Source organism: Nonomuraea sp. NPDC050540 (assembly GCF_044457485.1).
In the GTDB taxonomy this organism is placed as follows: Bacteria; Actinomycetota; Actinomycetes; order Streptosporangiales; family Streptosporangiaceae; genus Nonomuraea.
On record NZ_JBITHA010000004.1, the window covers coordinates 107,336 to 161,866 of the forward strand.

At 70.0% G+C, this 54,531-nt stretch carries 58 protein-coding genes, 1 tRNA gene and 1 riboswitch (2 of these 60 only partly in view); of the genes, 28 read left to right on the forward strand and 31 right to left on the reverse strand.

Annotated elements, in window-relative coordinates; all coding sequences use genetic code 11:
* From ACIBI5_RS15010 to ACIBI5_RS15020, 3 genes are all read right to left on the reverse strand, one after another.
* Positions 1-212, reverse strand: partial view of a Rieske (2Fe-2S) protein gene (locus ACIBI5_RS15010; protein ID WP_397247027.1) — the 5' portion only. It extends 208 nt beyond the left edge of the window; the window shows 212 of its 420 coding nt (coding positions 1-212); the start codon lies at positions 210-212; the stop codon falls past the left edge of the window.
* An 11-nt stretch (positions 213-223) separates the two neighbouring features.
* Entirely contained in the window at positions 224-1,555 is a 1,332-nt protein-coding gene (locus ACIBI5_RS15015) for an ATP-binding protein (RefSeq protein WP_397247029.1), read from the reverse strand.
* A gap of 494 nt (positions 1,556-2,049) precedes the next feature.
* On the reverse strand, positions 2,050-2,721 hold the full coding sequence (locus tag ACIBI5_RS15020; protein ID WP_184959038.1) for a response regulator transcription factor: 672 nt from the start codon (positions 2,719-2,721) through the stop codon (positions 2,050-2,052).
* 122 nt (positions 2,722-2,843) lie between these two features.
* Here ACIBI5_RS15020 and ACIBI5_RS15025 point away from each other — a divergent pair, with 122 nt between their 5' ends.
* Positions 2,844-3,302, forward strand: a complete 459-nt coding sequence (locus ACIBI5_RS15025; RefSeq protein WP_397247031.1) for a hypothetical protein — start codon at positions 2,844-2,846, stop codon at positions 3,300-3,302.
* A 592-nt stretch (positions 3,303-3,894) separates the two neighbouring features.
* Here ACIBI5_RS15025 and ACIBI5_RS15030 read toward each other — a convergent pair.
* Both ACIBI5_RS15030 and ACIBI5_RS15035 read right to left on the reverse strand, forming a co-directional pair.
* Positions 3,895-4,968: a hypothetical protein gene (locus ACIBI5_RS15030; protein ID WP_397247032.1), complete on the reverse strand. Its 1,074-nt coding sequence runs from the start codon at positions 4,966-4,968 to the stop codon at positions 3,895-3,897.
* 531 nt (positions 4,969-5,499) lie between these two features.
* Positions 5,500-6,015: a hypothetical protein gene (locus ACIBI5_RS15035; RefSeq protein ID WP_397247034.1), complete on the reverse strand. Its 516-nt coding sequence runs from the start codon at positions 6,013-6,015 to the stop codon at positions 5,500-5,502.
* Positions 6,016-6,174: 159 nt separating this feature from the next.
* Here ACIBI5_RS15035 and ACIBI5_RS15040 point away from each other — a divergent pair, with 159 nt between their 5' ends.
* A complete protein-coding gene (locus ACIBI5_RS15040) occupies positions 6,175-6,711 on the forward strand; it encodes a peptidylprolyl isomerase (protein WP_397247036.1) in 537 nt (178 codons plus the stop codon).
* 44 nt (positions 6,712-6,755) lie between these two features.
* Positions 6,756-7,610, forward strand: coding sequence for a rhomboid family intramembrane serine protease (locus tag ACIBI5_RS15045; protein ID WP_397247037.1), 855 nt, complete (start codon positions 6,756-6,758; stop codon positions 7,608-7,610).
* A gap of 34 nt (positions 7,611-7,644) precedes the next feature.
* Here the strand turns inward: ACIBI5_RS15045 and ACIBI5_RS15050 are convergent, their stop codons facing one another.
* Positions 7,645-7,920 (reverse strand): cell division protein CrgA, encoded by a 276-nt coding sequence (locus ACIBI5_RS15050; RefSeq protein ID WP_397247039.1) that lies wholly within the window; start codon positions 7,918-7,920, stop codon positions 7,645-7,647.
* 116 nt (positions 7,921-8,036) lie between these two features.
* Between ACIBI5_RS15050 and ACIBI5_RS15055 the strand changes: the two genes are divergently transcribed.
* From ACIBI5_RS15055 to ACIBI5_RS15065, 3 genes are read left to right on the forward strand one after another with little or no spacing between them, the layout of a single operon-like run.
* Complete coding sequence (locus ACIBI5_RS15055) at positions 8,037-8,672, forward strand: class E sortase (RefSeq protein ID WP_379615698.1); 636 nt, start codon at positions 8,037-8,039, stop codon at positions 8,670-8,672.
* Between the two features lies 1 nt (position 8,673).
* On the forward strand, positions 8,674-8,832 hold the full coding sequence (locus ACIBI5_RS15060; protein ID WP_397247041.1) for a hypothetical protein: 159 nt from the start codon (positions 8,674-8,676) through the stop codon (positions 8,830-8,832).
* Between the two features lie 7 nt (positions 8,833-8,839).
* Positions 8,840-9,412 (forward strand): anthranilate synthase component II, encoded by a 573-nt coding sequence (locus ACIBI5_RS15065; RefSeq protein WP_397247042.1) that lies wholly within the window; start codon positions 8,840-8,842, stop codon positions 9,410-9,412.
* A 137-nt stretch (positions 9,413-9,549) separates the two neighbouring features.
* Here the strand turns inward: ACIBI5_RS15065 and pknB are convergent, their stop codons facing one another.
* The 7 genes from pknB to ACIBI5_RS15100 form a co-directional block, all read right to left on the reverse strand.
* Entirely contained in the window at positions 9,550-11,388 is a 1,839-nt protein-coding gene (gene pknB, locus ACIBI5_RS15070; protein ID WP_397247044.1) for a Stk1 family PASTA domain-containing Ser/Thr kinase, read from the reverse strand.
* Positions 11,389-11,482: 94 nt separating this feature from the next.
* Positions 11,483-12,931: a serine/threonine-protein kinase gene (locus tag ACIBI5_RS15075; protein ID WP_397247046.1), complete on the reverse strand. Its 1,449-nt coding sequence runs from the start codon at positions 12,929-12,931 to the stop codon at positions 11,483-11,485.
* Entirely contained in the window at positions 12,928-14,394 is a 1,467-nt protein-coding gene (locus tag ACIBI5_RS15080) for a peptidoglycan D,D-transpeptidase FtsI family protein (RefSeq protein WP_397247048.1), read from the reverse strand. Before ACIBI5_RS15080 ends, ACIBI5_RS15075 begins: the two co-directional genes overlap by 4 nt.
* Positions 14,391-15,755 carry an FtsW/RodA/SpoVE family cell cycle protein gene (locus ACIBI5_RS15085; RefSeq protein ID WP_397248024.1) on the reverse strand — a complete coding sequence of 455 codons (1,365 nt, stop codon included), beginning with the start codon at positions 15,753-15,755 and terminating at the stop codon, positions 14,391-14,393. The genes ACIBI5_RS15080 and ACIBI5_RS15085 overlap by 4 nt, the downstream gene beginning before the upstream one ends.
* 44 nt (positions 15,756-15,799) lie before the next feature.
* Entirely contained in the window at positions 15,800-17,068 is a 1,269-nt protein-coding gene (locus ACIBI5_RS15090) for a Stp1/IreP family PP2C-type Ser/Thr phosphatase (RefSeq protein ID WP_397247050.1), read from the reverse strand.
* Complete coding sequence (locus ACIBI5_RS15095; protein WP_397247052.1) at positions 17,065-17,535, reverse strand: FHA domain-containing protein; 471 nt, start codon at positions 17,533-17,535, stop codon at positions 17,065-17,067. Before ACIBI5_RS15095 ends, ACIBI5_RS15090 begins: the two co-directional genes overlap by 4 nt.
* Before the next feature lie 17 nt (positions 17,536-17,552).
* Positions 17,553-18,293, reverse strand: coding sequence for a DUF3662 and FHA domain-containing protein (locus tag ACIBI5_RS15100; RefSeq protein WP_184959026.1), 741 nt, complete (start codon positions 18,291-18,293; stop codon positions 17,553-17,555).
* A gap of 200 nt (positions 18,294-18,493) precedes the next feature.
* On the opposite strand from ACIBI5_RS15100, the gene ACIBI5_RS15105 reads away from it, so the two are divergent.
* Positions 18,494-18,576 (forward strand) — tRNA-Leu (locus ACIBI5_RS15105).
* Between the two features lie 384 nt (positions 18,577-18,960).
* On the opposite strand, the gene ACIBI5_RS15110 is transcribed toward ACIBI5_RS15105, so the two are convergent.
* Together ACIBI5_RS15110 and ACIBI5_RS15115 are read right to left on the reverse strand one after the other, a co-directional pair.
* Positions 18,961-19,977, reverse strand: a complete 1,017-nt coding sequence (locus tag ACIBI5_RS15110) for a hemolysin family protein (RefSeq protein WP_397247054.1) — start codon at positions 19,975-19,977, stop codon at positions 18,961-18,963.
* Complete coding sequence (locus ACIBI5_RS15115; RefSeq protein ID WP_397247056.1) at positions 19,974-21,323, reverse strand: hemolysin family protein; 1,350 nt, start codon at positions 21,321-21,323, stop codon at positions 19,974-19,976. The genes ACIBI5_RS15110 and ACIBI5_RS15115 overlap by 4 nt, the downstream gene beginning before the upstream one ends.
* 430 nt (positions 21,324-21,753) lie before the next feature.
* Between ACIBI5_RS15115 and ACIBI5_RS15120 the strand changes: the two genes are divergently transcribed.
* Entirely contained in the window at positions 21,754-22,830 is a 1,077-nt protein-coding gene (locus ACIBI5_RS15120) for an LCP family protein (protein ID WP_397247058.1), read from the forward strand.
* Positions 22,831-23,125: 295 nt separating this feature from the next.
* On the opposite strand, the gene ACIBI5_RS15125 is transcribed toward ACIBI5_RS15120, so the two are convergent.
* Positions 23,126-23,776 (reverse strand): GPP34 family phosphoprotein, encoded by a 651-nt coding sequence (locus tag ACIBI5_RS15125; protein ID WP_397247060.1) that lies wholly within the window; start codon positions 23,774-23,776, stop codon positions 23,126-23,128.
* Positions 23,777-23,829: 53 nt separating this feature from the next.
* Between ACIBI5_RS15125 and ACIBI5_RS15130 the strand changes: the two genes are divergently transcribed.
* Positions 23,830-24,708, forward strand: coding sequence for an Fpg/Nei family DNA glycosylase (locus ACIBI5_RS15130; protein ID WP_379615673.1), 879 nt, complete (start codon positions 23,830-23,832; stop codon positions 24,706-24,708).
* Here ACIBI5_RS15130 and ACIBI5_RS15135 read toward each other — a convergent pair.
* A complete protein-coding gene (locus ACIBI5_RS15135; RefSeq protein ID WP_397247062.1) occupies positions 24,701-25,180 on the reverse strand; it encodes a DUF1203 domain-containing protein in 480 nt (159 codons plus the stop codon). The genes ACIBI5_RS15130 and ACIBI5_RS15135 overlap by 8 nt on opposite strands.
* A 60-nt stretch (positions 25,181-25,240) precedes the next feature.
* Positions 25,241-25,564 carry a rhodanese-like domain-containing protein gene (locus ACIBI5_RS15140; RefSeq protein ID WP_397247063.1) on the reverse strand — a complete coding sequence of 108 codons (324 nt, stop codon included), beginning with the start codon at positions 25,562-25,564 and terminating at the stop codon, positions 25,241-25,243.
* Positions 25,565-25,640: 76 nt separating this feature from the next.
* Positions 25,641-25,755: riboswitch (TPP riboswitch) on the forward strand.
* Here ACIBI5_RS15140 and ACIBI5_RS15145 point away from each other — a divergent pair.
* Positions 25,748-27,118 (forward strand): purine-cytosine permease family protein, encoded by a 1,371-nt coding sequence (locus ACIBI5_RS15145; protein ID WP_397247065.1) that lies wholly within the window; start codon positions 25,748-25,750, stop codon positions 27,116-27,118. It overlaps the preceding riboswitch by 8 nt.
* A gap of 1 nt (position 27,119) precedes the next feature.
* Here the strand turns inward: ACIBI5_RS15145 and ACIBI5_RS15150 are convergent, their stop codons facing one another.
* Complete coding sequence (locus ACIBI5_RS15150; protein WP_397247067.1) at positions 27,120-27,644, reverse strand: methylated-DNA--[protein]-cysteine S-methyltransferase; 525 nt, start codon at positions 27,642-27,644, stop codon at positions 27,120-27,122.
* 135 nt (positions 27,645-27,779) lie between these two features.
* On the opposite strand from ACIBI5_RS15150, the gene ACIBI5_RS15155 reads away from it, so the two are divergent.
* Positions 27,780-29,639, forward strand: coding sequence for a PAS domain S-box protein (locus ACIBI5_RS15155; protein ID WP_397247068.1), 1,860 nt, complete (start codon positions 27,780-27,782; stop codon positions 29,637-29,639).
* A gap of 142 nt (positions 29,640-29,781) precedes the next feature.
* Positions 29,782-30,213 carry an ATP-binding protein gene (locus ACIBI5_RS15160; RefSeq protein ID WP_312896209.1) on the forward strand — a complete coding sequence of 144 codons (432 nt, stop codon included), beginning with the start codon at positions 29,782-29,784 and terminating at the stop codon, positions 30,211-30,213.
* Here the strand turns inward: ACIBI5_RS15160 and ACIBI5_RS15165 are convergent.
* From ACIBI5_RS15165 to ACIBI5_RS15175, 3 genes are read right to left on the reverse strand one after another with little or no spacing between them, the layout of a single operon-like run.
* Positions 30,197-30,814, reverse strand: coding sequence for a YidC/Oxa1 family membrane protein insertase (locus tag ACIBI5_RS15165; RefSeq protein ID WP_397247070.1), 618 nt, complete (start codon positions 30,812-30,814; stop codon positions 30,197-30,199). The two genes, ACIBI5_RS15160 and ACIBI5_RS15165, sit on opposite strands and share 17 nt — an antisense overlap.
* Positions 30,815-30,862: 48 nt before the next feature.
* Complete coding sequence (locus ACIBI5_RS15170) at positions 30,863-31,093, reverse strand: DUF6412 domain-containing protein (RefSeq protein WP_397247072.1); 231 nt, start codon at positions 31,091-31,093, stop codon at positions 30,863-30,865.
* The gene (locus tag ACIBI5_RS15175) at positions 31,090-31,260 is read right to left on the reverse strand and encodes a hypothetical protein (protein ID WP_379615652.1); all 171 of its coding nucleotides are present in this window, start codon (positions 31,258-31,260) and stop codon (positions 31,090-31,092) included. Before ACIBI5_RS15175 ends, ACIBI5_RS15170 begins: the two co-directional genes overlap by 4 nt.
* An 83-nt stretch (positions 31,261-31,343) precedes the next feature.
* On the opposite strand from ACIBI5_RS15175, the gene ACIBI5_RS15180 reads away from it, so the two are divergent.
* A complete protein-coding gene (locus ACIBI5_RS15180) occupies positions 31,344-32,033 on the forward strand; it encodes a response regulator transcription factor (RefSeq protein ID WP_379615650.1) in 690 nt (229 codons plus the stop codon).
* Entirely contained in the window at positions 32,030-33,100 is a 1,071-nt protein-coding gene (locus tag ACIBI5_RS15185; protein WP_397247074.1) for a sensor histidine kinase, read from the forward strand. Before ACIBI5_RS15180 ends, ACIBI5_RS15185 begins: the two co-directional genes overlap by 4 nt.
* A 206-nt stretch (positions 33,101-33,306) precedes the next feature.
* On the opposite strand, the gene ACIBI5_RS15190 is transcribed toward ACIBI5_RS15185, so the two are convergent.
* Positions 33,307-34,749, reverse strand: a complete 1,443-nt coding sequence (locus tag ACIBI5_RS15190; protein WP_397247076.1) for an ATP-binding protein — start codon at positions 34,747-34,749, stop codon at positions 33,307-33,309.
* 165 nt (positions 34,750-34,914) lie between these two features.
* Between ACIBI5_RS15190 and ACIBI5_RS15195 the strand changes: the two genes are divergently transcribed.
* The 3 genes from ACIBI5_RS15195 to ACIBI5_RS15205 are packed head-to-tail and all read left to right on the forward strand — an operon-like array spanning position 34,915 to position 36,155.
* Complete coding sequence (locus tag ACIBI5_RS15195; RefSeq protein WP_397247077.1) at positions 34,915-35,370, forward strand: SRPBCC family protein; 456 nt, start codon at positions 34,915-34,917, stop codon at positions 35,368-35,370.
* Entirely contained in the window at positions 35,367-35,708 is a 342-nt protein-coding gene (locus ACIBI5_RS15200) for an ArsR/SmtB family transcription factor (RefSeq protein WP_397247079.1), read from the forward strand. The genes ACIBI5_RS15195 and ACIBI5_RS15200 overlap by 4 nt, the downstream gene beginning before the upstream one ends.
* 12 nt (positions 35,709-35,720) lie before the next feature.
* Positions 35,721-36,155, forward strand: coding sequence for an SRPBCC domain-containing protein (locus ACIBI5_RS15205; protein ID WP_397247080.1), 435 nt, complete (start codon positions 35,721-35,723; stop codon positions 36,153-36,155).
* Positions 36,156-36,158: 3 nt separating this feature from the next.
* Here the strand turns inward: ACIBI5_RS15205 and ACIBI5_RS15210 are convergent, their stop codons facing one another.
* Positions 36,159-36,815 carry a maleylpyruvate isomerase N-terminal domain-containing protein gene (locus ACIBI5_RS15210; protein WP_397247082.1) on the reverse strand — a complete coding sequence of 219 codons (657 nt, stop codon included), beginning with the start codon at positions 36,813-36,815 and terminating at the stop codon, positions 36,159-36,161.
* A gap of 61 nt (positions 36,816-36,876) precedes the next feature.
* Here ACIBI5_RS15210 and ACIBI5_RS15215 point away from each other — a divergent pair, with 61 nt between their 5' ends.
* Entirely contained in the window at positions 36,877-37,518 is a 642-nt protein-coding gene (locus ACIBI5_RS15215; RefSeq protein ID WP_397247084.1) for a DUF6461 domain-containing protein, read from the forward strand.
* Between the two features lie 201 nt (positions 37,519-37,719).
* Here ACIBI5_RS15215 and ACIBI5_RS15220 read toward each other — a convergent pair whose 3' ends face one another.
* Positions 37,720-38,112, reverse strand: coding sequence for a hypothetical protein (locus ACIBI5_RS15220; RefSeq protein ID WP_379615634.1), 393 nt, complete (start codon positions 38,110-38,112; stop codon positions 37,720-37,722).
* Positions 38,113-38,320: 208 nt separating this feature from the next.
* Here ACIBI5_RS15220 and ACIBI5_RS15225 point away from each other — a divergent pair, with 208 nt between their 5' ends.
* Both ACIBI5_RS15225 and ACIBI5_RS15230 read left to right on the forward strand, forming a co-directional pair.
* Positions 38,321-38,668: an STAS domain-containing protein gene (locus tag ACIBI5_RS15225; protein ID WP_184959005.1), complete on the forward strand. Its 348-nt coding sequence runs from the start codon at positions 38,321-38,323 to the stop codon at positions 38,666-38,668.
* Positions 38,665-39,390, forward strand: a complete 726-nt coding sequence (locus ACIBI5_RS15230; RefSeq protein ID WP_184959004.1) for a glycosyltransferase — start codon at positions 38,665-38,667, stop codon at positions 39,388-39,390. Before ACIBI5_RS15225 ends, ACIBI5_RS15230 begins: the two co-directional genes overlap by 4 nt.
* Positions 39,391-39,459: 69 nt before the next feature.
* Here ACIBI5_RS15230 and ACIBI5_RS15235 read toward each other — a convergent pair whose 3' ends face one another.
* On the reverse strand, positions 39,460-40,320 hold the full coding sequence (locus ACIBI5_RS15235) for an NAD(P)-dependent oxidoreductase (RefSeq protein ID WP_397247086.1): 861 nt from the start codon (positions 40,318-40,320) through the stop codon (positions 39,460-39,462).
* A gap of 54 nt (positions 40,321-40,374) precedes the next feature.
* On the opposite strand from ACIBI5_RS15235, the gene ACIBI5_RS15240 reads away from it, so the two are divergent.
* Positions 40,375-40,710 (forward strand): winged helix-turn-helix transcriptional regulator, encoded by a 336-nt coding sequence (locus tag ACIBI5_RS15240; protein ID WP_397247087.1) that lies wholly within the window; start codon positions 40,375-40,377, stop codon positions 40,708-40,710.
* Here ACIBI5_RS15240 and ACIBI5_RS15245 read toward each other — a convergent pair.
* Positions 40,707-42,134: a serine hydrolase domain-containing protein gene (locus ACIBI5_RS15245; RefSeq protein WP_397247089.1), complete on the reverse strand. Its 1,428-nt coding sequence runs from the start codon at positions 42,132-42,134 to the stop codon at positions 40,707-40,709. The two genes, ACIBI5_RS15240 and ACIBI5_RS15245, sit on opposite strands and share 4 nt — an antisense overlap.
* Before the next feature lie 112 nt (positions 42,135-42,246).
* Here ACIBI5_RS15245 and ACIBI5_RS15250 point away from each other — a divergent pair, with 112 nt between their 5' ends.
* Complete coding sequence (locus tag ACIBI5_RS15250) at positions 42,247-43,632, forward strand: glycosyltransferase 87 family protein (protein WP_397247091.1); 1,386 nt, start codon at positions 42,247-42,249, stop codon at positions 43,630-43,632.
* On the opposite strand, the gene ACIBI5_RS15255 is transcribed toward ACIBI5_RS15250, so the two are convergent.
* Complete coding sequence (locus ACIBI5_RS15255) at positions 43,514-45,715, reverse strand: hypothetical protein (protein WP_397247092.1); 2,202 nt, start codon at positions 45,713-45,715, stop codon at positions 43,514-43,516. The two genes, ACIBI5_RS15250 and ACIBI5_RS15255, sit on opposite strands and share 119 nt — an antisense overlap.
* Before the next feature lie 60 nt (positions 45,716-45,775).
* On the opposite strand from ACIBI5_RS15255, the gene ACIBI5_RS15260 reads away from it, so the two are divergent.
* From ACIBI5_RS15260 to serS, 4 genes are all read left to right on the forward strand, one after another.
* Positions 45,776-46,957: a glycosyltransferase 87 family protein gene (locus ACIBI5_RS15260; protein WP_397247094.1), complete on the forward strand. Its 1,182-nt coding sequence runs from the start codon at positions 45,776-45,778 to the stop codon at positions 46,955-46,957.
* Positions 46,958-46,992: 35 nt separating this feature from the next.
* Complete coding sequence (locus tag ACIBI5_RS15265; protein WP_221339935.1) at positions 46,993-47,394, forward strand: DUF4446 family protein; 402 nt, start codon at positions 46,993-46,995, stop codon at positions 47,392-47,394.
* An 18-nt stretch (positions 47,395-47,412) separates the two neighbouring features.
* Positions 47,413-48,333 (forward strand): prephenate dehydratase, encoded by a 921-nt coding sequence (gene pheA, locus ACIBI5_RS15270; RefSeq protein WP_397247096.1) that lies wholly within the window; start codon positions 47,413-47,415, stop codon positions 48,331-48,333.
* 236 nt (positions 48,334-48,569) lie between these two features.
* The gene (gene serS, locus ACIBI5_RS15275; RefSeq protein WP_397247098.1) at positions 48,570-49,832 is read left to right on the forward strand and encodes a serine--tRNA ligase; all 1,263 of its coding nucleotides are present in this window, start codon (positions 48,570-48,572) and stop codon (positions 49,830-49,832) included.
* Between the two features lie 59 nt (positions 49,833-49,891).
* Here the strand turns inward: serS and ACIBI5_RS15280 are convergent, their stop codons facing one another.
* The gene (locus ACIBI5_RS15280) at positions 49,892-51,259 is read right to left on the reverse strand and encodes a hypothetical protein (RefSeq protein ID WP_397247100.1); all 1,368 of its coding nucleotides are present in this window, start codon (positions 51,257-51,259) and stop codon (positions 49,892-49,894) included.
* 268 nt (positions 51,260-51,527) lie between these two features.
* Positions 51,528-52,070: a TetR family transcriptional regulator gene (locus tag ACIBI5_RS15285; protein ID WP_397247102.1), complete on the reverse strand. Its 543-nt coding sequence runs from the start codon at positions 52,068-52,070 to the stop codon at positions 51,528-51,530.
* Between the two features lie 90 nt (positions 52,071-52,160).
* On the opposite strand from ACIBI5_RS15285, the gene ACIBI5_RS15290 reads away from it, so the two are divergent.
* Positions 52,161-53,306 (forward strand): FAD-dependent oxidoreductase, encoded by a 1,146-nt coding sequence (locus tag ACIBI5_RS15290; protein WP_397247104.1) that lies wholly within the window; start codon positions 52,161-52,163, stop codon positions 53,304-53,306.
* A 71-nt stretch (positions 53,307-53,377) separates the two neighbouring features.
* Here the strand turns inward: ACIBI5_RS15290 and ACIBI5_RS15295 are convergent, their stop codons facing one another.
* Positions 53,378-53,581, reverse strand: coding sequence for a cold-shock protein (locus tag ACIBI5_RS15295; RefSeq protein ID WP_157248489.1), 204 nt, complete (start codon positions 53,579-53,581; stop codon positions 53,378-53,380).
* A gap of 223 nt (positions 53,582-53,804) precedes the next feature.
* Here ACIBI5_RS15295 and ACIBI5_RS15300 point away from each other — a divergent pair, with 223 nt between their 5' ends.
* Positions 53,805-54,531, forward strand: partial view of an HAD family hydrolase gene (locus tag ACIBI5_RS15300; protein WP_397247106.1) — the 5' portion only. It continues 71 nt past the right edge of the window; only the first 727 of its 798 coding nucleotides appear in the window; its start codon is at positions 53,805-53,807; its stop codon lies off the right edge, out of view.

Here is a 54,531-nt window from a genome sequence, read left to right on the forward strand (position 1 = left end):
TGGGTGATCACGTACGTGTTCTTGATGATCCGTCCGCCGCCGACACGAATGTTCTTCGTGAGGGCCAGGACGGGCTTGGCGGATTCCGCATCTGCCTCGGCCTCGGCCCGGCTTGGGGACTGCGCGTCCGCGTCGGCCCGGCTTGGCCACAGGAACACGGTCGCGGCGCCGGTGAGGGTGGCGCGGGCGACTAGGGCACGGCGTGTGAGCATGGTTGCCTCCTTCAACCGTCCACACGTACCGCATCGGCGTAGTGGTTCATGGGGAAACGTGCGACAAATCCCCCGGAGATGGCGTGGACGGTGCCGCCGTGGAGCGTCGCGATGTCCCTGGCGATCGGCAGGCCCAGGCCCGCGCCGCCGGCGTCACGCGCCCTGGCCTCGTCGAGCCTGGTGAACCGGCCGAACACCGCCTCCCGCTGCCCCTCAGGAATCCCCGGCCCGTCGTCCTCGACCTCCAGCACCGCCGTCGTACCCTCGCGGCGGACCCGGACCACGACCGCCGAGGCGGCGTGCCGTACAGCGTTGCTCGCCAGGTTGGTCACGAGCCGGCCGACGTGGCCGCGTACACCCTCGATCACCACGTCCGGCTGCACGTCCAGCTTCAGCTCCACCTCCGGGCGGCGCTCGACCCGCACGGCCTCCTCGGCGGCGATCTGGCCCAGGTCCACGTCGGCTGCCTGGAGCGGTTCGCCCGCGTCCAGCCGGGCCAGCAGGAGGAGGTCACCGGCCAGTGCCTGCAGGCGTTCGACGTCGGCGAGGGCCTCGGCGGTCAGCTCGCTCGGCTCGGCCAGCTCCAGCCTCGCCCGCAGGGTCGCGATCGGGCTGCGCAGTTCGTGGGCGGCGTCGGCGACGAAGCCCTTGTGCCGGTCGACCGCCGTCTCCAGCCGGTCCAGGGTGCCGTTGACCGTGGTCGCCAGGGCGGCGATCTCGTCCCCCGAACTCGGCACCGGGACCCGCTGGTGCAGGTCGCGGGCGGTGATGTCGGCGACCTTGGCCCGGATGGCCGCCACCGGGCGCAGCGCCCGGCCCACCGACAGCCACGTCATCACCGCCACCACCAGCAGCAGCGCGGGCACGCCAGGAAGCAGCACGCTGTTGAGCGTGGTCAGCGCCTCCTCGGCCGGGGCCAGCGAGGAACGCGCGAGCACCATGCCCGGCCCCGCCTCGGTGGCCACCGACATCCCCACCACTCGGAACCCGTCGACCTGCTCCCAGGCGGTGGTGAAGGTCTTGCCGTCCGCACTGAGCATGATGTCCGGGTCGACGAGGGTCGTCTGGTACGGCTGGGTGGTGCCCATGGTGGCCTGGTAGGGCACGGAGGTGTCGGTCAGGGTGGCCATCTCGGCCTTCTGGGCATCGCCCCGCGCCACCGACGCCTGCAGGACGGGCGCCGCCTCGACGGCCCGCCGGGCGGCGTCCGCGTCGACACTGGCCAGGAGACTGCCGCGCATGGACTGGGTCAGCACCAGCGCCGTCACCCCCAGAGCCAGGGCCACTACCAGGGTGGCGGCAAGGGTGGCGCGCAGCCGTACCGACGAGGCCCCCTCCCGCACCCGAGCAACGAGCGACCCACCCCCCTGAACCCTCCCCGCGCCCTGCTCCAGCGCCACGTCGTGCCCCCGCACCCCCTGACGCCCCCGAGCAACCCGCCCGGCCCGACCCCCCAGCCCGCTCTTCCGCCCCCGCGCACCTCCGTGCTGCTCCACGGCCATGCGCACCCGCCCGCTCTTCCGCCCCCGCCCGCCTTCGTGCTCCTCCGCAGCAGCGTGTGCCCGCCCGGCCTTCCGCCCCCGAGCAACCGAAGTGTCTTGGCGCGCCCACCCAGCCGGGGCGTCCGCGTGAGTGCCCTGGGGCGTCCGTGCGGTCTTGTGCGCCCCCGCAGGAGTGTCTAGGCGCGCCTCCGTGGTCCGCTGGTCCCGCGTGGTCTCGTCTTCCCTCGCGGGTTGGTGCTCCTGCGTGGCCGGCGGAGTGGTCTTGGGCAGTTCGGGGGCAGGAGGTGTGTGCGGGCGGGGCCGGGGATTGTGGGGGGTTGTGTCGCCGTTGCCGGTCATTCCGCCTCCAGCCGGTAGCCCGCACCGCGGACCGTCACCAGGGTCGTCCTGCCGAACGGCAGATCGATCTTGCGGCGCAGCGCGCTGATGTACACCTCGATGATGTTCGCGTCACCGTCGTAGGAGAAGTCCCAGGCGGCGGCCAGCAGGTCGCTCTTGGACACCACCTCGCCCGCCCGCCTGGCCAGCCCGTGCAGCACCGCGAACTCCTTCGGCGTCAACGACACCTCCGTCTCACCCCTGCGGCAGCGCAGCCCGGCCGGGTCGATCACGAGGTCCCCGACCGTGATGGACACCGGCCGCTCCCGCCCGCCCCTCCGCACCAGCGCGCGCAACCGGGCCAGCAGCACCACGTACGAGAACGGCTTGGCCAGATAGTCGTCGGCGCCGGTGTCGAGTGCCTCGGCCTCGTCGTAGACGCCGTCCTTGGCGGTCAGCATCATGATCGGCGTCCAGTTGCCCGCCTCACGGAGCTTGGCGCAGACGGCGTAGCCGTTCATCCGCGGCAGCATCACGTCGAGCACGATCACGTCGTAGTCGTTCTCGGTGGCCATCCACAGCCCGTCGCGCCCGTCATAGGCCACGTCCACCGCGAACCCCTCGCCGGTCAGCCCGCCCTTCACCAGGTCGGCCAGCCGCTGCTCGTCCTCAACCAATAGCACTCGCACGCCTCTCAGAGTGCAGCAAGCCACCTAAAGCCAACCTGAAGATCATTTAGGGCGCCTTCAGCCTCTCTTCAGGTACGGCAGAGCAGATTCGTTCTCGTCCGACCCACACGACAGGAGAATTCATGTTCAAGCGACGCGTAATGGTCCTCAGTGCGGTAGGCGTGCTGGGGCTCGCCGCCCTGGCCGGATCGGCGATGGCCGACGAGACACCCGCACCCGGCGCAGGCGGCAAGGTCGTCTGCACCGACGAGAACGGGAAGGTCGTCGCCGAGCTCACCCAGTCGACCAAGGCGATCGCCATCGACAAGGACGGCAAGGTCACCACCTGGGCCGACGCGGAAAGCGTGCCCGCCGAAGGCGCCACGCTCAACCCTGACAAGGACGCCGAGAAGGCCGACGACCCAGGCAAGGGCGGCGTCCTGGAGTTCACGGAGGCGGTGCCGGCCCTTCCGGCCGAAAAGGGCACGGACCAGGGCGGCCAGGCGGAGGCCGGTTCCAAGCCTTCACTGAACGTGATGGGCACCCCGCCCGCGGACGGACTGGCCAAGACGGTCTCCATCAAGTGCGAGAAGGCCGACTAGCCACACCGGCAACCATTCCTTACCGGCTACCGGCTACCGGCCCCGCCGGTGACATGTCCACACCGGCGACCACGACCGACCACGGTTGACCCCGATCGATCATGACTGGCCACGATCGATTAGGACCGGCCATGGCTCGCCGTGGTCGACCACGACCGGCGACAGTCGATCGCAGCCGACTGTGGCCAACCGCGACTGGTCGTGACTGGCCGTGTCTGACCACGACCGGCGCCAACCGGCCGCGGCTGGTCTTGACCGACCACGATCGGCGGCGACCGACCGTGATTGGCCGCGCCCGACCGCGCCTGACAGCGGCCCGGTCGCGCCCGACCGCGCCTGACAGCGGCCCGGTCGCGCCCGACCGCGCCTGACAGCGGCCCGGTCGCGCCCGACCGAGACCGACAGCGGTCTGACCACAACCGGCCGCGCCTGACAGCGGCCCGGCTGCAGCCGACCGCGACCGACCGCGACCGGCCACGGCCGACAGTGGCCGATCAGTTGGGTGTGGTGCGTCGTGATCAGGTGACGGGCTGGGGCGTGCGCCGGCCGTACGGACGGGGAGTACGGGCGGTGGGAGGTTCTGGTGTGGGATCTAGGTGAAGGTTGGGTGCGGGCCCAGGGCCCAGTATTCGTACAGGCCGTGCCCGACCTGGCCGTCGTATTCGAACCGGCCGACCGCGTCGACCATGCCCCACATGCGCGCCGCGTCGTCCGGGAGCGTATAGGTCACACCCTGGACCACCGGGTCCGGACCCTGGTACATCCCGTGCTTCCAGTCGGGCTCCAGGCCGTACCCGGTGCCGACCATGAGGTGGACGGGCAGGATCGGACGGGCGCGTACCTCGAACGGCTTGCCGCCGGGCGGGGAGAACCCGATCACGGCCTCGACCACGTCACGGGTGCCGGGGGCGTAGACGGGCTGGTATTCGGGGCGGCCGAGGTACTCCTCCTCCCGGCCGTCCGACCAGACCCGTGTCGCCTCCTCCAGCACCCTGCGGCCCTTCTCGTCCTCCTGGATGATGCAGAGGATCGCGTGGTCGTCGAACTGCATGGGCGCGTACAGCCAGTAGAACGTGCCCGGGTTCTTCGACTGGATGCCGGGCGGCTCGGGTTCGCCCACGGGTCGTACGCCCCAGGAGCGGTCGCGGGTGCCCTGCCAGCGGTCCGGGGTGACGGCGATCTCCTCCTCCCCGATCCGGATATTTCCTGACCACCGTCCGGTCTGCGCCATCCGTACCGAATCGAACATGACCCGCTCCTGCCAGCGCACGAAGTGGCGCGGCTCCAAGGTCGCCGGGATCGTGCCCTCCCAGGTGAGGTCGAAGGACAGGCCATGCTCGTTCGGCTCCAACAGCACCCGGAGCCGCTTGAGCCCTTCGATGACCTCCACCCGGAACGGGCCGATCTCGGTGTTCATCCGGTCCGCGCCCAGCTCCCGCGAGGCGCGGACCACCCGGTGCAGCCGCTGCGTCCTGACGCAGGCGAAGGCGTCGGTGACACCCAGGTTGGGGTACTGGCCTACGCCGATGATGAGCATGAGCTCGTCGGTGGCGGCGTGGCAGTTGAAGTAGTAGCGGTCGTAGAAGTTGCGGTCGGAGGTGGCCACGTGCCGCATGACCTGGGGGGCTTGGTGGATCGGGTAGTCGTCCAGGGGTGAGAGCGCCATGCCAGCGTTGTAGCAAGCGCTTGGTACAACGTCAACGCCCACCCCCTGCCCAGCCCCTCCGCCCGGCCCGCGTGCCCCGCGCCGGCTTGCCCGCTCTGGTCTGCGCTGTGCCGCTGCTCGGGCAGTGCGGTGTCCGGGCGCGGGGTGCCCAGGGCGCGGGGCGGGAAGCGCGGGGTGCCGGGCAGCGGGGTGCCGGGCAGCAGGCTGGGAAGCGCGCGGTGCCGAGCAGTGGGCTGGGAAGTGTGGGGTGCCGGGCGTGAAGTCCCGGATGTGGGGTCCGGGGTCCGGGGCGCGAGGCTGGGAAGCGTGCGGCGCTGGGCAATGGGTGCCGGGCAGCAGGCTGGGAAAGCGCGCGGTGCCGGGCAGTGGGCTGGGAAGTGTGGGGTGCCGGGCGTGGGGTCCCGGATGTGGGGTCTGGAGTGGGGGGTCTGGGGTGCGGGGCAGCGGGTGGTGGGGAGTGTGTGGGGGTGGGGGCAGGTTGGGGTAGCAGAAAGCGCGCCACCCCTAGGTGGCGCGCTTTCTGCGGATAAATCAGGACATCTTGCGAGATGCCTCGTTGGCCGTGGACGAGATGTGGTCCGCGGCCTTGTCCGCCGTGTCAGAGACCCGGTCGGCAGCCTTCTCCGCCCGGTCGTTCACCCACTGTGAGGCGTCCGAGGCGGAGTCCTTCATGTGGTCAGTCCACTGCTGCGCGTTGCGGCGGTAGAACATGTAGCCCATGGCGCCCACCGCCAGACCGGTCATCAGCAGGATCACCGGCCACCGGCGGGACTTGGGCGTGGGCGTCGGATCGATCTTGTGCGCGGCTTGGGTCAGCATGGTGCTGACCGCCGGCGCGAGCCGATCCTCCACCTGATGCGCCGCGTCTTCCAACCTGGGCGCTGCCCAGTAGCGGGCATCTTCGATGCGCTGGGCGGTGGCCACTTTGGCCTGGTCCGCCATCGGCGCGAGCCGGCGGCCCGCCTGCACGGCCTGAGCCTTGACGCGGCCCATCCATGTATCGGGTATTTCGATCACCGCACGGCGTCTTCTAAGTGTCAGGGACACGACAACCTCCCCTGTCATTGGGGCCCCGGAGCGTGACCTTCCCGGTACAAGGCGGCTCAATCATCGTGAGCCGTGGGAGGATGCTGCCAACGGCCCGAGGGCCATCGACATCAAAACACCACAAAACCAACCCTGTGCATAGAGGGGGGCAGCTGTCTCGTGGCTGAGAAGCTGATCGCAAACCTGAAGACAAACCACGGCCTGATCCGTATCAAGCTCTTCCCTGAGCTTGCTCCGAACACGGTCGCCAACTTCGTCGAACTCGCCGAGGGGACGCGCGAGTGGACCCACCCGGAGACGGGGGAGAAGTCCACCAAGCCGCTCTACGACGGCACGATCTTCCACCGCATCATCGACGGCTTCATGATCCAGGGCGGGGACCCGCTCGGCCAGGGCATCGGCGGCCCCGGCTACGCCTTCGACGATGAGATCCACGCCCAGAACAACTTCAACCGCCCGTACCTGCTGGCCATGGCCAACGCGGGCATCCGCATGGGCAGGGGCACCAACGGCTCGCAGTTCTTCATCACCGTGAGCGCCCAGCCGCACCTCAACGGGGGTCACACGATCTTCGGCGAGGTCATCGAGGGCAAGAACGTCGTCGACGCCCTCTGCAAGGTGCCGACCGGTCGCAACGACCGGCCGGTGCAGGACGTGGTCATCGAGTCGCTCACGTTCGACCGCCAGCCCGCCTGAGTTCGCTTGCGCGTCGGGCGGGCTGCAGGCCGTAGGCTGCGAGCATGACCAGCCAGCCGCCCAGCCCGCCCGAGCATCCCGCCGAGGCGGTGCCGACGTGTTACCGGCATCCCGACCGTGAGACCTGGGTTCGCTGCCAGCGCTGCGACCGGCCCATCTGCCCCGACTGCATGCGCGACGCCGCCGTGGGCTTCCAGTGCCCCGAGTGCGTCGCCGAAGGCAACAAAGGGGTACGGCAGGCCAAAGCGGCCTTCGGCGGCACGGTCGTCACCACGCCCTACGTCACCTGGGCCATCCTGGCGGTCAACATCCTGGTCTTCGGCGCGCAGTACCTCACCGGCAACGCCGTCACGGCCCGCCTGGGGATGTGGCCGATGGGCGTCGCCTTCGGCGAGCAGTACTACCGGCTGATCACCGCCGCGTTCGTGCACGGCGGAGTTTTCCACATCCTGTTCAACAGCTGGGCGCTGTACGTCGTCGGCCCCTACCTGGAGCGCGCCTTCGGGCACGTGAAGTTCACGGCCATCTACGTCGTCAGCGCGCTCGGCGGCTCCACGCTCGGCTACTGGCTCGACACGCCCGACACGCTGACGGTCGGCGCGTCCGGCGCCATCTTCGGCCTGTTCGGCGCGATCTTCGTGGTCGGCCGTAAGCTCAACATGGACGTGCGCGGCATCGCCGTGCTGATCGTGATCAACCTGGTGATCACGTTCCTGCCCGGGTTCAACATCAGCTGGACCGGCCATGTGGGCGGCCTGATCACCGGATCCGCGCTGGCCGCGGCGCTGGCGTACGCCCCCAAGAACAACCGCGCCCTGGTGCAGACGCTGACCGTGGTGGGGGCGGTGGTCGTCCTCGGCGTGCTCGTGTTGCTCCGGACGTCCGCGATCGTGAGCTGACTTTCCCCAGGTGTGGAAAAGACTGTGGAAAGAACTAACGCCAGCGGGTGGAAAGCACCACACCGAAGATGATGAAAACGAACCCGATCAGCAGGTTCCAGTTCTGTAGGTCGCCGAGGAAGGGCGCGTCGGGCGCGATGTAGTAGACGGCGATCCACAGGATGCCGATGATCCACGTGCCCACCATCGTCGGTGCCAGCCAGCGGGGGCTGACCTTGACCTGCTGGGTCTTCTGCGGCGGTGTGTAAACCGCCTTCTTGCGAGCCTTGGGCTTGGACACTGGATAACTCCTGCTGAGGGCCTGGGGCATCCGGATCGTCCACAGGCTCTGTGGTTAGCGTAGTTGAAGCGTGGCCCAGGATAGTCGCCACGCGCATGACATGGCGATCCCCAGGGAACCGGATCAGTCACGAATACCCTGGCCGGGTGAGGGCCATCCTGCGGAGCGTGGGCGAGCTGAGCATCACGGCGGGCGTGATCATGCTGCTCTTCTGCGCTTACCTTCTCTGGGGCACCAGCGCTTACACCCAGCGCCAGCAACTCCTGCTGCAGCAGCAACTCGCGGAGGAGAGCGCCACTCCGGCGCAGCCGGCCGCCGACGGCAAGATCCCGAAGATCTCGCTGGGGAAGGCGATGGCGCTGCTGCGCATCCCCAAACTGGGCCGCGACTACCGCTACGCGGTGGTGGAGGGTGTGGAGACCGACCACCTGAAGAAGGGGCCGGGCCACTACCCGGGTACGGCCCTGCCCGGCCAGGTGGGCAACTTCGTCGTCTCCGGTCACCGGACCACGTACTCGGCGCCCTTCAACCGGATCGACGAGCTCCAGCGCGACGACGAGATCGTCGTGGAGGCCCGCGAGGCCCGCTACACCTACCGGGTCACCTCCCAGGACATCGTCGAACCCAACGAGATCGAGATCATCGCCCCCGTCCCCGGCAAGCCCGACATCAGCCCCATCCGCTCATATATCACGCTCTCTACCTGTCATCCCGAGTACTCGGCCGCCCAACGGCTGATCGTCTACGGCGTGCTCAAGGAGACCGAGGAACGAAAGGTCTGACATGTACGGCTGGCTCTGGCGCAAGCTCCCCGCCCCGCTGGGCAAACGGCTCCTGACGGCCGCGGTCCTGGCCGCGATCGCGGCGGCCGTACTCTGGTATGTGGTTTTTCCCCTGCTCGAACCCGCGGTGACGCTCGACGAGGTCACCGTCAGAAAGTGAGCTCCACGTGACGAGGGTGCTGGTCGTCGACAACCACGACAGCTTCGTCCACACGATCGTCCAGTACCTGCGCGAACTGGGCGCCTCCTGCGACGTGCGCCCGCGCGACGAGGTGCTGCCGCCCGACGCCGACGCCTTCGACGCGGTGCTGATCAGCCCGGGGCCCGGCACCCCCGAGGCGTCCGGCATCAGCGTCCCGCTGGTCCACCACGCGGCGAACCGCGGCCTGCCGCTGCTGGGGGTGTGCCTCGGCCACCAGGCCATCGCCGTCGCCTACGGCGCGACCGTCTCGACCGCCCCCGAACTCATGCACGGACGCACCAGCCAGGTGGAGCACGACGGCAAGACCCTCTACGAGGGCCTGCCCAGCCCGGTCGAGATGACCCGCTACCACTCGCTGGCCGTGGACCCGGCCACGGTTCCCGACGTCCTGGACGTCGTCTCCCGGACCCCCGACGGCGTCATCATGGGCCTGCGCCACCGCACGGCACCCGTGGAAGGCATCCAGTTCCACCCAGAGTCGATCCTGTCCCATCATGGGCACCGACTCCTGGCGAACTGGCTGAACTCGACGCTGTAACGCGCTCGGGGCCGCGCACGACTACTCATTAAGCGTCCCCGCCGTTGCCCCCGAGCGGCGGGGACGCCTTTTCGCGTCACCACCCCCGGGAACGCCGACGGGCCCCCCGGGAAAACCGGAGGGCCCGTCGTCCGGCCTCAGAAGCCGCCGTCGTCGCCCGGAGGATCGTCCTCCGTCGGCTCCCCGGTCGGCTCGTCCGTGGGGAACGGCGGGTCGGTGGTGGGCGTGTCCGTCGGCTGCACGTCCGGCCCGGTGGAGACCACGATCGTGACCGTGGTCTTGGGCGCCACCTTGGTCCCCTCACCCGGGTTCTGCTGGATGACGACGCCTTCGGGCTTGTCCGGGCTGGACTGCGGGACCACCTTGACCCGGAACCCGGCCGCGCGCAGCGCCGCGGCGGCGTCGGCCTCGGTGAGGTCGAGCACGCTCGGCACCTCCGACAGCTCCGCCGGCACGAAGAGCGTGACCGTGCTGCCCTCGTTGACCTCGGCGCCCGACTCGGGGTCGGTCTTGTACACCTTGCCCTGCGACTTGCCGGACACCCCGGTCTTGAACACGGGTTTCAACCCGAGGTCGGTCAGCATCGTCCGGGCGGCGTCCTTGTCGAGCCCGATGAGCCCGTCCGGCACCTTCACCTTCTGCACGCCCTTGGACACGGTGAGCGTGACCTCGCCGCCCTTGGGCACCTCGGCGCCGACCGCGGGGTTGCTGGAGATCACGACGCCCTTCTTGACGTCGCTGCTGAACTCCTCCACCACCTTGGGCGTGAGCCCCAGCGTGGTGAGCTGCGTCTCGGCTTCCTTCTGGGTCATGCCGGTCAGCAGCGGCACCTTCACCGGCGCCGTGGTGGTGGGCGTGCCGCCGCCGCCTCCGCCGAGGAAGGCGTACGCGACACCGATGAACGCGCCGATGATCAGCAGCGGGATCACGATCCACAGGGCGGTCTTGACCGCCTTGTTGCCGCCGCCGCCCGCGCGCCGGCGACCGCCCCGGCCGCCGTGCTCGGTCTCGCCGTACTCGTAGGGCGGGACGGCGCCGGTGCGGCCGGTGGCCGGGCCGCCCTGCTGCTGCGTGGCGGCCATGGTGCGGGTGCCCGCGCCGTAGTTGGTCATCGCCATCGTCTGCGCGTCGACCGGCATCCCGGACATCGCGCGCTGTATGTCGGCGCGCATGTCCTGGGCGCTCTGGTAGCGCTGGGCGGGGTCCTTGGCCATCGCCTTGAGCACGATCGCGTCGGCCCACGCGGGGATCTCGGGGTCGATCTGCGACGGCGGGATGGGCTCCTCGCGCACGTGCTGGTAGGCGATCGCGACGGGGGAGTCGCCGGTGAACGGCGGCTGCCCGGTCAGCAGCTCGTAGAGCACGCACCCGGTGGAGTAGATGTCGCTGCGGGCGTCGACGCGCTCGCCGCGGGCCTGCTCCGGCGACAGGTACTGGGCGGTCCCTATCACCTGCGCGGTCTGCGTCATGGTGGCGGCCGAGTCGGCCATCGCGCGGGCGATGCCGAAGTCCATCACCTTGACGTCGCCGGCCCGGGTGATCATCACGTTGGCCGGCTTGATGTCACGGTGGACGATGCCGCCGCGGTGGCTGTAGTCGAGCGCGCGCAGGATGCCGTCGACCAGCTCGACCGCGCGCTCCGGCATGAGCCGCCGGTCCTGGCGCAGCAGGTCGCGCAGCGTCCGGCCGTCGACGTACTCCATCACGATGTAGGGCACGGGGGTGCCCTCGGTGCCGTCTTCGCCGGTGTCGTAGACCGCGACGACGGCGGGGTGGTTCAGGGAGGCCGCCGACTGCGCCTCACGCCGGAACCTGGCCTGGAACGTGTGGTCCCTGGCGAGGTCCGCCCGGAGCGTCTTGATGGCGACGATGCGGTCCAGCCGGATGTCTCGGGCGCGATACACCTCGGCCATGCCGCCGCGCCCGACGACACCGTCGAGTTCGTAGCGACCACCGAGTAGCCGAGGCTGAGTCATTTCCTGCACTGTCCCTTACCGTTCATCTTGGGTACCGGCCTGCACCGTGCTGTAACGAGTGGCCGCCGGTGTCCATCATCGACCCCGAGACGCATCACGTCTCCTCCTTCGGCGGGTTTGTGTCACCCGGGTCAGGTGAGGCCGTCGGTGTCGGTGTCGGCGACATCGTGGGCGTTGGGGTGGGTGTCGGAGTCGGGGTCCGGGTCCGGGTCGTCGTCGGGGTCGGTTTCGGAGTCGGCTTCTGACTTGGAGTTGCCGACGAGCTTACGGTAGCTGACCGCGAGGTTACCGGCCGCGTCGACTTCACCGGAACCACCGAGGGGCGCGGGGTCGGCGTCTTCGTCTTGCGCGGTTTGATCTCCGCGGGCCGGTTGAGCGACGCCTGGGTGGGTTCGGCCACGTCAGGTGGTGGTGCCTCCTGCCCTCTGGCCACCATGAAGGCGCCGAAACCCACCGCCGCCACGGAGGCCGCGGTGGCGAAGAGCACAACGGTGCGCCGGCCCTTGCGGGCCGCCGGGGCCTGCCGCGTGGTGAGGGGCGCGCCGCCGCCGAGGTCGTCGGTGGTGCGATCGGACCCCTCCGGCTGCGCGTACGCCTCGCCGTACCCCTGAGCGACGCCCTCGACCTCGCCCGATCGCGGCCCGCTCGCTTCACCGGTGTACGGCTCCCGCACCCGGAACCCGGCCGGGTCGGTGAACATGCTCAGGTCGGTCCGCTGCTGGAGCGCGGCCAGCGAGTCGCGCAGCACGTACGCCCGATCGGCCAGCTCCATCGCCGAGGCGGGCCGGCGCTCAGGGTCCTTCGACAGCAACGCCATGATCAGCTCGCGCACCGGCCGCGGCACGTCCACGCCGAGCGGCGGCGGCGACTCGTTGAGATGCATCAGCGCGATGGCGACCTGGGTGTCGGCCTGGAACGGCGGCCGCCCGGCCAGGCACTCGTAGGCCACGACGCCGAGGGAATAGAGGTCTGTCGACGGGGTGAGGGTGGTGCCCTGGGCCTGTTCCGGGCTGACGTACTGGGCGGTGCCGAGGACGGTGCCCGTCTGGGTGACCGGCGCGGCCTCCAGGGCCCTGGCGATGCCGAAGTCGGTCACCTTGATCTTGCCGTCGGGGGTGACCATCAGGTTGCCGGGCTTGATGTCGCGGTGGATCACGCCGGAGCTGTGGGCGGTGTGCAGCGCCTTGGCGGTCTGGTGGATGACGTCGAGCGCCACGTCGGGCCCGAGCGAGCCGTTGCGCCCGAGGATGGCCGACAGGGGCTCGCCCTGGACCAGCTCCATCACGAGGAAGGCCAGGTCGGCCTCCTCGCCGTAGTCGAAGACCTGCGCGATGCCGGGGTCGGCGAGCCCGGCGGTGATGCGCGCCTCGTTGCGGAAGCGGCTGCGGAAGGTGGGGTCGCCGGAGACGTGGCTGCGCAGCACCTTGACCGCGACCTCGCGGGCGAGCAACTGGTCGCGCGCACGCCACACCTCGCCCATGCCGCCCGCGGCGATGCGGGAGACGAGGAGGTAGCGGTTGGCCAGCTGCGTGCCCGGGGTCACTTGTTGAGCACCGCCTCGGTGATCGCCTTGCCGATCGGGGCGGCGACGCCACCGCCGGTGGCTTCCTCGCCGACTCTGGCGGCGCCGGACTCGACGAAGACGGCCACGGCCACCTGCGGGTCCTGGGCCGGGGCGAAGGAGATGAACCAGGCGTGCGGCGCCTTGCCCTCGCGGGTCTCGGCGGTGCCGGTCTTGCCGCCCACCTCGACGCCGGGGACCTGGGCGGTCTTGGCGGTGCCGTTGGCGACCACGCTGACCATCATGCTCTTGAGCTTGGCGGCGTTCTCGGGGCTCATCGCCTCGGAGAACTCCTCGGGCTCGCCCTCGTCGACCGCGTCGCCCTTGGCGTCAGTGATCTTGTTGACGAGGTACGGCTTCATGACCGAGCCGTTGTTGGCGATGCCCGCGGCGACCATGGCCATCTGCAGGGGCGTCATCACCGCGCTGCGCTGGCCGATCGAGGTCATGGCGATGGCGGCGGGGTCGTCCGTCTCCTCCTTGCCGATCGTGCTGGCCTCGACGCCCATGGGAATGCTCAGCGGCTCGCCCACGCCGAACTTCCTGGCCTGCTCGGCGATCTTCGCGTAGCCCAGCTCCAGGCCGATCTTGCCGAACGGGGTGTTGCACGAGCGCTCCAGCGCGTACACCATCGGCACCTGGCCGCCGCCGCAGGCCGCGCCGCCGTAGTTGGGCAGCGTGGTGGTGGTGTTCGGCAGGGACAGGCGGGTGGGCGCGTCCACGACCGTCTGGCCGTCGCGGCTGGAGTCGTCCTCCAGCCAGGCGGCGGTGGTGACGACCTTGAACGTCGAGCCGGGCGCGTAGAAGTCCCCGATCGCGCGGTTGATCAGCGGCTTGTCGGGGTTCTTCTCCAGCTTGTTGTACGCCGCGAACGCCTGCGGCTTCTCCGGCACCGAGATCTTGGCCGGGTCGTAGGTCGGCAGCGAGACCAGGGCGAGGATCTTGCCGGTCTTGGGCTCGATCGCGACCGCGGCCCCGCGCTTGCCGCTCTGGCGCAGCGCGTCGTAGGCCGCCTTCTGGGCCTTGGGGTTGAGCGTCAGGTCGACGTTGGCGCCCTTGGTGGGCTCGCCGGTGAACAGGTCGATGCTGCGCCGCAGGAGCAGGTCGGCGCTGGAGCCGTCGAGCAGGCTGTTCTCGGCGCGCTCGACGGCCGACTCGCTCTCCGGGGAGAAGAAGCCGGTGACGTGCGCGTAGAGCTCGCCCTCCGGGTACTCCCTGAGGAACTTGAACGGGCCCTTGGTCTCCGTGGACTGCGCGAGGATCGTCTTGCCGCTGGCGGTGATGCGTCCGCGCTGGACGGCGTACCGCTCGAAGTAGTTGCGGTTGTTCCTGGAGTCCTCGCGGTAGTTGTCCGCCTTGACGGCCTGCAGATAGTTGACGTTGATCATGAGCAGCGCGAACATGGCCAGGCAGGCCACGGCGGCGCGCTTGAGTGTGCTGTTCATCGCTGGAACACCTGCGTCAGTCCTTCGTCCTGGATCGCCTGGGGCGGAGGCCTTCTCGCCGCGTCCGACATGCGTACCAAAAGGGCGATAAGTATCCAGTTAGCCAGTAGGGCGGAACCACCCTGGGACATGAACGGCGTGACCAGGCCGGTCAGCGGGATCAGGTTCGTCACGCCGCCGACGATGATGAAGACCTGCCAGGCCAGCAGGAAGGAGAGGCCGCCCGCCAGCAGCTTGGTGAACGGGTCGCGGGCCGCGATGGAGGTGCGCAGGCCGCGCTCCACGATCAGCGCGTAGACCATCAGCAGCGCCATCAGGCCGGTGAGCCCGATCTCCTCGCCGGTCGCGGCGAAGATGAAGTCGGAGAAGGCCAGCGGGATCAGCTCGGGGTGCCCCTGCCCGAGACCGGTGCCGAGAATGCCGCCGGAGCCCATCGCGAACAGGCCCTGCATCAGCTGCTCGCTGCCGCCGATCTTGGTGAAGAGCTCGGGGTCGCCCGGGTTGAGGAAGACCTCGAACCGCTGCTGCACGTGGTCGAAGACCAGCCCGGCCAGTACGGCGCCGCCCACGAACAGCAGGATGCCGATGATGACCCACGAGATGCGCTGGGTGGCGACGTAGAGCATCGCGATGAACGTGCCGAACAGCAGCAGCGAGGAGCCGAGGTCCTTCTGCATGACCAGCACGCCCAGGCTGACGCCCCAGGTGATGAGAACGGGGCCGAGGTCGCGGGCGCGGGGCAGGTCGATGAAGAGCAGCCGCCGCCCGGCCAGCGCGAGCACGTCCCGCTTGGCGACCAGGTAGCCGGCGAAGAAGATGACCAGCGCCAGCTTGGCGAACTCGGCGGGCTGGATCTGGCCGACGCCCGGGATGCCGATCCAGATGCGGGCGCCGTTGATCTCCTGGCCGAGGAACGGGATCAGCGGCGAGATCAGCAGGAAGATGCCGACGGCCCCGGCGGTGTAGGTCAGCCGCTGCAGCGCGCGCTGGTCGCGCAGGAAGATCAGGGTGGCGCTGAACAGCACGATGCCGATCAGCGTCCAGAGAAGCTGCGTGTTGGGCGAGGCCAGCTTGGCCGACGGCAGCGGGGAGTCGGACTCGGACAACCGGTAGATCATCACCAGGCCGAGGCCGTTGACGAGCGTCACCAGCGGCAGGATCAGGGGATCCGCCCAGGGTGCGAACTTCGCCAGCACCAGGTAGGCGGCCAGCATGAGCCCGCCCAGGCTGAGGCCGTACGTGAGCATGCCGGACGGGATCTTCTCGTCCATGGCCAGGCCGACGTTGGCGTACGCGCCCATCACGACGACCACCGCGAGCGCGAGCATGAGAAGCTGCGCCACACGCCGTTTCGCGGGCATGGGGACGGGGGCTGCTGCCACTTCGTTACTCACCTGTTCGGACCCTACTGCGACTTCTTCGTCGCTGTCGGGGTGGGCGAGGTGGAAGCCGGCGGAGTTGACTTGTTCGTGGAGGGCTTCAAGCCGCTGATCCTCTTGATGCCGTCATCGATGCTTTCGACAGGGATGCCCTGCTGGATGTCGGCTTTGTCGGGGTCTGAAAGGGTGGATACCTGCAGGCCGGTCCCCTTGACTACTTTGAAGAGCTCAAGCGGCCCGACTTGTTGCTGGATGCCGCGATATATGACCACTTCGTCGCCCCTAGCTCCGACGAAGAACTGGTCCTGGGTCCATTGCCAACCGACGTAGCCGCCGACGCCTACGACGACCGCGCCGACGGCGAGCACGGTGACCAGCACGGGCCACACCCGGCGACGCTTCGGCGAACGGCGGGACGTCTGGACGCCCGGCTCGTCGAAGTCATCGTCGGTGATGGCCGGCTGGGGCGCGGTCACCGCGCTTACTCGCCCCGCCGGATTGCCCGAGGGGTGTGAGCGATTCATGCCCGCCGCGCCGACGACCGCGGCCTCCGCGGGCACCTGCTGCCCGTCGGTCAGCTCGATCACGTCGGCGAGCACGCACGTGATGTTGTCGGGACCGCCGCCCCGGTTGGCCAGGTCGATCAGCTGGCGCACGACCTCTTCCGGGTCGTCGATGTTCGTCAGCGTGGCGTGCAGCGTCTCCGCGCTCACCACACCGGACAACCCGTCGGAGCAGAGCAGGTAGCGGTCGCCGACCTGCGCCTCGCGGAGCGTGAGGTCGGGATCGACCTCGCCGCTGCCGTCGAGCGCCCTGAGCAGGATCGACCGCTGAGGATGCGTCGCCGCCTCCTCGGGGGTGATCCGCCCGTCGTCGACCAGCTGCTGCACCAGCGTGTGATCGTGGGTGATCTGGTAGAGCTCCCCGCGCCTGAGCAGGTAGGCGCGCGAGTCGCCGACGTGCACCAGGGCGACCTGGGTGCCGTTCCAGAGCATGGCGGTCAGGGTGGTGCCCATCCCCTTGAGGCTCGGATCCCTGCCCACCATCTCGTGCAGCTTGCGGTTGGCGTCGCGTACCGCTGCCTCGATGGCGTTGAGCAGGTCACCCCCCTGCTGGGCCTCTTCGAGTGAGGCCATTGCGGCGATGGCGACAGAGCTCGCCACCTCGCCGTGTGCGTGCCCGCCCATACCGTCCGCGACGGCGAGCAGGCGGCCGCTAGCGTACGCCGAGTCCTCGTTTCCTTCGCGGAGGAGGCCGACGTCCGAGCGGGCGGCGTAGCGGAGTGCGATGGTCATTTGCGCAATTCAATGACTGTCTTGCCGACGCGGATCGGAACACCGAGCGGCACCGGGGTCGGACGGGTGACTTTTGAGCGGTCGAGATACGTGCCGTTGGTCGAACCGAGATCTTCCACGATCCACTGACCGTCCTGAGGGAAGAGCCGGGCATGCCGGCTGGAAGCGTAGTCGTCGCTGACTACCAGCGTGGCGTCGTTGGCCCGGCCGATGGTGATGGGCGTCTCCGTGAGGTTAATGGTGGTGCCTTGCAGGGGGCCACCCGTCACAACCAGTTGGCGTGGCTCGCCCTTCTTGGGCTTTGGCTTTGCCACGGGTTTGGTGGGTTTGGCGCCCTTGCGTGGCCCCGCGGGAGCAGTGCGTGACCCGAACAAGTCAGTCCGGATCACGCCGACTGCGGCAATGACGAAAAACCACAGCACCGCCAGGAAGGCGAGCCGGATCAGCAGCAGCGTGAGCTCGGACATGGACCGTTTGTCTACCCCTAATCGCGCCGGAACACCAGGGTCGTGCGTCCCAACGTCACTCGCGTGCCGTTCTGGAGCTCGATCCTGCGTACCGGCTGGCCATTGACGAAAGTGCCGTTCGTGGATCCCAGGTCGACGAGCGCCACCTGCTGGCCCTCGACGCGTAGCTCCGCGTGGTGACGGGAGACGCCGGGATCGACGAGACGGAGATCGCAGTCGGTGCCCCTGCCCAGCAAGGTCACCGGCGTGGTGAGCTCGTAGGAACGGTCGCCCTGGGGGTCGTCCTGCGTGGAGACGAGCAGGCGGGGCCTGCCGTTGAAGGCGTTCGGCCGCGAGGGCGGCAGGTCGCTGGCCGGCTGGCGGATCTCGTCCTGCTCGACCGTGGCGCCGCGGATGACGCCCGACCTGATGCGGAACAGTCCGACCGCGAGGTCGTTGGCCGTCTCGAAACGCACCCGGACCGGTCCCACGAAGGAGTAGCCCTGCTCTTTGGCGTACTCCCTGGCGAGGTTGGCCAGCTCGTGGCTGATGCTGTCGGCGTAGACCTCAAGCCGTTCGCTGTCCGTGGTGGACAGCTCAACCACGAAGTCGTTGGGCACGAGTGTCCGACCCTGGGCGACGATCGCCGCGCGCTCGTCCATCTCACGCTGGACCGCGCTGGCGACCTCGACCGGCTGAAGGTCAGACTTGAACGCCCGCGCAAAGGCCCCCTCAACCAAGCCTTCGAGCCGTCGCTCGAAGCGCTGAAGGACTCCCACCGGGTACCTCCCTTCCTCCGTGCATATGATCGCGGCCGCCAAGAAGCTGCTGCTCCTGGGCTTCCGCACGTTCCACGCGACCGTGAGCCAGGCGCTCGTCGGCAGTCGCGCCCAGCTCATCCGCTCCCGTGTCTTATGCGATCGTATCCGGGTTCAGTACCAGCGGCAGTTCCGTGCTACTGTTTCTCCGCACCCAACAAGGGCGGGTGGCGGAACGGCAGACGCGCACGGTTCAGGTCCGTGTGTCCGAAAGGACGTGAGGGTTCAAATCCCTCCTCGCCCACGCGATTCGGCGGAGGCTTGTGGTCGTAGCCCCATCAGGGCTTCTCCCGCAGGCCTCTTCGCATTTCTCCCGGGGGATAACCCCCGGACCTCCAGCAGGGCTTTCGCCCCTCGTTGATTCCCGGTTTGTGCTTTCGCCCCCGGTCATCGTGATTGCCAGGTCCTTCCTGTTTCCCGGGGTGTTGTTCCCGGGCTCTGATGCTTTGGCCTTGCTGGTGGCAGACCCACAGTGACGAAACGAACCCTGGTTCGCAAGAGCCGGGGCTCTTCTTTTTTGCCATGCGCGCAGCGAGCGCCCGCGTCCGGAGAACCTAGACGCGGGCGCTTGCAACTCGCTTTCTAACCGCTTTCGCGGGTTTCGCCATGAGCGGACAAGATTTGACCTTTAGGCGGCGATCGCCCGCATGTCGAGGAGTTCGCCCAGAAGGTCGGTCAGGCTCACCAGGCCGATGACGGTGCCGTCCGCGCTGGTCACGAGGCCCAGGTGGGCTCGTGCCTCCTGGAGGGCCGTGACGGCCTCGGGAACCTGGGTGACGCAGGCCAGCCGGGGCAGCGGCCGCGCCAGCGCGGCCGCGGTCGCGTCCTTGTGGAGCAGCGCGTCCCGGGCGTGCAGGACGCCCTGGACGTCGGTGCCCGAGCCCACCAGCAGCCTCAGGTGTCCGGTTCTGGCCGCGACCTCCTTGATCTGACCCGCCGTCGCCTCCGGCGGCACGCAGGCGGCCTCGGCGATGGGGACCATCAGGCGTTCGATGCCCTCGGCCTGCAGACGCAGGGCCCGGGTCAGCAGGTCGTGCTCCTCGCGGTCCAGCAGGCCCATCCTGGCCGACTCGCCCACCAGCATGGCGAGCTGGCGCGGCGTCCTGGTCGTGGCCAGCTCGTCGCGGGCCTCGACGCCGAACAGGCGCAGGATGAGATTGCTCACTCCGTTCAGCGACCACAGCAGCGGCTTCATCAGCGACGTGAACGCCCTGAACGGCACCGTCAGCAGCAACGCCGCCCGCTCCGGGTGAGTCAGCGCCCAGGACTTCGGCGCCATCTCGCCGATGACCATGTGCAGGAACGTGACCAGCGCCAGCGCGATCGTCAGCGCGATCGGCATCCGCAGCGACTCCGGTACGCCGATCGCGGCGAAGACCGGCTCCAGGAAGTGCTCGATGGCCGGTTCCGTCACCTGGCCGAGACCCAGCGTGCACAGCGTGATGCCGAGCTGGGCGCCGGCCAGCATGAGCGACAGCTGCCTGCTGCCGCCCACGGCGGACTTGGCGGCGAACCTGACCATGCGGTTGCCGCCCGTCGCCACCTCTTCCAGGCGGTGGCGCTTGGCGGAGACGAAGGCGAACTCGGCCGCGACGAACAAGGCGTTGAAGGCCAGCAGCGCGAGGCTTATGATGATCATGGTCATCGGGCGGCCCTCGCGTGGTGCTGTACCGGCGCCAGCCGTACCCACTCGGGGACCCTGCGGCTGAGCGACAGGACCGTGAGTTCGGCGAGGTGCTCATCGGGGTCTTCGGAGAACGGGTCGGTCTCCGGCGTGCACTCGACCGTCACCGCGTCGCCGGGCTCGGCCATGCGGCCGAGCCGGGCCAGCACGAGTCCGGCCAGCGTGTCGTAGTCGTCGCTCTCCGGCAGGGCGATGCCCGTCGCGCGCTCGACCTCGTCGAGGCGGAAGGAGGCGGGCACCTCCCAGGTGCCGTCCGGGTGCTCGGTGGCGCCTTCCGGCTCGGGGTCGTTCTCGTCGACGAGCTCGCCGACCAGCTCCTCCGCCAGGTCCTCGGCCGCGACGACGCCGGCCAGGCCGCCGTACTCGTCGATGACGCAGGCGATGTCGTCCTTGGCCTGGCGCATGCGCTCCAGCACCAGCGGCAGGGGAAGGGAGTCCGGCACCAGCAGCGCGGGACGGGTGATCTCGGCGATCACGCCTTCCTCCCGGCCGGAGGCCAGCAGCTCGCGTACCCCGGTGACACCGGCGACGTCACCGTCGGCGCCCAGGACGGGGTAGCGGGAGTGGCCGTGCTCCCGGATCGCGTCGACCAGGTCGGACAGCGGCCGGTCGGAGCGGAGCACGACGACCCGCGGGCGCGGCACCATGATCTCCTCGGCGTTGCGGTCGCCGAACTCCAGCGCGCGCTCCAGCAGGTCCGACAGGCGCGGGGGCAGTTCGCCCGCCTGGGTGGACTCGGCGATGATCCGCGAGAGCTCCTCGGGGGTGGCGCCGTGCTCCACCTCCTCGACCGGCTCGACGCCCACCTTGCGCAGCAGGCCCGTCGCGGCGGAGTCGAACAGCCGCACGAGGGGGCCGACCACGGCCAGGTAGACCAGCGTGGAACGGGCGAGGAACTTGGCGACGGCCTCGGGCCTGGCGATGCCGAGGTTCTTGGGGGCCAGCTCGCCGAGGACCATCTGCACGACCGTGGCGACGAACACGCCCGCGGTGACGGACAGGCCGGTGATCACGGCGGGCGGCAGGCCCTGGTCGGTCAGCCAGGGCCGCACCAGTGTCGCGATGGCCGGCTCCGCGAGGAAGCCGACGAGCAGCGCGGTGACGGTGATGCCCAGCTGGGCGCCCGACAGCATGAAGGAGAGCCGGGAGGTCACCTGGAGGGCCTTCTCGGCGGACTTGTCGCCGGCCGCGGCCTGCTCGCGCAGGATTCCCCGGTCAGCGGCGACGAAAGCGAACTCCTGCGCGACGAAGTAACCGGTCGCGACGGTGAGGAGGAGGAGGGCCAGCAGGCCCAGATAGGCGCTCACCGCAGTGAGCCGCCTTCAGCGGAACCCGTGCTCGTGCACGGGCAGCTACTCCATGGGTCCGAAGCGGACACAATCTTCCCTTCGATAGAGGTCGTCCATAAACCGTAACGACGCTGGTGGCGTCAGATGTTTCCGGAGTGACCCACAGTGTGTTCCGCGTACTTTTCCGTGGGAAATCCTTGGCGGGACGCATCCACTGGTGGGGGGCTCGACGTAGCGTTATGGCAACCGATGGGAGAGGGAAGACGTGGCAGAGGAAGATCGCACGCGCCCGCTGCGCTCGCCGGGCGAGGGCCGCCCGTTGCCGAGCCGGCCTGATGACGGCATGCGGTCGGCCGGAGCTCCGGCACAGCAGTTTCCGCCATCTCCGGCGGAGCCGCCGCGCTCTGCCGGGCGAGTCTACGGCCGCGAGCGTCCCGGCAACAGTCCGGTGAAGCCGCTGAAGGGGCGTGGCGGCGGCGGGGGCGAGGTGCCGCCCACGGCGGTCCACCAGGGCGGCGGCGGGCCGTTCAACCGTCCACCGGCCAAGCCGCCCCGCACCGGACGGCGCCGGCCCATCGGGAAGATCATCGCGATCAGCGTGGCGGGCCTGCTGGTGTTGCTGCTGGTGGCGGCCATCGGCATGTTCTTCTGGGTCAATTCCCGGCTCACCGGCATCCCGGGCGTACTCGACGACTACGAGGGCCGTCCCGCCGACACCCCCGGCACCAACTGGCTGCTGGTCGGCTCCGACAGCCGCAAGGGCCTGTCCGCCGCCCAGCGCAAGAAGCTCGCCACCGGCCGCGCCGCCGGGCAGCGCACCGACTCCATGATGCTGCTGCACGTCCCCGAGGGCAGCGACAAGGCGACGCTGGTGAGCCTGCCGCGCGACTCCGCGGTCACCATCCCCGGCAAGGGCCGCAACAAGCTCAACGCCGCCTACACCCTCGGCGGGCCGAAGCTGCTCGTCAGAACCCTCGAGAACGTCACCGGCCTGCGCATCGACAACTACATGGAGATCGGCTTCGCCGGGTTCGTGGACATCGTGGACGCGATCGGCGGCGTCGAGATCAACGTGCGGGCCGACATCAACGACCCCAAGGCCGGGCTCAACCTCAAGAAGGGCAAGCAGGAGCTGACCGGCGGCCAGGCGCTCGGCTACGTCCGCACCCGCAAGGGCGGCGCGCTGCCGGACTTCGAGCGGACCAAGAGGCAGCGGCAGTTCCTGGGCGCGGTGGTGAAGAAGGCCGCGAGCCCCGGGGTGCTGATCAACCCGTTCACCTCGATCCCGCTGGCGGCGAGCGCGACGGACGCGGTCGTGGTGGACGAGTCGACGGGGGCGTTCGACATGTTGTCGCTGGGGCTGGCGATGGGCGACAGCCCGGTGACCACGGTGGTGCCGTTCGGCGGCAACGAGATCGCCGGCGGCGGCACGGCCGTCAAGTGGGACACCCAGAAGGCGCTGGCCCTCTTCAACGCCCTGAAGGCCGACAAGCCCGTCCCCAAGGACATCCTCGACGCCAACTGACCACGTCTTTCGTCACGGGCGGTCTTTCCGTTACGGCTGCGCCGCCCCCACCCCACCCGCCGCAGCCCCTGACCCTCCGTCCAGGGACACGGCGGGCAGGGCGCGCGGGCGGCCCGCCGCAACACCGCCCCGCCGGCACGCGCCGGGACCGAGGCGGGCACACCCGCTCCTGGGGCACACCCGCCAACAGCCCGCTCGGCAAGCACGCCCTGGCCCGTTCGGGGGCTTCCGGATCCCGGTGGGTGGGTCTCCCGGCGCATGGGGTCTGGGCGGGTCGGGTCTGGGGTGGGTCGGGTCAGGTCGTCGTGGTGGCGGTGATCGCGGCCGTGGTGGCCGTGATGAGGATGACCGAGTTGATGGCGGCGATGGTCTTGGCCACCGCGTCGCCCGCCCACTGTCCCTCGGCGATCTCCTTGACCCGCTTCCTGTCGGCCCCCGGGAAGGCCTTGCGGTCCAGGTTGGCGGCGTGCAGGACCGCGATCAGCACGGCGGTGCGCGCGTCGGGCTCGGCGCCGCCCAGGACGGCGGCCACCCGGGCGCGGATCTCGGCCTCGACCCGCCCGTCCACCTCGGGCCAGCGCGAGGTGGGGAACAGGCCGAGCACCTTGGCCCGCTCCTCGCTCAGGACTTCGGCGGCGGCCAGCCGTTCGAGAAGACGCTTGCGGAGTTTGCCCGAGTACAGCTTCTGCACCCACCACACCGGGCGGCGCGCCTTGCCGTCCTCGGCCATGCGGGCGAGGACGGCGTCGAGTTCGGGGTCGCCGAGCGGGGCGGCGTTCTTGACGGACACCTTCTTGTCCGAGAGCTCCAGCCGGTCGTTGATCGCCAGCTCGGCGAGGATGGAGCCGCCCAGCGCGGTGTCCAGTTGCGTGCCGGGGATGAGCTGTCTGCCCTCTTCCTCGCTGTGGGCGAGAAGGAGGACTTCTTCGGCGATCGTCACGTTCATACCTTGACCCTAGCGCCGTGTTTTCCACAGCCTGTGGACCATAATCTGGATGCATGCCCGAACTTCCAGAAGTGGCGTCGCTCACCGATTTCCTGCGTGAGCGGGCTGTGGGCCGGACGATCCTGGCCGTCGACGTGGTCGCCTTCCAGGCGCTGAAGACTTTCGATCCGCCCGTCAGCGCGCTCGGCGGGCTCACCGTGACCGGCGTGGCGCGGCACGGCAAGTTCCTCGACCTCGACTGCGACGGTCTGCACCTGATCATCCATCTGGCGCGCGCCGGGTGGCTGCGCTGGAAGGACGACCTCTCGGGCGCGAAGCCGGTCCGTCCCGGCAAGGGCCCGCTGGCGGTCCGGGTACGGCTGGCGCCCGACGACGAGGGCCTGGCCCCCGGGTTCGAGCTGACGGAGGCGGGCACACAGAAGCGCCTGGCCGTCTATGTCACGAAAAATCCGGATGAAGTGCCGGGCATCGCCTCGCTCGGCCCCGACCCGCTGGCCGACACCTTCACCGTGGACGTGCTGAAGGGGATCGTGGGTGGCAACCGTACCCAGATCAAAGGTCTTCTGCGCGACCAGAAGGTGATCGCGGGCATCGGCAACGCCTACTCCGACGAGGTGCTGCACGCGGCCAAGATGTCCCCGTTCAAGATCGCGGCCTCGCTGACCGACGCGCAGGTGGCCGATCTGCACGAGGCGATCGTCGCCACGCTGCGCGAGGCGGTCGAGCGGGCGCACGGGGTGGCGGCCAAGGACCTGAAGGCGGAGAAGAAGTCGGGCCTGCGCGTGCACAACCGGGCCGGGCAGCCCTGCGACGTGTGCGGCGACACCATCAGGGAGGTCTCGTTCGCCGACTCCTCGCTGCAGTACTGCCCGACCTGCCAGACGGGCGGCAAGCCGCTCGCCGACCGCCGTCTGTCGCGCCTGCTCAAGTAGCCCGGTGGGCGGCGAACTGGAAGCAGCCGTACTCGACCGCCCGTACGTGGACCAAGGCCACCTCGGGGTCGGAGAGCACCTCCTTGAGCGCGACCTCCGGGTCGGCGCCCTCGGGCAGGAGGCGGCCGCCGTGGATGCGCCCGTCGGCGGTGTAGGCGCGCAGGACCCGCTGGGCGGTGTGGGCGGCGGGCCAGGCGGTCGTGCCGGGCCCCTCGCACGGCTCGGCGTGGACGAAGATGGGCCCCAGCTCGTCGTAGGGCCCGGGGTCGGCGCCGGTCTCGGCGGCCCAGCGCCGCAGCGGCGCGTACGACACCAGGGCGATCCGCTCGCCCGCCGCAGCCTTGCGCAGGCAGCACCGCAGCGGCGCGCCGCCCGTCTCGTCGATGCTGAAGCGGGGCGCCCGGCCCGCGTCGTCCGCCCGGAGCAGCTCGCGCACGATCACCGGGTCGATGGCGCTGATCTCGTATTCCATGCTCCGATGCTCTCCCGGCCGCCCGCCCGATGCTGGCGGCGGTCGGACCTGGCATTCGGGTCAGGCCACGAACGGCTCCTGGCCGCCCTCGCTCACCATCGGGCGCCTGGCCGCCTCCCACGACTGCATGCCGCCGCCCACGTTGACCGCCTCGCGGCCGACGTGGTTGAGCCAGGCCGCCGCGTGCGCCGAGCGCCCGCCGACCCGGCACACCACGTACACGGGCTGCCCGGCGGGCACCTCGTCGAGACGGGACTGCAGCTCGCCCATGGGGATGTGCACGGCGTCGGGCGCGTGCCCCGCCACCCACTCGCCCTGCTCACGCACGTCAAGCAGATACGCGTCCGCGGGCACGTCCTTGGCCTCGATCTCGGGAACCGTCATGTACCCATTCTCCCAGGCCTCAGGACCGCCCGGTGTCTTGCCACCCGCCGGGCGAATGGCATAATCCGCCTGAAACTTACATAAGCGCGGGAGCTCGGGCACGGCCGGGCTGAGAGGGCAATCCCCACGCATTGCCGACCGCATGAACCTGACCGGGTAATGCCGGCGTAGGGAGCGTTCACGATGACGCGTGTCGTCGATGGATCACACCACTCTGATGAACCCCACCACTCGGAGGTGGCCCTGACCCTGGACGGGGCCACGCCGAAAACCCTCGGCGTGCTCGACCAGGGCGCGCTGTGGGCCAACCTCGCGGTCAGCCTGCTGGGCTTCTCCGGTGCGCTGCTGCTGCTCAACCCCCTGGGCGACGCGCCGCTGAGCCTGGCGGCGGCGCTCACCGCCACCGCGGTCGGCAGCCTCATCGGCACCGCCATGGTCGGCCTGTCGGCCATCCCCGGCACCCAGACGGGCAAACCGGCGATGGTCCTGCTGCGCGGGCTGTTCGGCGCCAAGTTGTCCTACATCCCGACCGTGCTCAACATCGTCCAGATGATCGGCTGGGGCGCGTTCGAGCTCTGGGTCATCTCCAACGGCGCGATGGCCATCTTCGGTACGGCGGTGCCGTACGCCGTCTGGGTGCTCGTCGCCGGGGCGATCACCACGGGGCTGACGATCTGGCCGCTGGGCGCGATCAGACTGCTGCGCAGGTACGTGACGATCGGCGTGATCATCGCGATGGTCTGGTTCGCCGTGGACTTCCTGGGCAAGGCGCCGCCGCAGACCGGTGGCGACTGGACCGCGTTCGCCCCGGCCGTCGACTACGTGATCGCGCTGTCGATCTCGTGGGTGCCGCTCGCGGCCGACTTCGCGCGGCACTCGCGCTCCAGCAGGGCCGCCTTCACCGGCGTCGTGGGCGGCTACACGCTGGCCCAGATCGCCTGCCTGGGCCTGGGCGTCTACGCGGTCGCGCTGGCCGGGACCTCGGCGGTCGCGGCCAACTCCACCGCGGTGTTCGCGCCGTTCGTGGCGGCGCCGCTGGGCGCGCTGTTCTTCGCCATCCTGGTGCTGCGCGAGACCGACCAGTCGTTCGCGAACGTGTACTCCACGACCGTCTCCCTGCAGAACCTCATGCCGAGAGTGGACCGGCGGATCTTCTCCACCGCCATCGGCGTGGTGACGGTCGCGATCGCGCTGGCCGTGGACGTCACCTCCTACGGCGCCTTCCTCGGGGTCATCGGCGCGGTCTTCGTGCCGATGTTCGCGGTGCTCGCCGTCGACTACTTCCTGCTGGGCGGCGGCACCCGGTGGAACACCGCGGAGAACGCGCCGGCCCGCTGGTCGATGCTGATCCCGTGGGCCCTGGGCTTCGCCGCCTACTGGGTGACCACGGGCACGCCGACGGTCGAGGCGTGGGACCGGATCTGGCTGCCGTTGCGCGAGGCCGTACGCCAGCCGTGGATGAACGGCGCGCTCGGCGGCGCCATCGTGGCGGCGCTGGTGACGTTGCTGGTCGGGCTGCTCGGCCGCACCCGCGGGCGGGCGGCGGTGAAGTGAGTCAGCGGCTCTCGACGGTCAGGAGGTGGCGCTTGGCGGCGGCGCCTCCGGCGTAGTCGCCGAGCTCGCCGTCGGCCTGCACGATCCGGTGACACGGGACGATCACGCAGACGGGGTTCTGGGCGAGCGCGTTCCCGACCGCACGCAGCGCGCGCGGCCGGCCGATGCGCTCGGCGATCTCGCCGTAGGTCGTGGTCGTCCCGTACGGCACCGCCATCATCTTCTGCAAAACCGTCTTGGCGAACGGCGTGGCGAGGGTGAGGTCCACCGGCGTGGTGAACGTGCGCAGGCGCCCGGAGAAGAACGCGTCGAGCTCGCGGCGCACCGGGTCGAGCCGGGCGGCGTCGGGCCCGATGAAGGAGCCGAACTGCTTGGCGACCCGCTCGAACACCGTGTTCTCTTCGTCGAAACTGCAGGTCACGACCCCGCGCGCGGTCACGGCGAGGACGAGTCTGCCGACCGCGCCGTCGTAGGGGCCGAAGGCGACGTCGGGCGGGTCCTCGCTGCGGTAGGTCGAAGAGGTCACGCGGAGCAGGGCATCGAGGTCACCGCTCGACATACCCTCACCCACTTCGCCACCTGGGAACCCGTGACCGCAGCGTATCGGACGGATCGCCCGACGGAAGCACCTCGCCACGGGCACTATGGAGATGTGGGAGACATGCGGGCAGGTAGTGACGACGACCTCGCCGCCGTCGTGCTCGCCAGTTCCCCCAACGCGATCATCGCTCTCGACCGGGATCAGACGGTGCTCCACTGGAATCCCGCGGCCGAGCGGCTGTTCGGCTGGACGGCCGGGGAGATCGTCGGGCGCCGGGCCCCGATCGTGCCGGCGGAGCTGACCGCCGAGCACAACGCCGTGCTCGAACGCGTGCGCACCGGCGGCCAGGTCTCGCTGCACACCAAGCGTTTCCGCCGTGACGGGAGCCTGCTGGACGTGCGGATCGACACCAGCGCGCTGCTCCAGGGCAGCTCCGTCGCCGGCTACGTCTGCGTGCACCACCTGACGCAGGAGGACGAGGGCGCCAGGGTGCGCGTGGCGCGCCGCGAACGGCTGGTGCGCCGGCTCAACGACGTCGTCGGCGACATCAACTCCGAGCTGGAGCTGCCCGCCGTGCTCGACCGCATCGCCGCCAGCCTCACCGAGCTGACGGGCGCGGACGCCGGCGGTTTCGTGCTGATCGAGGGGGAACGGCTGCGCCTGGTGAGCGTGCACCAGCTGCCGGACTCACTCAAGGACACCACGGCCGACATGCGCAACAGCCTGGTCGGCAAGCTCTTACGCACCGGCAAGACCGTTCTGCTCGAGTCGCACGGGCTCGGTGACCTGGTCTGGGCGCGATTGCCCGGACTGCACACGATCGCGCTCGGCGTGGCGGCGGTGGGCGGCCGGCCGTACGGGGCGCTCTACGCGCTGTTCGCCGAGCACAAGCCGGGGCACGTCGAGCTGGAGCTGCTGGAGCTGCTCGCCGGACACGCCGGCATCGCCGTCGGCAACGCGATGGCCTACCAGGACGCGGTACGCCAGCGGGCACACGAGCGCGCGGTGTTCGACGCCAGCGCCGACGGCATCGCGGTCCTCGACGACGAGGGCCGGGTGCTGCAGTGGAACCCGGCGGCCGCCGAGATGACCGCCTTCAGCGCCGAGGCGGTACTGGGCGGGCCGCCGCCGTTCCCGCTGCCCCAGCCGGGGGAGAAGCTGACGTTCCAGATGGAGACCGGGCGCTGGCTCGACGTGGTGAGCGCGCGGATCGAGGAGACCGGGGAGATCGTCGTCGACTTCCGCGACGTGACCACGGCCAAGGAGCTTGAGGAGGCCAAGGATCTGTTCCTGGCGACCACGAGCCACGAGCTGCGTACCCCGATCACGATCGTGGGCGGCTTCGCCAGCACGCTCGACGCGCGCTGGGACAAGCTCACCGACGCCGAGCGGCGCTCGGCGGTGCACACGATCGCCGAGCGGGCCAGGTCGCTCGGGCAGCTCATCGACCATCTGCTGCTCGGCTCGCGGGCGGGGGCCGAGGAGCTGTCGGTGCGGATGGAGACGTTCGACCTGGCCGAGCGGGTGCGGGCGGCGACGCTGGGGCTGCCGGTGCTGTCGGACCGCCACAGCGTCGAGGTGGTGGTGCCCGATCGCCTGCCGTCCGTGCGGGGCGACGCGCTGGCCACCGACATCATCCTGGGGCAGTTGCTGGAGAACGCCTTCAAGTACTCGCCGAGGGGCGGTCTCATCTCGGTCGAGGCGTGGCCGGAGGACGATCGGGTGATCGTGGTGGTGGACGACGAGGGCGTCGGCATCGCGGCCCAGGACCGCGAGCGCATCTTCGAGAGGTTCGTGCAGGTCGACAGCGGCGACAGGCGCAGGTTCGGCGGCGTGGGGCTCGGGCTCTACATCGTGCGGAGCCTGGCCAGGGCCCAGGGCGGCGAGGTGAGCGCGCATCCCCGGCCGGGCGGGGGCACCCGCATCAGGCTGGCGCTGGGACGTGCGCCTGATATCCGATCCGACACACCGATGCGGTAACGAGGTGGTCACGGATGCGCTGATCTATCGTCCAATGTGTACAAGCTGTGATCGAGATGCGGTTTCTGGGACTGGGTAACGGGGCATTTCGGTCGTACCGGGGAGTGTTCCCTCGGGGGGAACTGGGAGCGGGGAGGTGCGCGTGTCGAGCGTGGTGCTGTTGCCTTACGCACCGTCCAGCGTCGCCGTCGCCCGCCAGCGTCTGAGCACTGATCTGCAGGCGAGCGGCGTTTTCGAGAACGCCGTCGACGACGCTGTCCTGGTCGTGAGCGAGCTGCTGAGCAACGCTCTGAGGCACGCCCATCCGCTGCCTTCCGGCATGGTAAGGGTGGCCTGGTTGTGGAGCGATGATCACATCGAAGTCGCGGTGAGCGACGGCGGAGCGGCCACCGAGCCGCGCGCGGGCCGCCCCACGCTCTCGTCGCTCGGTGGCCGTGGCCTGGGCATCGTCGAATACGTCGCGGAGAGCTGGGGCGTTCGGCACGACGGCGACACCACTACGGTGTGGGCGATCCTGCCCGCTCCGAACGGCGTGGCGAACGGGCAGGTGGCCGCGCTCAGAGAGGCCGGGTAGCCAGCACCGCCCGTTCCCCCGCCGTCCACGCGGTGGAGACGAGCAGGTACAGCCCGGCCGCCAGCGGCATCACGAGCGCGAACAGCGCGGAGGCGAACGGCAGCGCCTTGATCCACGCCGGACCGTCCATCTTGCGGGCGGTCAGCCATGCCACGACAGCGATCAGGAAGATCACCATTACAAAGACCAAAAATGGCCAACTGATCAGTCCGTAATTCGCGACCAGCGCGGCGACCTGGTGCCCCAGGGGCGCACCGAAAAGGGTGTGCCCGGCCAGCGCCGTCGGGTGCGTGGCGACCTGATACACCAGCCACAGGAACGGCGCCTGCGCCAGGCTCGGCCCGATCCCCGCCAGCGGCGATGTGCCCTCCTTGGCATAGAGCGCGGTCATCTCCTTGCTCAGCCGCTCGGGGTTACGGGAGTGGCGCTTCTGCAGTTCCTTCAGCTTGGGCGCCAGCCGTTCGCGGAGCTTGGCGGCCTTGGCCTGCTTGACGCCGAGCGGTAGCAGCAGCACGCGTACCGCGATGGTGAACAGCACGATGCCGAGCGCGGCGTTGCCGCCCGCCGTGCCGATGACGAATGTGACCAGAGAGTCGATCATGAGCCCTTCCTCGGGGGAGATGAGGGCTCGCCTGGATACGAGCCCCGCTTAACGTGAAGCGGGACTCGGTGATGGCGCTCTCGGTCTGGCCCGGCCGGCGGCGTCGGGATCGCGCTGCCGTACGAGCGCGATCCGGCGCGCGTAGCGCAGCGGAAAGCTCGGCGCGGCGCCGTCACGCGCGGGCAGCAGCCTGGCGGCCCACGCGGCCAGCAGCAGGATGCCGACGCTCGCCAGCGTGGCCAGCGCCACCAGCCAGGCGGGATCGAACAGAAGGGTCACCGGGAGGGCGACCCGCTGATCACCCTGACCGCGATGAACACGACCAGAGCGATGACACCGATGATCAGAGCCACCTTGAACAGCACGGCGACCATCGGGAGGACGAAGTTGAACAGCACGAAAGCAGCGGCCAGCGTGCCAAGCACCAGCGCGACAATGCGACCCATGTGACCAAGGTACGTCCTTCGGCGTCCTTACGGCTCGGTGACGTCCATATCGGTTGCGTGCCGCGGGGCCGTACCGTGAAGAGGTGAACACCCGCATCCTGGTGGTCGACGACGACCCCACGGTGGCCGAGGTCGTCGCCCGATACCTGGAGCGCGACGGTCACCAGGTCGAATGCGTCGGCGACGGGGCCGAGGCGCTGCGCCGGGCCCTCGCCAGGCCGCCCGACCTCATGGTCCTGGACCTGATGCTGCCCAAGGTCGACGGGCTCCAGGTGTGCAGGAAACTCAGGGAGCGCTGGCCGGTCCCGGTGATCATGCTGACCGCGCTCGGCGAGGAGATCGACCGGGTGGTCGGCCTGGAGACCGGCGCCGACGACTACGTGACCAAACCGTTCAGCCCGCGCGAGCTGGCCCTGCGCGTGCGCTCCGTGCTGCGCCGCGCCCGTGGCGCGACGGGCACCGCGGGGACCGGCGTCCTGCGCGACGCCGACCTCGCGGTGGACGTCGGCGCCCATGAGGTACGGCTCGGCGACGCCGAGATCATGCTGACCGCCCGCGAGTTCGACCTGCTCGCCTACCTCATGCGTAACCCGAGGCAGGCCTTCAGCCGCGCCCAGCTGCTCGACCAGGTGTGGGGCTGGTCGTTCGGCGACTCCTCCACGGTGACCGTGCACGTACGGCGGCTGCGCGAGAAGATCGAACCTGACCCGACGGCGCCCCAGCGCATCGTCACCGTCTGGGGCGTGGGATACCGGTACGAACCGTTGCCATGACCGCCCTGTCCATCATCGTCGCCGCCGCGCTCGGCCTGCTGGTGGCCGCGGCCGGCATCGGCGTGCTGCGCTGGCGGCGCGCCCGCTCGATCGGCGCCATGCTGGCGGTCGTCGTGGTCGCGGCCGTCGCGGCGACGCTGGCGGGCGTGGCCGCGATCACCGTCGACATGGTCATCGAAGGCCGGGCCAGGGACGTGGTGCTCGCGGTCGTGGGCGTGGGGGCGCTGGTCGGGCTCGGCGTGGCGTACGTGGTGGCCCGGCGGGTCGTGCGGGAGAGCAGGCGGCTGGTCGAGGCCGTGCGCTCGGCGCCGTTCGTCGCCCCGCAGGGCCTGCCGTCGGAGCTGCAGACGATCGCCAACACGCTGGAGGAGGCGTACGCGCGCGAGCAGGCCCTGGAAGGCGCGCGGCGCGAACTCGTCGCCTGGGTCAGCCACGACCTGCGTACCCCGCTCGCCGGCATGCGCGCGATGGCCGAGGCGCTCGAGGACGGCGTCGTCACCGACCTGCGCTACGTCACCCGGATCCGGCACGAGGTCGAACGGCTGTCGGTGATGGTGGACGACCTGTTCGAGCTGTCCAGGATCCATGCCGGGGCGCTGCGGCTGAGCCGTGGCCGGATCGGGCTGGCCGACCTCGTGGCCGACACGCTGGCCGGAGTCGAGGCCGTGGCGGCGGCCAAAGGGGTACGGCTGGCAGCGGACGCCGCCCCGGCGCCGGTGGAGGCCGACGCGGGGGCGCTGGGACGGGCACTGGCCAACCTGGTCGTCAACGCCATCCGCCACACGCCCTCGGACGGGACCGTGACGCTCACCTCCGGCGTGTCGGACGGCAGCGCCTACCTGGCCGTCTCCGACGCGTGCGGCGGAATCCCGGCGGCGGACCTCGCCCGGGTCTTCGACGTGGCCTTCCGCGGCGAGTCCGCCCGCACGCCTTCTTCGGATGGCGGGGCGGGCCTGGGGCTGGCCATCGCCCAGGGCATCGTGGAGGCACACGACGGGATGATCGACGTGGTGAACGAGGGGGCCGGCTGCCGCTTCGAAATCCGCCTGCCTCTGGCGCCCACCTGACGGCGAGGTCCTCGCCGGGTGGCGCGCTCCGCGCTCGGGCTCCTCTCAGCGGGGGGCCAAGCCCCCCACGACCCCCTGCCGGGGCCCCGCCCCCGGACCCCCTCGGCCGGCCGGGCACGGCGCCGGAGACCACAGACCCGACCGGCGATCATCACGAAGGGGTCATATGGCTTCCCAATCATGCGGATGATCGTTTCGAGGTCGCCCTACTCCGCGACGTTCTGGTAGACGGTTGGTTGACCCCTTCCGCCCAGTTGCTCGACGAGCCCTCTCGATCGCAGCTCGCGTAGCGCCTTTCGGATGTTGGCCGCGGAAAGCTTCAGCTCCTGCTTGAGGTCGGCGACACTGTGTGGGCCTGCCGCCAAGGCGTCGTATACGCGTAGCTCTGTGTCGTTCAGGCGATTTCCCGGGCGAGCGACAGGGGCTGTCGGCTGTTGCAGGACGACCGTGAACCTGATGGCGGCGTCGAGGTAACGCGCGGGCGGGAGCCCTGCGTCCGCCAGGGCGCCGGCCACGATCGGTATGCCCGACGCCAATGCCTCGACGACTCGCGCGCCGGCGTCAGGCGTGCGGGCGTGCTGGCAGATCGCGACGAGTCGTGCGTTGCGCGCGGAGGTCACCGCGTCACGGCCGAGCCGCTCGACCGTGATGCCGTACAACCCGCCTGGATTGGAGACGATCAACCGATCGCTGCGCAGCCGAACCTCCACCGCCATGCCCGCCGACCAGTGATCGAGGTCACGATGGAGCAGAGCGTTCGCGATGATCTCGCGAAAGGCTATGTAGGGATAGGACGGCTGATCGCGCACAGTCCCATCCGGCGCTGAAACGACGCTCGTGTCGAAGGTTCGGCGGGCCCAGGCCAGAGCCTCTTCGAGCATCCGGGGAATGGCACCGGTGATCGTCATCTGGTTCCGGGCCCGCGATTCTTCGGGATCGCTGGGCAGCGGTTCCGCGGAGGCCTGGATGACGAAGCGCGGAAACCATTCCTGCGGGTGCGCACCCAGAGCCAGCAGCCCTGCCACGGTCGGGGTGCCGTCGGGGGCCGTCACTCCGGCACGGCGGAGCAGTTCAGCATCATCGGTGAAGCGGCCCAGGCCATGAGAATCCCGTTCGCGAACCGAACGGAGGAACGCCGCGACCAGGTCACCGTCCAGGTCTTCACGGGTGGCGCCCGCCACGACCCGCCGGTCGAAGAGCGGTGGCTTCCGAGCGGCCAGAAACGCCTGCTCTTCCAGATCCGACAAGGGAAAGTCCCCGTCATACCCCCGCAGGTATGCCGTGCCCGAGGCCGTGACCCGACACGGCTTGGCGGACGGATCACATTCGTGCACCCTGGCAACGATGACCGGTGCCCCATCCACCTCCGCGTCGCTGATCGTGAGCTGGACAGGAGGAGAGAAGGAGCGCGCCTTGTGTGCGAGACCCTGTTTGAGAGCCTGCGGATCTGAAAGGCGCACCGGCCTGAAGCCAGTGGCCTCATCGAGGCCAAGGATGATCGTGCCGCCGCCTGGATGGTTCGCGAGCGCGCTCAGCGTAGAGGTGAGCGACTGCGGGAGTCCTCCCGCTGCCGACTTGACCTCAACATCGTCATAGTCGCCTCTGGAAGCGCGGAGTCTCGCCACCAGATCCTGCAGATGCTGACTCACAAGCAAATGTAACCAGGTCTTAGTTACATTTACTCGGGATCCGGTTACATTTCAGTTCTATTTCAACATGGCCTCCAGAAGCGCAACTGATGGTTGCGCGTGGGTGGATCTCGCGCTAGCGTGATGTGCAACCAAACGTTGCATGTAGCGAAGTGGAGAAGAGCCATGGAGTACGGGAGCATCGAGCGGGAGATCCACGTCGAGGCCTCGCCCGAGGTGGTCTACGAGGTCGTCAGCCGCCCGGAGCACATCTCGCAGTGGTGGAGCGACGACGCCTCCATCGAACGATCCACCCCCGGCGCCATAGGCGAACTGGTCTGGGGTGATCGGGTGAATGTCGTTCCGTTCACCGTGGTCAGCGCCGAACCGCCGCGGCTGTTCTCGTTCCGCTGGTGCCATCCCGGCGGCAAGGTCGACGACTCCGCCGGCTCGCTGCTGGTCACCTTCGAGCTCACCCCGTCCGGCGACGGTACGCGGATCCGGCTCACCGAGAGCGGGTTCCGGGAGATGGGCTGGGAGGCGGCCAAGCTGGAGGAGGTCTACAGCGATCACGTCACCGGCTGGGACACCTTCGTGCCCCGGCTCGGGGAGTACATCGGGCGGCTGGTGTCGGCTCCGTGAGTGCCGCCGTCGACGACGATCTGTGGTCAGCGGTCGGCGATCCGACCCGACGGCGGATCCTCGACCTGCTTCTGGCCGACGGCAACGGCACCGCCACCAGCCTCAGCGAGCGGCTGCCCGTGACCCGGCAGGCCATCGCCAAACATCTCGGTGTGCTCGATCGCGTCGGCCTGGTGCACGCGGCGCCGTACGGGCGGGAGAGGCGGTACCAGGTGGACGAGGCGCAACTCGCGCGCGCGGTCGCCCAGTTGTCCGCGGTGGGCGCGGCGTGGGACGCGCGGCTGCAGCGCATCAAGCGGATCGCCGAGGCGATTCAGCGCAACAGAGACGAACAGTGAGAGGAGCACGACATGGTGGACATCCTTCATCGAGTGGGCATCAAGGCACCGGCCTCCGAGGTCTACGCGGCCCTGACCACCATCGGCGGACTCGCCGGCTGGTGGACGACCGACACAAAGGACGGGGGCGACGGCGTGATCGCGTTCCGGTTCGGGGCGGGCGGGTTCGACATGAAGGTTCTCGAACTGCAGCCGGACAAGCGCGTGCTGTGGGAGGTCGTCGAGGGGCCCAAGGAGTGGATCGGCACGCACGTGGTCTGGGACCTCGATCGGGCCGACGACCAGACCATCATCCTGTTCAGGCATGAGGGCTGGGCGGAGCCGGTGGAGTTCATGCACCACTGCAGCACCAAGTGGGCGGTTTCCCTGATGAGCCTAAAGTCTCTGGTCGAAACGGGAACAGGCGCCCCGGATCCGCACGACGTCAAGATCGACAACTGGAACTGACGCTCAACCGAGGACGAACGGGAGCTTCGACGCCAGATCGCCCAGCTCCGCCCGTTCCGCTTCGGTGGGGGCACGCCGTCCGGTGCCGACCAGCAGCGCGTCCTCGTCGGAGAACGACTCCGGGAACGCGGCCCCGGCGATCTTCTCCAGCATCTCGCGAGACCGGGCCAGCCCCTCCGCGGGCGGCCCGGCCACGCCCGGCAGGTACGCGATCAGGTCGAGATGATGCAGCGTCCACTCGATGACGTACGCGGACAGGTAGTCGCCCGCCGTCAGCACGATGTCCTTGGTGCCGACCCAAGCCCCAGGATCAGCCAGTACGGCGGCGCGTCCGGCAGCCGAGCCGACGTCGTCAAGGTGGAACTTGAGCATCCACGGCTCCCCATAGGCGGCCGCCAGCCGCACGGTCAGCGCGTCGAGCGGCTCGTCGCCGGTCGGAGGCGTGCCGGTGACCTCCCAGTAGGTCACCGCGTCGCGGGTCGGTTCCGTCTCGGCCGGGGTCACGAGGGTGATCAGAACATCCTGGGCGTCGATGACGAGGTGGCAGGCCAGATCCCTTACCAGCCAGCCGGAACACCCCGACGGCTTCGCGAAGTCCTCGTCGGGGAGTTCGGCTACCGCCGTACGCAATGCCGTCCAAGAACGTGAGAAGAGGTCCACCTCGGCAGACTATGGCGCGATCCTGCACCGCGCACGGCCGAACCGTTTCTAAGATCTTCAGATGACCGCAGCCATGCCGACCACGACCGACTACGCCTGGGCCGACAGTGGCACCCTCGACGACCCCTACTGCCTGACACTCGTACGCGGGCTCACGCCCGAGGAGTTCATGGCACGGGTGCACGCGGAGACCCGCCCCCGGCCCATGCGCCTGGACGCGGACTTCCACGACGTCAGCTACGACCTCCGAAGCGCCGGTGAGTCTCTCTTCATCGGCGCCGCGGCCGTTCCCGGCGAGAACTGGACGCTCGCCTACGAGAGCAACGGCCACCTCGGCATCACCGCGGAGGCGATGATCCCGGTGTCGATCGGCACCCGAGTCGTCTCCCACTACGAGGGCGGGAACGGGCGCTACCGGTTCTTCTGGGCCGAGGACGGCGACGTCCGCCTCGACTTCGACCCGCTGTACGCCAACGACCGGCGCGGCAGCACCCCGGACGCCCTGCTCGACGACATGGTGGAGATCGGTTACGACCTGCGCGACGACGCCTCGGTGGAGGACACCGACTTCACCTTCCCGCTCATCGCCGCCTCCTTCGCCCTGGCCGAACGCCTCACCGGCATCCGCGTCACCCCCGAACTCCTGGCCGACCGCACCTACCTCTGCGGCCAGGCCCGCGTGCCCTTCCCCCAGGATCACTAGCGGTCGCGTGCACCGGTCGCCCTCAACCGCAACGGCTCGGCGTCCCGGGAGACGGCCTTCCGATCTCCAGAGCGCCCCGCAGCTGCCAAGAACCTGGGTCGGCAGGTCCCCGGCCGACCCCCGGCCGGAGGTCGTGGGGGGCTTGGCCCCCCACTGAGGGGAGCCCGAGCGCGAGGCGCGCCACCCGCGAGGACCGTGCCCCTAGGCGGGTGAAGGCACGCGAGGCGTCCCGAAAGATTCGGACATTGCCCGAAACGTGGGGCAGGGCCAGCGCCACATGCAGCTCCGGCACCGCAGGATCGGATGGGCCGTGTCGCTCGTGATCCCCCCGGCGTCACGAGGCTGGTGCAGGTCGAGCAGGCGCAGGCCGAGCTCGGCGAAGGTCAGCAGGGTGTCCCTGGCGTCGCCGAGGAAGTCGAGGTCCTCGCCGGCCAGCCTGGTGCGGACGGGGACGTACCCGTCGTTGTTGAGCAGCCCCCGCAGGCGCCCTGCTTCGTCGTGCCACGAGGTGGCCTTCTCGGTGCGGATGTGGATGGCCTCCAGCTGTTCGCGCAGGCGCTGGCGCTGGGGATCTTCGGAATGCTCTGTGGTCATGTGTACGCTCGGGCCCCTGGCTTCCGTGATGCGATGGTATTGACCAGGAGGGCCCGTGCAACCCCCCTTTCCGGCACTTGCCGGTGTCACAGTGTCAAGCTTCGCGTACTCTCCGTTTTCATGGAGCCCAAACGCGGGACAAAAACCTGGCGTTCCACTATCGGCGTGAGAACGTGACCAGACGCCTCCACCCCGCTAGCCTGCCCATGTGGAGCTCAAGGTCTCGACTCGATCACATGCCGGCCATGCACTAGTTGCGATCGCCGGTGAAATCGACCTCTATACGGCGCCCCGCCTGCAGCAGGAGTTCACTCGCCTCCTGCAGGACGGGCCCAATCGCGTGGTCATCGACATGTCCCTGGTGGAGTTCTGCGACTCCACGGGGATGAACGTGCTGCTGTCAGCACTCAAACGCATGAAGGAGCAGGGGGGTGAGCTCGACGTGGCCGCCCCGCGCCCCGCGGTGCGCAAGATCCTTCAGGTCACGGGACTCGATTCGGTGTTCACCGTGCACGATGAGGTGCCCGAGGAGTTTCTGATCTCCGAGGGGTCATGACGCCGGACACGGCGGTCGTCATCCCGGCCAAGAACGAGGCCGACCGCATCGGCGCGACCGTACGGGCGGCCCTGGAACTGCCCGGGGTCGATCTCGTCGTGGTCGTCGACGACGGCTCGCTCGACCAGACCGGCCGGGTGGCGCGGGCGGCGGGCGCCAGGGTGGTGCGCCACAGCCGCAACCGCGGCAAGGCCGCCGCCATGGAGACGGGCTCGGAAGCGGTCCGTCTGCTCGACGGCGACACGCCGCGGCACCTGCTGTTCCTGGACGCCGATCTGGGCGAGTCCGCGCGTACGGCGGCCGCCCTGATCGAGCCGGTACGCGCGGGCAAGGCGGACATGTCGATCGCGGTCTTCGCCACCCGGGTACGGCTGGGCGGCCACGGCATGGTCGTCCGCCTGTCCCGCGACGGCATCCGGCGGGCCACCGGCGGGTTCGAGGCGACGCAGCCGCTCAACGGCCAGCGCTGCCTGACCAGGGCGGCGTTCGAGGCGGCCAGGCCGCTGGCCCACGGCTTCGGCGTGGAGACCGGGCTGACGATCGACCTGGTGCGCAAGGGCTACCGGGTGGCCGAGGTCGAGGTCGAGATGGCTCACCGGGCCACGGGCAACGACTGGCGCGCCCAGGTGCACCGCGCGAAGCAGTTGCGGGACGTGGCGCTGGCCCTGGCGGTCAGGGAGCCGGCGGTGCGCAGCGCGCTCGGCAAGCGGCCCGCCCGTTAACGCGGTTCCGGCCCTCAATTGAGGGTGTTGCGGACGCGTCTCGGCGGTTTGGGCCGCCAGGACGGTCCGTTACGGCTGCTTGCGGAGGAGCTCGACCAGAGAGGCGATGCTCTGGTCGGCGCGTCCTTCCGCCACGGCCCGCCTGAGCAGGTCGTGCATGGGCTCGTGCCAGGCGACGTCCAGGTTGCCCTCCCTGCCGATCTCGTGGTCATGCGAGATGCCCTCGTGGAAGAGGCCGAGCGCCGACTCCGGGTTGGCGTAGTCGCCCTTGTCCACGGCCTCGGCCAGGGACGGCAGCAGCTGGATGATCATCTCCAGCCACTTCGTCTCGTAGCGCACCAGTGAGCTCGCCTCCAGCCCGCGCGCGGTGACCAGCGCCGCGCCCTGGAGGAAGGCGACGATGGTCGGCAGCAGCGTGCCGCCCACGGCCAGCTCGTACAATCCGGTCAGATCCGGCTCCTCACCCAGGTGCACGGTGTCGCCGCCCATGACCCGCAACGTCGGCGCGTAGCGGTCGAAGACCGCCCGGTCGCCGCTGTAGTACAGCAAGGTGTCCGGCAACCCGACCGCCGAGGGCACGTTCTTGATCGCGCCCGCCAGGAAGTCCACGCCGTGCCCCGCCGCCCACGCCGCGGTCTCGCGCGCGCCCGCCGGGGTTCCGGTGTTCAGGGTGACCAAGGTACGCCCGGACAGTTGGCCCGCCGCCGGTTCCAGCGCTTCCCGGGCGGCGTCGAAGGTGGTCAGGATCGCGATGACCAGCTCGCTCGCCGCCACGGCCTCCTCGACGCTCGCCGCCCGCACCGCCCCTTCGGGCGTCGGCCTGCCGGCAGAGCGGTTCCATACGGTCGTCGGGTGCCCTGCGGCGACATATGCCTTGGCCAGAGCGCTGCCGATGGCGCCCAGGCCGATGATCGTTACTGGTGTTCTCATGCTCGCCATGCTCCGGGCTAGCGAACATTTCATCAAGTACCTACTATTTTGTTCGTGAAGAAGGCGCGCTACACCTGCGGTCTCGACGCCGCCATGGACGTGATGGGCGGCAAGTGGAAGGTGCTGATCCTGTGGGGCCTGTACGACGGCCCGCGCAGGTTCGGCGAGGTCAGGCGGGAGGTGCCCGGGATCAGCGAGCGCATCCTCACCCTGCAGCTGCGGGAAATGGAGAAGGCGGGCCTGGTGCTCCGTGAGGACTATCACCAGATCCCGCCCAAGGTCGAGTACTCGCTGACCGCGTTCGGCTCCTCCCTCCTCGCCGCGCTCATCCCGCTCGGGGACTGGGGGGAGGAGCACATGGCCCGCATCGAGGCCATTCCCCGCGACTAGCCGGTGAACGTCACCGTCCGGCGGCGGGCGCGGACCGTGTGGAAGATCCGGGTTCCGGTCACGGCCAGGGCGGTCAGCGCGGCCGTGGCCGTCCAGACGAACAGGGCGGGCCAGACGTAGGAGATCTGGGCGAGGGTGCCGGAGCGGTTCATCAGCAGGCCGAAGAGCTCGGTCAGCCCGGCGAACAGCGCCACCGGCAGCGCGTACGGCGCCAGCCGTACCACCAGACGCCAGGTCGCACGCCCGGAGCGGCGGCGAGCCCAGGTGCGGGCGCGGTAGACGCCCAGCGCGCCCAGGGCCAGCGTGAGCAGGGTCATTCCGGCCAGGATCGGGTCGGCGGAGCTGGTGAAGGGGGTGAGCCGCTGGTCGGGGCGGCCTTCCGCGAGGTCGATCAGGCCGTCGGCGATGATCGCGGCGTCGTCGCCCGACATCATGCCGGTGTTGGTGACCACGGCGATGCCGTACCCGCTGCCGGGCAGGAGGACCTTCGCGGCGTTGTGGGTGAGCAGCCAGCCGGTGTGCTTGAGCATGGGCGCGCCGCCGGGGGTGCGGCCGGTGTACCAGCCCATGGCGTACGTGCTCTCGCCGACGCCGGAGCCCTGGTGGGTGGCCTTGATCGCGGGCCGGTCGCCGTTCTGGGCGATGAGCCACCTGGCCATGTCGCCGGCGGTGGAGACCACGCCGTAGCCGCCGTTGACGAACCATTCGGGGTGCGAGCGCGGCACTGTCCGGCCGTAGGCGCGGACGTAGCCCTTGGCTGCGCCGGGCAGTTCGAGGCTGGAGTCGACCGTCTTCGTGGCGTTCATGCCGAGTGGGCGGAAGACGCCGGCGGCCATGTGCTCGGCGAAGGGCCGCCGCGCGACGACCTCGACCAGGCGGCCCAGGAGCGAGTAGTTGGGATTGTGGTAGTACATCCTGGCGCCCGGCTCCGCGCTCAACCCGGCGGTGCGCAGCATGGCCACCGCGTCCTTCAGCGTCGCGGGGGCGTCGAGCGTGAGCTCGGGGAAGCTGTGGTCGGACATGCCGGAGGTCTGGTTGAGCAGCTGCCTGACGGTGATCTTCGCCGCGCGCGGGTCGGCCATCGTGAACTCCGGCAGGTACTGCCTGACCGGGGCGTCGAGCTTCACCTTGCCCTCCTCGGCCAGCTTGGTGACCGCCAGGGCGGTGAACGACTTGGAGACCGAGGCCAGCGGCATCGGGGTGTCCTTCGTGATCGCGTCGCCGTCGGCGGTGTGGCCGTAGCCGGCGGTGAGGACGACCTTGTCGCCCTTGGTGACGGCGACCATGGCCCCGGGCAGGCCGGTCCGCTCGACGTAGTCGCGGACATAGGAGTCGATGCCGAGGGTGTCGTCGGCGGTCGCCGTACCCATCGCGGAAAGAAGGAAAGCGCCGGTCAGGGCGGTGATCACCATCGGAGTTCGCATGAGGAAACCGTAGAAATCCCACCACCCCCGGCGGACCGCCCGATCGGCAGCGGTGTCCCCCGACTTTCGTCAGGTGTGCTGGAATCTGCGGGTGACTTCCGAGAGCAGGGCCTTGAGCGCGTCCTTGTGCACCGCGGCGAGCGTCCTGCTCACGATCGTCATCGGGCTGCTCGGGCCGTCGGCGGTCGTCCCCGATCTGGGCGGGCCCTCGCTCGGCCTGGATCCAGGCCCCCACCTCGTGATCGGGCTGGCCGCCGCGGCGATCGTGCTGGGCGGTCTCGGCCTGCTCGGCGGGCTCGCGTACGGCTCGCGCCTGCCCCCCAGGCTCCTGGTCGTCCTCGGATGTACGGCCGCCGCCGTGCTGGCCTTCCTCCCGCCCTCGGGTTCGGCCGACCACCTCAACTACGCCGCCTACGGCCGCATGGTGGCGCTCGGCGTCGACCCCTACACCCACGGCGCGGCCGACCTTCCCGGCGACCCGATCGCCGGGGCCGTCGAGGAGCCGTGGCGTGAGGAGGCCAGCGTCTACGGGCCGGTCGCGACCGTCGTCCAGGCGCTGGCCGGCTGGGTGGGCGGCGGCTCGCTGTGGCTGACCGTCCTGGTGCTCGCGCTCGTCAACGCCGCCGCGTTCATCGCCACCGGGCTGCTGCTCGACCGCTTCACCCGCGACGACCCCGCCCGCCGCTTGCGGGCCGCGCTGTTGTGGACGGCCAACCCGCTGCTGCTCTACCAGCTCGTCGCCGGCATGCACGTGGACACGCTGGCCATCGCCTGCATGGTCGCCGCCCTGCTGGCCAGGTCGAGGCCCGCGAGCTCGGGACTGCTCCTGGGCCTCGGGGTGGCGGTCAAGCTCAACGCCGGGATCGTGGCGCTCGGCCCCGCATGGGAGCTGCGGCGGCGGCCCGGACGGCTGGCCGTGATGGCGGGGGTTGCGGTGGCCGTCGTGGTGGCCGGGTACGCGCTGGCCGGGCTCGCCGCGCTCGAACCGGTGACCAGGACCAGCAAGGCGATCTCGCACGCCTCCTACTGGAAGACGTTCCAGGGGATGTTGCAGGCCGTGGTGGGGGAGGGCAGCGCGTACCGGGGCGAGATCCAGGTGGCGTCGCTGCTCGTGCTGGCGCTGGTGGCGTGGGCGCTGTTCCGGGCGCTGCCCGGCAGGGACGCCCCGGCCGTGGCGGCGGTGCTGTCGGTGGCCTACGTGTTCGCCACGCCGTACATCCTGCCCTGGTACGACGGGCTGGCCTTCGCGATGGTGGCGATGGCGGGGGCCTCGCTGGTGGACCGGTTCCTGGCGGGGCACCTGGTGATCCTGTCGCTGGCGTACCTGCCTGCCCGGGTAGAGATGCAGCCCGCCGACCTGGAGTGGCTGCGGACCGTCGTCAGGCAGCAGGTGGCGCCGTGGGCGCTGCTGGCTCTGACGCTGGCTCTGGCGGGATGGGCGTGGACAGCTGCAGCGCGCGCACGGACGCGGCCACGGCCAGCGGCACCGCCACGGTGAGCGCCATGGCCGGGATCGCGATGCCCGAGTCGTTGATCAAGAAGCCGACGAAAGCGCAGGTCAGCGCGCCGAACAAGCCCGCACGCAACGGCGGCGCCAGCTTGTAGGCCTGGCCGAGCGCGGAGGCGCCCCATCGAGAGGGCCGGTTCAGCACCAGGAACAGGAAGGCCAGCGCCACCAGCGACAGCAGCGTCAGCGACCAGTTGCCGACGGTCACGCCGATCATCGCGCCGAACTTCCTGCCGACCACCGTCCAGGCCTGCCCGTCCAGGATCTGCTGGACGAAGTTCCCCAGATGGGTACGCTGCGCCGCCGGCCGCATGAAGTCGAAGACCATGATCGAACCGATCAGCAACGCCCCCGCGAGCCCCACGACCAGCAGCTTGCCCACCGAGACCCGGCGACCCGACAGCAGGATCAGGAAGACCGCCAGCCCGATCACGAACGCCGGCACGCCGCCGAAGTCCGCCCCCCACGCCGGCCAGCCATCCGCGAACACCGCGAACATCCCATACGCCGCGCACACCCCCAAAGCCAGCCAGGTACGCGCCCTGAGGAGCCAGGCGACACCCGCCAGCGCCAGGATCGTGCCGGTGGACTGGATCGCGAAGGCGATGTTGCTGAACCCGTAGAAGCGGCCGCCGGTGACCGGCTCGTAGCCGCTGACCGCGTTGACCTGCAGCTTGGAGCCGGTCATCACGTCGATGAGCAGGGCGAGCGACGTCACGCCCGCCACCACCGCGAGCGGCCCCGGCACCGCCGCCCGCCACGGCCCCGCGAAGGCCAGCCCGGTGATCAGCCCGGCCGCCGCCACGATCGTGACGATCAGCGCCGCCATCGGCGCGGGCAGGCTCCACCAGGGCACGAGCTGGGCCAGGAACGTCGCCACCGCGATGGAACCGGCCAGCACCGACACCACCTGAACGACCACGAGCAGCCGCGACGCCGCGGCCTCGCCGTCCCGCGGCGAGGCGGGCTGGGCGCGACGACGGCGCAGGGCGAGGGCAGCGAACAGGTAGAAGAGCAACTGCACCACGACGAACACGGCGAAGAACGGCCCACGCACCTCACGCAGCACCTGGCTGGCCAGATCGGCGTCGGCCAGCTGGGTGACGGTCTCCTCGGTGGTCGCGGGGGCGTCACCGCCGTCGCTCCAGGCCCGCCCGACGACCGCGCGGGGCGACTCGAGCCCCAGCGCGCCGATCGCGGTGGCGGTCAGGTCGGTGATGGTAACGAGCGCGTCCTGCCGCGTCGAGGCCGCGGTGAGGAAGCCACGACGGTACGGCGGGCCGCCGGGAGAAGGCCCGGCCGCCATGGACACGTGGAGATGGGCAGCGGATGAGGTGTCGGAGATGCCGCCCACCAGGACCGTGCTCCCCTCGGGAACCCGGGCCATCAGCGCGCCGACCCTCTTGTCGGCCTCGGCCGCGGCGGCCGCGCGCTGCTCGGCGGGGAGCCCCGCGGGCACCCCGGCCTCGTCCTGGGGCATGCGGGCCCAGGCGGCGGCGAGCGCGTCGGCCTCGAAGACGACCAGGGCGTAGCCGGTCAGATCACCCAGCCCCTCCACGTTGTCCGCATATTTCGAGATCCGGCCGCTCTTGTCGGCGGCGGCCAGCGCCGCACCCGGACCCACGGCCCCCACGGCGCCGCCCGAGTCGGCCACGAGCTGGCCCAGCGTCCCGAGCACCGCGTTGTACCCGGTGCCGGACTGGTAGGCGGCCAGCGACTCCCACCCGGGGACCCGGGCGCCCGCGCCGTCCGGCTCCGGCCTGGGCACCGGGGCGCAGCCCCTGCCCGCGGTGCCGGAGCGCTGCCCGGCCGAGACCGTCAGCCAGCCGGCGACCGGACAGGTGACGCCCCGGTCCGGCGGTGGCACGGCACGGGTCGACATCGAGGCCGAGCCGCCCTCGGCCACCAGTTTCCACAGGTTGGGGGTGCGTGACGGGTGGAGATCGCCCCATTCCAGACCGGGCACTCCCAGCAGCACGACCCGGCCTCGGGGGGCGGCGGAAGCCGTACCGGCGCCGAGGACGCCCGCCAGGACGGCGCCCAGCACCAGAGCCGCCAGGAACCGACGTGCCATGAGCGCAACCCCCGCAGTGTGCGTCCTCGATCGACTGGAGCCACGGTAACGTGCCAGACCGTGACAGGTGGCAAGCGGCAGTGGTGGACGTGGTTGCTGGCGGCGGCGGCCGTCGCGCTGGCGGCGTGGCCGCTGGTCGAGTACTGGCTGACCAACCCCGACGACCAGCGGCTGGTCGACCTCGACGTCTACCGCACCGGTGGCGAGATGATCCGGGAGGGGCGGCCGGTCTACGAGTTCTTCACGCCCGCGCCGCAACTGCTGCCGTTCACCTACCCGCCGGTGGCGGCGTTGCTGGCGGTACCGCTGGCGATGATGTCGTGGACCACCGCCCAGTGGGTGTGGACGATCGGCGTCTTCGCCGCCCTCGCCGTCACGGTCTGGTTCTCCTTCAAGCAGGCGCGGGCCGACAAGAAGCCGCTGCTGTTCGCGCTGGCCATGGTCTGCTGCACGTACCTGATGCCCATCCGCGACCAGGTGCGCTTCGGGCAGGTGGACATCCTGCTGGTCGCGTTGTGCGTGGCCGACCTGCTGGCGGTCCGGCCGAAGTGGCCGCGCGGCTTCCTCATCGGCCTGGCCACCGCGGTCAAGCTCACGCCCGGCGTCTTCCTGATCTACCTGCTGGTCACCCGGCAGTGGCGTACGTTCTGGATGGCCTGCTTCGTCGCCGCGCTGCTCACGGTGCTGCCCTTCGCCGTCATCCCGCAGGACGCGGCCGCGTTCTGGTTCTCCGCGCTGCTCGACCCCGAACGCCTGGGCTCCAACGCCGCCACCACCAACCAGTCCGTGCGCGGCATGCTCATCCGGCTGTACCTGCCCGACCTGCTGACGTCCGCGATCTGGGTGGCGGTCATCGCCTTCATCGGCTGGTACGGCTTCCGCGGGGCCTACCGGGCGTACCAGGCGAAGGACATGGTCACCGCGGTCGCCCTCACCGGCCTGATGGCGGTGCTGCTGTCGCCGGTCGCCTGGATCCACCACCTGGCCTGGGTCGTCGTCGTGCTGGGCGCGATCGTCGGCGACGGGCGCGACCGGGTCAGGCTGTGGGTGGCCGCCGGGGTCTGGCTGTACTACGTCGTCCCGGTCCCCTGGTGGGGCGTCTCGCTCAAGGCGCTGGAAATCCCTGTCGTCAGCCCGGTCCTGGGCAAGATCGTGCAGAACGGGTACGGGCTGGGCGCGATCGCCCTCGTCTGGCTCCTGGCGGCCTGGTTGCCCAAACGCCGCGGGATCTTGGCTGACTGATTACCCTGTGTGGTGTGCTCGTTACCGTATGGGTCATGATCGGCGTCCTCGCGGGCGTCAGCGGCGTCGTCATCGGCTACGTCGCCCTCAAGCAGGCCAGGCTGGCCGTGCAGGACTGCCAGCAGATGCTGGCCAGGCAGTCCACCGTCAGCACCATGGGCGGCGACCTCAAGGCCATTCGCGACGTCGCGGTCTACCGCTACGACGCCCTTGAGGAGATGACGGGGAGGCTGTCGTTCTCGATCGCGATGATCAACGGCCTGGGCGACGGCATCGTCCTCACCTCGATCAACGGCCGCTCGGAGACACGCACGTACGTGCGGCCGGTCGTGGGCGGAAAGGGTCAGACGCCGCTGGCCCCGGAAGAGGAGGAGGCGGTGCGCGCGGCCAGACTCGGACTCGGCCCGGAGATAGAACCACAGATGGCACGCCGCTGAGCTGGTTACTCTGGTGTCATGCCCAGAATCGCCTATCTCGGACCCGAGGGCACCTTCACCGAGGAAGCCCTGCGGCTCATGGAGCCCGACGCCGACCGCATGCCCTGCGCCACCGTCGGTGCCGCGCTCAACGCCGTACGGTCCGGTGAGGCCGACGGCGCGGTCGTCCCGCTGGAGAACTCGCTGGAGGGGGGCATCACCACCACCCTCGACGAGTTCGCGTGGGGCGAGCCGCTGCTGATCACCGCCGAGCTGCTGCTGCCCGTGCGGTTCTCCCTGCTGGCCCGGCCCGACACCGAGCTGGTGCACATCAAGCGCGTCTACACCCACCCGGCCGCCATCACGCAGTGCCGCGGCTACATCAACCGCGAACTGCCCGACGCCGTCGTGGTCTCCGCCCCTTCCACGGCCGCCGCGGCCCAGGAGGTGTCGCTGCCCGGCTCGCCGTACGACGCCGCGATCGCCGCCCGCATCGCCGGCGAGCACTACGGCCTGGTCGAGATCGCCGCCAACATCGGCGACCGGACCGACACGGTGACCAGGTTCGTCCGCGTCGCCCGGCCCGGCGCGCTGCCGGAGCCCACCGGCTCCGACCGCACCACGCTCGTGGTCTTCCTGGCCGACGACCACCCGGGCGCGCTGCTGGAGATGCTGACCGAGTTCTCGGTGCGCGGGGTCAACCTGACCCGGATCGAGTCGCGGCCCACCGGCGACGGCATCGGCCGCTACTTCTTCCACTTCGACTTCGAGGGACACGTGGCCGACGCGCGGGTCGGCGAGGCCATCTCGGGCCTGCACCGGATCTGCGGCGAGGTCCGCTTCCTGGGCAGCTACCCGCGCGCGGACGGCGTCACCACCCAGATCAAGCCCGCCACCACCGACGCCGCCTTCACCGAGGCCGGTAGCTGGCTCACCCACATCCGCCAGGGCAGGCCGTAGTTCTCCTTTCCGTCACGGGCCCTTATCCCGTCACGGGCCTTTCATCCGTTACGGCAAGCCGCACCACCGCCACCCGCCGACGTGGGTGACCGCCGATCGTGGGGGTCGCCTCTCACGTCGGACGGGCTGCCCACCGCCACGGCCCACGTGAGCCGGGGTGGTGGTGGTGGTGAGGTCGCCGGGGCGGTGGTTTTAATCGGTCCTGCCGTCAGCGGAGGAGCGAGTACGCTTGGCCTGTGATTGACCTGCGGACACTTCGGGAGGACCCTGAGCGGCTGCGAGCGTCGCAGCGCGCACGGGGTGAGGACGACTCGATCGTCGACAAGCTGCTGGCCCTCGACGAGCGTCGGCGATCCGCGCTGACCTCGTTCGAGACCATGCGCGCCGAGCAGAAGTCCATGGGCAAGTCCGTCTCCAAGGCGCAGGGCGAGGAGAAGCAGGCGCTGCTGCAGCGGGCCAAGGAGCTCGCCGCGCAGGTCAAGGCCGCCGAGGTCGAAGCCGAGCAGCTGGGTGCCGAGCTCGACGAGATGGCCCACGCGGTGCCCAACATCGTGGAGGAGGCGGCTCCCCACGGTGGCGAGGACGACTTCGTCGTGCTGGAGACGATCGGCGAGCCGCGCGCGTTCGACTTCGAGCCCAAGGACCACCTGGAGCTCGGCGAGGCGCTCGACGCCATCGACATGGAGCGCGGCGCCAAGGTGTCGGGTTCGCGGTTCTTCTTCCTGAAGGGCGTCGGCGCCCGCCTGCAGCTGGCCCTGCTCAACATGGGCATGCAGCACGCGATCGAGGCCGGGTTCACCGCGATGATCACCCCGGTCCTGGTGCGTCCGGAGACGATGGCGGGCACCGGTTTCCACGTCGCCCACGACAAGGAGATCTACCGCCTGCCCGACGACGACCTCTACCTCGTCGGCACCTCGGAGGTCGCGCTCGCCGGCTACCACGCCAACGAGATCCTCGACGGCGCCGAGCTGCCGCTGCGCTATGCGGGCTGGTCGTCGTGCTTCCGGCGCGAGGCGGGCTCCTACGGCAAGGACACCCGGGGCATCATCCGCGTCCACCAGTTCGACAAGGTGGAGATGTTCACCTATGTCCGCCCGGAGGACGCCGCCGCCGAGCACCAGCGCCTGCTGGCCTGGGAGAAGGAGATGCTGGCCAAGATCGAGGTGCCGTACCGCATCATCGACACCGCGGCAGGAGACCTCGGCATGTCGGCGGCGCGCAAGTTCGACTGCGAGGCCTGGATCCCGTCCCAGGGCCGCTACCGCGAGCTGACCTCGACCTCCAACTGCACGGAGTTCCAGTCGCGCCGCCTGGCGGTCCGCTTCCGTGACAAGGACGGCAAGCCGCAGCACGTGGCGACGCTCAACGGCACGCTGGCCACGACCCGCTGGATCGTGGCCATCCTGGAGAACCACCAGCAGGCCGACGGCTCCGTGGTGGTCCCCAAGGCGCTCCGCCCCTTCCTGGGGCTGGACGTGCTGGAGCCGGCCAAGTAAGCGATCGCGGCGGACGCGCGACCGCGCTCCGCCGCGATGGCCGCATCACCGGGCCCGCCTCAGGGTTGGGCGAGGTGGGTGCGGGCGGTGCGCCGTACCAACGTCAGCCCGAGGGCGCCGATGGCGACGGAGAAGAACGCGGCCATGGCGAGCGCCACGTCGTAGGAGTCGGGCCACCCGAACGCCCAGCCGCGGAACGGCGCCGCGATGCCCAGCGCGACCAGCACCCCCGTGCCCAGTGCCTGCCAGAGGGCGGTGGAGGGGATCTTCGCGAGGACCGACTCCACGATCGCGAGCACGACCGCGGCGAGCAGGAGCGCGCTGGCGGCCAGCCACAGCATGGCGGAGACGCCGCTCGCCACCGGATCGAGCAGCACGTACGGCAGCACGCTCCCGGTCGCCAGGGCGGGCGCGATCCAGTGGGTGGCGATCCTGCGCCTGCCCCTGGCCGCGATCATGAGCCCGGCCACGATCGCCCACACCCCGGCCAGCAGCGCGACGGCAAGCTCGCCGTGGACCTCCTGACCGCCGTCCATCGCCGTGGCGGCCTCCGCGGTCAGCTGCCCCGACGGGTCGTACCCCAGCCGCGTCCACCGCCCGCTCTTATCCCGTACGGCCACGCCGTCCCGCCCGTTCGCCACGACGACCACATGACCCCGCGCCGTCGCCTGGACCGCCAGCGACACCGAGGACACCCGCTCGCCATAGATCCGTTCGAGTATTTCGAGCCGACCGGGGGAGATCTCCCAGGACGGCTGCCAGGTCACGCTGGCGTCGTCCGACTGCATGACCCTGACGCCGTCGCCGCGTACCCAGTAGCAGCGCCGCGGCTCCCGCGGCACGCACATCGACTTCTGCCCCTGCGCGTCCTGATCGCGGTCGGGGGCGAGCCTCCAGGTGCGCCCGCCGTCCGTGGAGACGTTGCCGGACCCCCAGGTGCTCGTCACCGTGATCCGCCCGCCGTCGACCCGCACCGTGTCCGCGGCGGGCGGGCTTCCCGCCGGGCCCGTGGCGGCCACGGCCAGTACGGCCAGTGGCACCCCCACCACCGCCAGCCACCTCCGGGGCGCCTCGTGCTTCCTGACCCACCACGCCAGCCCGAGCGCGGGAAGCGCCAGGAGGTCGCTGGGATCGGCCAGGACGTGCGAAGGGCCCGCGACGAAGGTCCAGGCAAGGGAGGCGGCCTCCGCGCCCGTCTCGGTGGTTTTCACGAGGGTGAACAGCGCCCCGGTGAGCAGGGTGGCGGCCAGGTCGGCCTTACGCAGCAGGAGAAGGGAAAGAAGGGGAGCGGCGACGACCAGTCCGGCGACGTCGCTCAGCTTGCCGGTGACGAACCCGGGCCAGGCCTGCTTGAGCAGGTGGTCGTTGACGAGCAACAGCGACGCCGCGACGAGCGTCACGGGATGGCACAGCCACGCGTACCTCATGCACTCATCGACGGTTCCGGATTTGCGGTCGTTCGGCCGGAACGCGCTTCGAGTCACACTCGTGATCCCCTCGTAACGCCCCATCCCGCTCCAGCAGCGCCCATCCCGCCTCGCCGCGGTTCTGCCCACGGCCTCTGGACCGTCGGCCGGTTGGTGATCCCTGGGCGCCCCAGGGTGAGGCTGCAGGGCCTCTCGACACCGATCGGGTGGACACGGCGCACGGGGGCGTTCATGGCGGCGTGCCGCCGGGCGGGGGAGCGTGGTCGGGTCAGTCGCAGAGGTAGCGCTGGATGGTGGGGGCCACCCAGTGGATGAGGTCGTCGCGGGACATCGCCACGATGGGCGGAAATTTCAGGATGTATCGGGCGAGCGCCAGCCCCAGGATCTGGGAGGCGGCCAGGCTGGCGCGCACAGGGGCCTCGTCCGGGCCGGTCAGGGTGACGATGACGGGGGCCAGCTGAGTGGCGAAGATCTCACGCATGCGCTCGGCGGCCGCCTCGTTGGTGACGCCGGTGCGCAGGAGCACCTGCAGAGCCTCGTTGTGCTCCCACAGCCCGAGGAAGTGGCCGACGAGCCCGGCGCCGATCTGGTCCCGCGGCAGTGCCGAGAAGTCCGGAAATTTCAGGTCGATGTGTGCGGCGGCGGCGAACAACTTCTCCTTGTTGCCGAAGTAGCGCATCACCATCGCCGGATCGATCCCGGCGTCACCGGCGATAGACCGGATCGTGGCCTTCTCGTAGCCGTCTGCGGCGAAGCGTTCCCTGGCCGCGGCCAGGATGACGGCCTTGGTGTCCGCGGAGCTCCTTCTCATGTCAACGATTGTAGGCCAACAAGTGTTGACATTGCCAGCACGCCAGGCGCAGACTGATGCCAACAAGCGTTGACCAAAAGGAGAACGAAGATGCTTCCCACCGCCACCGACGTTCTGGTCATCGGCGCCGGCCCCACCGGACTCACCCTGGCGATCTCGCTCAGGCTCCAGGGCCTCGACGTCACCGTCGTGGACAACCAGGCCGAGGGCGACAACACCTCCCGCGCCGCCGTCGTGCACGCTCGCACCCTGGAGCAGCTCGAGCCGCTCGGCGTCACCGGGCCCATGGTCGAGCGGGGCATCCACGCCAAGCGCTTCACGATCAGGGACGGGGACCGCGTGCTGGTGCCGGTTCCGTTCGGGAACCTGCCGACGGACTACCCGTACACGCTGATGATCTCCCAGGCGGAGACCGAGCGGATCCTGCTGGACCGGCTGGTCGAGCTGGGCGGGCGGGTGGCGCGGCCGTACACGCTGACCGGGCTCACCCAGGACGGCGCGGGCGCGACGGCGGTCTTCGCCGACGGGAGCAGCGTGCGCGCCCGCTACGTGGCCGGCGCGGACGGCATGCACAGCACGGTGCGGGAGCAGGCCGGCATCGGGTTCAGCGGCGCCTCCTACCCGGAGTCGTTCTCGCTGGCGGACGTACGGCTCAGCGGCGGCGTGCCCAGCGAGGAGGTCGTGCTGTACTTCTCGCCGGCCGGGCTCGTCGTGGTGGCCCCGCTGCCCGACGGGACGTTCAGGATCGTGGCCACGGTCGACGAGGCGCCCCACGAGCCCGACGTGGCCTATGTGCAGCGCCTGCTGGACGAGCGTGGCCCGCGGCGCCAGAAGGTCGTGGTGAGCGAGGTCGTGTGGGGTTCGCGCTTCAGGGTCCACCACAGGGTCGCGGACGCGTACAGAAGCGGCAGGGTCGTGCTGGCGGGCGACGCCGCGCACGTGCACAGCCCGGCGGGCGGTCAGGGGATGAACACCGGCGTCCAGGACGCCGTGGCGCTCGGTGAGGCCCTGGCGGAGACGCTCAAGACCGGGGACGAGGCGCCCCTGGACGCCTACGCGGCGGCCCGCCGCCCGGTGGCCCGGGAGGTCGTGGCCTTCGCTGGCCGGCTGACCCGCCTGGCGACGATGAGCCGGGCGCTGCGGCCGGTCAGGAACGTGGTGCTGCGGCTGCTGGCCGCCCTGCCCCCCTTCCGCCGGGCGCTGGCCTGGCGGCTGTCGGGGCTGGTCTACCGGTGACCCGGAGCCTGGACAGCGGAAAGGGCGAGGTCCGCTGGAAGCGAACCCCGCCCTACCTCGCTTACTTCAGATCAGATGGCGCGGACGGCAGAGGCCTGCGGCCCCTTCTGTCCCTGCGTGATCTCGAACTCGACCCGCTGGCCGTCTTCGAGGCTGCGGTAGCCGTTGCCCTGGATCTCGGAGAAGTGCACGAACACGTCCGGTGCACCGCCGTCCGGAGCGATGAAGCCGAAGCCCTTTTCAGCGTTGAACCACTTGACGGTTCCCTGAGCCATAAAAGCTCTCCCTCAGGATGTGAATCTATGGGACCCACACCTCATGGGTCCCGGTGTGTCGTACAGCAGCAACCCGGGGTGGCTCAGACAAAGTCATGCTGGTTTTCACTACGGGATCAGCTAATACAACGCCATCACATCTAACACCATTCCACCGCCTTGGTGTTCCCCTCGCTAGGAAGATTTCTGTTGGACGGCATCACCGGGCAAACTGGAACCCGTTATGAACACCCCTCGCCTTGTGGCCACCGACCTCGACGGAACCGCCCTGCGCTCCGATGGAACGGTCTCTTCCCGAACGGCTGCTGCCTTCGCCAGGGTAGAGGAATCCGGGGCTGTGCTGGTACTCGTCACCGGCCGCCCGCCTCGGTGGATGAGGGAGGTGGCCGAGGTCGTCGGGCACCGCGGGGTGGCGATCTGCGCGAACGGGGCGCTTGTCTACGATCTCCACACCGAACAGATTCTTGAATCTCACCTGATCCAGGCCGACGTCCTCGTGGAGGTCGTGGATCAGCTAAGAGCGAACATCCCCGGACTGGCATTTTCGGTCGAGTACGAAGGTGGTTTTGCGCACGAGTCAGATTTCCGGCTCGGTGGCCTGGACCGAAGGGCGGGACGCGGCGGCGGCGTCGCGCCGGGGATCCTCACCTCGCGGCCGTGCGCCAAGCTGCTCGCCCTGCACCCGGAGATGGACCCGGACCGGCTCCACGGCGCCGTGCACGAGCTCGTGGGGCACCTGGTGACCGCCACCCACTCCAGCCGCAGCGCGCTGGTCGAGATGAGCGCGCACGGCATCACGAAGGCCACCGCGCTCGCGGCGCTGGCCGGGCGGCACGGCATCGGCCCCGAGGACGCCGTGGCGTTCGGTGACATGCCGAACGACCTGCCCATGCTCGCGTGGGCGGGCAGGTCGTACGCGGTGGCCAACGCGCATCGCGACGTGCTGGCCG

Excerpts from the sequence above, each read along its gene's own strand:
- ACIBI5_RS15025 (WP_397247031.1), top strand. The coding sequence starts at position 2,844 with ATGTTCAAGCGACGCGTAATGGTCCTCAGTGCGGTAGGCGTGCTGGGG.
- ACIBI5_RS15030 (WP_397247032.1), bottom strand. The coding sequence starts at position 4,968 with ATGGCGCTCTCACCCCTGGACGACTACCCGATCCACCAAGCCCCCCAG.
- ACIBI5_RS15045 (WP_397247037.1), top strand. The coding sequence starts at position 6,756 with ATGACCAGCCAGCCGCCCAGCCCGCCCGAGCATCCCGCCGAGGCGGTG.
- ACIBI5_RS15050 (WP_397247039.1), bottom strand. The coding sequence starts at position 7,920 with ATGCCCCAGGCCCTCAGCAGGAGTTATCCAGTGTCCAAGCCCAAGGCT.
- ACIBI5_RS15060 (WP_397247041.1), top strand. The coding sequence starts at position 8,674 with ATGTACGGCTGGCTCTGGCGCAAGCTCCCCGCCCCGCTGGGCAAACGG.
- pknB (WP_397247044.1), bottom strand. The coding sequence starts at position 11,388 with ATGACTCAGCCTCGGCTACTCGGTGGTCGCTACGAACTCGACGGTGTC.
- ACIBI5_RS15080 (WP_397247048.1), bottom strand. The coding sequence starts at position 14,394 with ATGAACAGCACACTCAAGCGCGCCGCCGTGGCCTGCCTGGCCATGTTC.
- ACIBI5_RS15085 (WP_397248024.1), bottom strand. The coding sequence starts at position 15,755 with ATGCCCGCGAAACGGCGTGTGGCGCAGCTTCTCATGCTCGCGCTCGCG.
- ACIBI5_RS15090 (WP_397247050.1), bottom strand. The coding sequence starts at position 17,068 with ATGACCATCGCACTCCGCTACGCCGCCCGCTCGGACGTCGGCCTCCTC.
- ACIBI5_RS15095 (WP_397247052.1), bottom strand. The coding sequence starts at position 17,535 with ATGTCCGAGCTCACGCTGCTGCTGATCCGGCTCGCCTTCCTGGCGGTG.
- ACIBI5_RS15110 (WP_397247054.1), bottom strand. The coding sequence starts at position 19,977 with ATGACCATGATCATCATAAGCCTCGCGCTGCTGGCCTTCAACGCCTTG.
- ACIBI5_RS15125 (WP_397247060.1), bottom strand. The coding sequence starts at position 23,776 with ATGAACGTGACGATCGCCGAAGAAGTCCTCCTTCTCGCCCACAGCGAG.
- ACIBI5_RS15130 (WP_379615673.1), top strand. The coding sequence starts at position 23,830 with ATGCCCGAACTTCCAGAAGTGGCGTCGCTCACCGATTTCCTGCGTGAG.
- ACIBI5_RS15135 (WP_397247062.1), bottom strand. The coding sequence starts at position 25,180 with ATGGAATACGAGATCAGCGCCATCGACCCGGTGATCGTGCGCGAGCTG.
- ACIBI5_RS15140 (WP_397247063.1), bottom strand. The coding sequence starts at position 25,564 with ATGACGGTTCCCGAGATCGAGGCCAAGGACGTGCCCGCGGACGCGTAT.
- ACIBI5_RS15145 (WP_397247065.1), top strand. The coding sequence starts at position 25,748 with ATGACGCGTGTCGTCGATGGATCACACCACTCTGATGAACCCCACCAC.
- ACIBI5_RS15155 (WP_397247068.1), top strand. The coding sequence starts at position 27,780 with ATGCGGGCAGGTAGTGACGACGACCTCGCCGCCGTCGTGCTCGCCAGT.
- ACIBI5_RS15165 (WP_397247070.1), bottom strand. The coding sequence starts at position 30,814 with ATGATCGACTCTCTGGTCACATTCGTCATCGGCACGGCGGGCGGCAAC.
- ACIBI5_RS15175 (WP_379615652.1), bottom strand. The coding sequence starts at position 31,260 with ATGGGTCGCATTGTCGCGCTGGTGCTTGGCACGCTGGCCGCTGCTTTC.
- ACIBI5_RS15185 (WP_397247074.1), top strand. The coding sequence starts at position 32,030 with ATGACCGCCCTGTCCATCATCGTCGCCGCCGCGCTCGGCCTGCTGGTG.
- ACIBI5_RS15195 (WP_397247077.1), top strand. The coding sequence starts at position 34,915 with ATGGAGTACGGGAGCATCGAGCGGGAGATCCACGTCGAGGCCTCGCCC.
- ACIBI5_RS15205 (WP_397247080.1), top strand. The coding sequence starts at position 35,721 with ATGGTGGACATCCTTCATCGAGTGGGCATCAAGGCACCGGCCTCCGAG.
- ACIBI5_RS15215 (WP_397247084.1), top strand. The coding sequence starts at position 36,877 with ATGACCGCAGCCATGCCGACCACGACCGACTACGCCTGGGCCGACAGT.
- ACIBI5_RS15220 (WP_379615634.1), bottom strand. The coding sequence starts at position 38,112 with ATGACCACAGAGCATTCCGAAGATCCCCAGCGCCAGCGCCTGCGCGAA.
- ACIBI5_RS15230 (WP_184959004.1), top strand. The coding sequence starts at position 38,665 with ATGACGCCGGACACGGCGGTCGTCATCCCGGCCAAGAACGAGGCCGAC.
- ACIBI5_RS15235 (WP_397247086.1), bottom strand. The coding sequence starts at position 40,320 with ATGAGAACACCAGTAACGATCATCGGCCTGGGCGCCATCGGCAGCGCT.
- ACIBI5_RS15245 (WP_397247089.1), bottom strand. The coding sequence starts at position 42,134 with ATGCGAACTCCGATGGTGATCACCGCCCTGACCGGCGCTTTCCTTCTT.
- ACIBI5_RS15255 (WP_397247092.1), bottom strand. The coding sequence starts at position 45,715 with ATGGCACGTCGGTTCCTGGCGGCTCTGGTGCTGGGCGCCGTCCTGGCG.
- ACIBI5_RS15265 (WP_221339935.1), top strand. The coding sequence starts at position 46,993 with ATGATCGGCGTCCTCGCGGGCGTCAGCGGCGTCGTCATCGGCTACGTC.
- pheA (WP_397247096.1), top strand. The coding sequence starts at position 47,413 with ATGCCCAGAATCGCCTATCTCGGACCCGAGGGCACCTTCACCGAGGAA.
- ACIBI5_RS15280 (WP_397247100.1), bottom strand. The coding sequence starts at position 51,259 with ATGAGGTACGCGTGGCTGTGCCATCCCGTGACGCTCGTCGCGGCGTCG.
- ACIBI5_RS15285 (WP_397247102.1), bottom strand. The coding sequence starts at position 52,070 with ATGAGAAGGAGCTCCGCGGACACCAAGGCCGTCATCCTGGCCGCGGCC.
- ACIBI5_RS15290 (WP_397247104.1), top strand. The coding sequence starts at position 52,161 with ATGCTTCCCACCGCCACCGACGTTCTGGTCATCGGCGCCGGCCCCACC.
- ACIBI5_RS15295 (WP_157248489.1), bottom strand. The coding sequence starts at position 53,581 with ATGGCTCAGGGAACCGTCAAGTGGTTCAACGCTGAAAAGGGCTTCGGC.